Annotated in this window: 51 protein-coding genes, 1 tRNA gene and 3 pseudogenes (1 of these 55 only partly in view); 28 read left to right on the plus strand and 27 right to left on the minus strand. The window is 62.8% G+C overall.

The window, feature by feature from the left end; genetic code table 11:
• The 4 genes and pseudogenes from QHC67_RS09445 to QHC67_RS09460 all read right to left on the minus strand — a co-directional run.
• A pseudogene (locus tag QHC67_RS09445) lies at positions 1 to 392 on the minus strand (IS6-like element IS6100 family transposase); the annotation flags it as partial.
• 62 nt (positions 393 to 454) lie between these two features.
• A pseudogene (locus tag QHC67_RS09450) lies at positions 455 to 1,087 on the minus strand (UTP--glucose-1-phosphate uridylyltransferase); the annotation flags it as partial.
• 145 nt (positions 1,088 to 1,232) lie between these two features.
• Positions 1,233 to 2,930, minus strand: coding sequence for an MFS transporter (locus tag QHC67_RS09455; RefSeq protein ID WP_319293664.1), 1,698 nt, complete (start codon positions 2,928 to 2,930; stop codon positions 1,233 to 1,235).
• A 71-nt stretch (positions 2,931 to 3,001) separates the two neighbouring features.
• A complete protein-coding gene (locus QHC67_RS09460; protein WP_319293794.1) occupies positions 3,002 to 3,889 on the minus strand; it encodes a LysR family transcriptional regulator in 888 nt (295 codons plus the stop codon).
• 104 nt (positions 3,890 to 3,993) lie between these two features.
• Between QHC67_RS09460 and QHC67_RS09465 the strand changes: the two genes are divergently transcribed.
• The 5 genes from QHC67_RS09465 (at position 3,994) to QHC67_RS09485 (ending at position 9,195) form a co-directional block, all read left to right on the plus strand.
• The gene (locus tag QHC67_RS09465) at positions 3,994 to 6,093 is read left to right on the plus strand and encodes a malate synthase G (RefSeq protein WP_319293666.1); all 2,100 of its coding nucleotides are present in this window, start codon (positions 3,994 to 3,996) and stop codon (positions 6,091 to 6,093) included.
• A 108-nt stretch (positions 6,094 to 6,201) separates the two neighbouring features.
• The gene (locus QHC67_RS09470) at positions 6,202 to 6,384 is read left to right on the plus strand and encodes a CsbD family protein (protein WP_319293668.1); all 183 of its coding nucleotides are present in this window, start codon (positions 6,202 to 6,204) and stop codon (positions 6,382 to 6,384) included.
• A 156-nt stretch (positions 6,385 to 6,540) separates the two neighbouring features.
• A complete protein-coding gene (locus QHC67_RS09475; RefSeq protein WP_319293670.1) occupies positions 6,541 to 7,251 on the plus strand; it encodes a CoA transferase subunit A in 711 nt (236 codons plus the stop codon).
• Complete coding sequence (locus tag QHC67_RS09480) at positions 7,248 to 7,883, plus strand: CoA transferase subunit B (protein ID WP_319293672.1); 636 nt, start codon at positions 7,248 to 7,250, stop codon at positions 7,881 to 7,883. The genes QHC67_RS09475 and QHC67_RS09480 overlap by 4 nt, the downstream gene beginning before the upstream one ends.
• A gap of 46 nt (positions 7,884 to 7,929) precedes the next feature.
• The gene (locus QHC67_RS09485; protein WP_319293674.1) at positions 7,930 to 9,195 is read left to right on the plus strand and encodes a serine hydrolase domain-containing protein; all 1,266 of its coding nucleotides are present in this window, start codon (positions 7,930 to 7,932) and stop codon (positions 9,193 to 9,195) included.
• A gap of 6 nt (positions 9,196 to 9,201) precedes the next feature.
• Here QHC67_RS09485 and ubiG read toward each other — a convergent pair whose 3' ends face one another.
• Complete coding sequence (gene ubiG / locus QHC67_RS09490; RefSeq protein ID WP_319293676.1) at positions 9,202 to 9,963, minus strand: bifunctional 2-polyprenyl-6-hydroxyphenol methylase/3-demethylubiquinol 3-O-methyltransferase UbiG; 762 nt, start codon at positions 9,961 to 9,963, stop codon at positions 9,202 to 9,204.
• A gap of 95 nt (positions 9,964 to 10,058) precedes the next feature.
• Between ubiG and QHC67_RS09495 the strand changes: the two genes are divergently transcribed.
• Entirely contained in the window at positions 10,059 to 11,318 is a 1,260-nt protein-coding gene (locus tag QHC67_RS09495; protein ID WP_319293678.1) for an aspartate kinase, read from the plus strand.
• Between the two features lie 58 nt (positions 11,319 to 11,376).
• The gene (locus tag QHC67_RS09500) at positions 11,377 to 12,387 is read left to right on the plus strand and encodes a nitronate monooxygenase (protein ID WP_319293680.1); all 1,011 of its coding nucleotides are present in this window, start codon (positions 11,377 to 11,379) and stop codon (positions 12,385 to 12,387) included.
• Positions 12,388 to 12,503: 116 nt separating this feature from the next.
• On the opposite strand, the gene QHC67_RS09505 is transcribed toward QHC67_RS09500, so the two are convergent.
• Positions 12,504 to 13,670 (minus strand): pyridoxal phosphate-dependent aminotransferase, encoded by a 1,167-nt coding sequence (locus tag QHC67_RS09505; RefSeq protein WP_319293682.1) that lies wholly within the window; start codon positions 13,668 to 13,670, stop codon positions 12,504 to 12,506.
• A 153-nt stretch (positions 13,671 to 13,823) separates the two neighbouring features.
• Here QHC67_RS09505 and ptsP point away from each other — a divergent pair, with 153 nt between their 5' ends.
• From ptsP to tilS, 4 genes are all read left to right on the plus strand, one after another.
• Positions 13,824 to 16,094, plus strand: a complete 2,271-nt coding sequence (ptsP, locus tag QHC67_RS09510; RefSeq protein WP_319293684.1) for a phosphoenolpyruvate--protein phosphotransferase — start codon at positions 13,824 to 13,826, stop codon at positions 16,092 to 16,094.
• A 99-nt stretch (positions 16,095 to 16,193) separates the two neighbouring features.
• Positions 16,194 to 17,060 carry a helix-turn-helix domain-containing protein gene (locus QHC67_RS09515; RefSeq protein WP_319293686.1) on the plus strand — a complete coding sequence of 289 codons (867 nt, stop codon included), beginning with the start codon at positions 16,194 to 16,196 and terminating at the stop codon, positions 17,058 to 17,060.
• 66 nt (positions 17,061 to 17,126) lie between these two features.
• Positions 17,127 to 18,026, plus strand: a complete 900-nt coding sequence (locus tag QHC67_RS09520; RefSeq protein ID WP_319293688.1) for a hypothetical protein — start codon at positions 17,127 to 17,129, stop codon at positions 18,024 to 18,026.
• 6 nt (positions 18,027 to 18,032) lie between these two features.
• Positions 18,033 to 18,971: a tRNA lysidine(34) synthetase TilS gene (gene tilS, locus QHC67_RS09525; RefSeq protein ID WP_413818516.1), complete on the plus strand. Its 939-nt coding sequence runs from the start codon at positions 18,033 to 18,035 to the stop codon at positions 18,969 to 18,971.
• Between the two features lie 3 nt (positions 18,972 to 18,974).
• Here the strand turns inward: tilS and QHC67_RS09530 are convergent, their stop codons facing one another.
• Positions 18,975 to 19,283 (minus strand): hypothetical protein, encoded by a 309-nt coding sequence (locus tag QHC67_RS09530; protein WP_319293690.1) that lies wholly within the window; start codon positions 19,281 to 19,283, stop codon positions 18,975 to 18,977.
• 230 nt (positions 19,284 to 19,513) lie between these two features.
• Here QHC67_RS09530 and ftsH point away from each other — a divergent pair, with 230 nt between their 5' ends.
• Entirely contained in the window at positions 19,514 to 21,463 is a 1,950-nt protein-coding gene (ftsH, locus tag QHC67_RS09535) for an ATP-dependent zinc metalloprotease FtsH (RefSeq protein WP_319293692.1), read from the plus strand.
• 56 nt (positions 21,464 to 21,519) lie between these two features.
• Here ftsH and QHC67_RS09540 read toward each other — a convergent pair whose 3' ends face one another.
• Positions 21,520 to 22,986 (minus strand): ATP-binding protein, encoded by a 1,467-nt coding sequence (locus tag QHC67_RS09540; protein WP_319293798.1) that lies wholly within the window; start codon positions 22,984 to 22,986, stop codon positions 21,520 to 21,522.
• Between the two features lie 106 nt (positions 22,987 to 23,092).
• Here QHC67_RS09540 and ppc point away from each other — a divergent pair, with 106 nt between their 5' ends.
• The 3 genes from ppc to QHC67_RS09555 all read left to right on the plus strand — a co-directional run bounded on the left by ppc (position 23,093) and on the right by QHC67_RS09555 (position 27,110).
• Entirely contained in the window at positions 23,093 to 25,777 is a 2,685-nt protein-coding gene (ppc, locus tag QHC67_RS09545; protein ID WP_319293694.1) for a phosphoenolpyruvate carboxylase, read from the plus strand.
• A gap of 77 nt (positions 25,778 to 25,854) precedes the next feature.
• Positions 25,855 to 26,472: a peptidase gene (locus tag QHC67_RS09550; RefSeq protein WP_319293696.1), complete on the plus strand. Its 618-nt coding sequence runs from the start codon at positions 25,855 to 25,857 to the stop codon at positions 26,470 to 26,472.
• A complete protein-coding gene (locus QHC67_RS09555; protein ID WP_319293698.1) occupies positions 26,472 to 27,110 on the plus strand; it encodes a hypothetical protein in 639 nt (212 codons plus the stop codon). Before QHC67_RS09550 ends, QHC67_RS09555 begins: the two co-directional genes overlap by 1 nt.
• 12 nt (positions 27,111 to 27,122) lie before the next feature.
• Here the strand turns inward: QHC67_RS09555 and QHC67_RS09560 are convergent, their stop codons facing one another.
• Positions 27,123 to 27,572 carry a peptidylprolyl isomerase gene (locus QHC67_RS09560; protein WP_319293800.1) on the minus strand — a complete coding sequence of 150 codons (450 nt, stop codon included), beginning with the start codon at positions 27,570 to 27,572 and terminating at the stop codon, positions 27,123 to 27,125.
• Between the two features lie 158 nt (positions 27,573 to 27,730).
• Between QHC67_RS09560 and mgtE the strand changes: the two genes are divergently transcribed.
• Both mgtE and QHC67_RS09570 read left to right on the plus strand, forming a co-directional pair.
• A complete protein-coding gene (gene mgtE, locus QHC67_RS09565) occupies positions 27,731 to 29,143 on the plus strand; it encodes a magnesium transporter (RefSeq protein WP_319293700.1) in 1,413 nt (470 codons plus the stop codon).
• Between the two features lie 43 nt (positions 29,144 to 29,186).
• Positions 29,187 to 29,588 carry a DUF1489 domain-containing protein gene (locus QHC67_RS09570; RefSeq protein WP_319293802.1) on the plus strand — a complete coding sequence of 134 codons (402 nt, stop codon included), beginning with the start codon at positions 29,187 to 29,189 and terminating at the stop codon, positions 29,586 to 29,588.
• Here QHC67_RS09570 and QHC67_RS09575 read toward each other — a convergent pair.
• The 11 genes and pseudogenes from QHC67_RS09575 to QHC67_RS09625 form a co-directional block, all read right to left on the minus strand.
• A pseudogene (locus tag QHC67_RS09575) lies at positions 29,585 to 30,256 on the minus strand (UdgX family uracil-DNA binding protein); the annotation flags it as partial. The gene QHC67_RS09570 and the pseudogene QHC67_RS09575 sit on opposite strands and share 4 nt — an antisense overlap.
• A 160-nt stretch (positions 30,257 to 30,416) precedes the next feature.
• Complete coding sequence (locus tag QHC67_RS09580) at positions 30,417 to 30,884, minus strand: hemerythrin domain-containing protein (RefSeq protein WP_319293805.1); 468 nt, start codon at positions 30,882 to 30,884, stop codon at positions 30,417 to 30,419.
• 67 nt (positions 30,885 to 30,951) lie between these two features.
• Complete coding sequence (locus QHC67_RS09585) at positions 30,952 to 31,233, minus strand: hypothetical protein (protein WP_319293702.1); 282 nt, start codon at positions 31,231 to 31,233, stop codon at positions 30,952 to 30,954.
• Between the two features lie 206 nt (positions 31,234 to 31,439).
• On the minus strand, positions 31,440 to 32,843 hold the full coding sequence (locus QHC67_RS09590; RefSeq protein ID WP_319293704.1) for a methyl-accepting chemotaxis protein: 1,404 nt from the start codon (positions 32,841 to 32,843) through the stop codon (positions 31,440 to 31,442).
• Positions 32,844 to 32,927: 84 nt separating this feature from the next.
• On the minus strand, positions 32,928 to 34,451 hold the full coding sequence (locus tag QHC67_RS09595; RefSeq protein WP_319293706.1) for a fumarate hydratase: 1,524 nt from the start codon (positions 34,449 to 34,451) through the stop codon (positions 32,928 to 32,930).
• A 63-nt stretch (positions 34,452 to 34,514) separates the two neighbouring features.
• Entirely contained in the window at positions 34,515 to 34,877 is a 363-nt protein-coding gene (locus QHC67_RS09600) for a DsrE family protein (protein ID WP_319293708.1), read from the minus strand.
• Positions 34,865 to 35,629 carry a HesA/MoeB/ThiF family protein gene (locus tag QHC67_RS09605; RefSeq protein WP_319293710.1) on the minus strand — a complete coding sequence of 255 codons (765 nt, stop codon included), beginning with the start codon at positions 35,627 to 35,629 and terminating at the stop codon, positions 34,865 to 34,867. Before QHC67_RS09605 ends, QHC67_RS09600 begins: the two co-directional genes overlap by 13 nt.
• A gap of 10 nt (positions 35,630 to 35,639) precedes the next feature.
• Entirely contained in the window at positions 35,640 to 36,098 is a 459-nt protein-coding gene (dut, locus tag QHC67_RS09610; protein ID WP_319293712.1) for a dUTP diphosphatase, read from the minus strand.
• A complete protein-coding gene (gene coaBC / locus QHC67_RS09615) occupies positions 36,079 to 37,305 on the minus strand; it encodes a bifunctional phosphopantothenoylcysteine decarboxylase/phosphopantothenate--cysteine ligase CoaBC (protein WP_319293714.1) in 1,227 nt (408 codons plus the stop codon). Before coaBC ends, dut begins: the two co-directional genes overlap by 20 nt.
• Positions 37,302 to 38,843: a 2-polyprenylphenol 6-hydroxylase gene (gene ubiB, locus QHC67_RS09620; RefSeq protein ID WP_319293716.1), complete on the minus strand. Its 1,542-nt coding sequence runs from the start codon at positions 38,841 to 38,843 to the stop codon at positions 37,302 to 37,304. The genes coaBC and ubiB overlap by 4 nt, the downstream gene beginning before the upstream one ends.
• Before the next feature lie 18 nt (positions 38,844 to 38,861).
• A complete protein-coding gene (locus QHC67_RS09625; protein ID WP_319293718.1) occupies positions 38,862 to 39,593 on the minus strand; it encodes a class I SAM-dependent methyltransferase in 732 nt (243 codons plus the stop codon).
• Between the two features lie 79 nt (positions 39,594 to 39,672).
• Between QHC67_RS09625 and mutM the strand changes: the two genes are divergently transcribed.
• The 3 genes from mutM to dnaA all read left to right on the plus strand — a co-directional run bounded on the left by mutM (position 39,673) and on the right by dnaA (position 42,743).
• Positions 39,673 to 40,485, plus strand: coding sequence for a bifunctional DNA-formamidopyrimidine glycosylase/DNA-(apurinic or apyrimidinic site) lyase (mutM, locus tag QHC67_RS09630; protein WP_319293720.1), 813 nt, complete (start codon positions 39,673 to 39,675; stop codon positions 40,483 to 40,485).
• A 117-nt stretch (positions 40,486 to 40,602) separates the two neighbouring features.
• Positions 40,603 to 40,866, plus strand: a complete 264-nt coding sequence (gene rpsT / locus QHC67_RS09635) for a 30S ribosomal protein S20 (RefSeq protein ID WP_104954731.1) — start codon at positions 40,603 to 40,605, stop codon at positions 40,864 to 40,866.
• A 494-nt stretch (positions 40,867 to 41,360) separates the two neighbouring features.
• On the plus strand, positions 41,361 to 42,743 hold the full coding sequence (gene dnaA / locus QHC67_RS09640) for a chromosomal replication initiator protein DnaA (RefSeq protein ID WP_319293807.1): 1,383 nt from the start codon (positions 41,361 to 41,363) through the stop codon (positions 42,741 to 42,743).
• A gap of 100 nt (positions 42,744 to 42,843) precedes the next feature.
• Here dnaA and QHC67_RS09645 read toward each other — a convergent pair whose 3' ends face one another.
• The 4 genes from QHC67_RS09645 to secB all read right to left on the minus strand — a co-directional run bounded on the left by QHC67_RS09645 (position 42,844) and on the right by secB (position 46,818).
• A complete protein-coding gene (locus tag QHC67_RS09645) occupies positions 42,844 to 43,512 on the minus strand; it encodes a DUF4136 domain-containing protein (RefSeq protein WP_319293724.1) in 669 nt (222 codons plus the stop codon).
• 138 nt (positions 43,513 to 43,650) lie between these two features.
• Positions 43,651 to 44,697, minus strand: coding sequence for a tryptophan--tRNA ligase (gene trpS / locus QHC67_RS09650; RefSeq protein ID WP_319293726.1), 1,047 nt, complete (start codon positions 44,695 to 44,697; stop codon positions 43,651 to 43,653).
• Between the two features lie 8 nt (positions 44,698 to 44,705).
• Complete coding sequence (gene murJ / locus QHC67_RS09655) at positions 44,706 to 46,292, minus strand: murein biosynthesis integral membrane protein MurJ (protein WP_319293728.1); 1,587 nt, start codon at positions 46,290 to 46,292, stop codon at positions 44,706 to 44,708.
• Between the two features lie 28 nt (positions 46,293 to 46,320).
• On the minus strand, positions 46,321 to 46,818 hold the full coding sequence (secB, locus tag QHC67_RS09660; RefSeq protein WP_319293730.1) for a protein-export chaperone SecB: 498 nt from the start codon (positions 46,816 to 46,818) through the stop codon (positions 46,321 to 46,323).
• 256 nt (positions 46,819 to 47,074) lie between these two features.
• Between secB and QHC67_RS09665 the strand changes: the two genes are divergently transcribed.
• From QHC67_RS09665 to QHC67_RS09680, 4 genes are all read left to right on the plus strand, one after another.
• A complete protein-coding gene (locus QHC67_RS09665) occupies positions 47,075 to 47,731 on the plus strand; it encodes a Tim44/TimA family putative adaptor protein (protein ID WP_319293732.1) in 657 nt (218 codons plus the stop codon).
• A complete protein-coding gene (locus tag QHC67_RS09670; RefSeq protein ID WP_319293734.1) occupies positions 47,728 to 49,026 on the plus strand; it encodes a murein transglycosylase A in 1,299 nt (432 codons plus the stop codon). The genes QHC67_RS09665 and QHC67_RS09670 overlap by 4 nt, the downstream gene beginning before the upstream one ends.
• Positions 49,001 to 49,540, plus strand: coding sequence for a Smr/MutS family protein (locus QHC67_RS09675; RefSeq protein ID WP_319293736.1), 540 nt, complete (start codon positions 49,001 to 49,003; stop codon positions 49,538 to 49,540). The genes QHC67_RS09670 and QHC67_RS09675 overlap by 26 nt, the downstream gene beginning before the upstream one ends.
• Before the next feature lie 102 nt (positions 49,541 to 49,642).
• Positions 49,643 to 51,319: a putative bifunctional diguanylate cyclase/phosphodiesterase gene (locus QHC67_RS09680; RefSeq protein ID WP_319293738.1), complete on the plus strand. Its 1,677-nt coding sequence runs from the start codon at positions 49,643 to 49,645 to the stop codon at positions 51,317 to 51,319.
• On the opposite strand, the gene dapE is transcribed toward QHC67_RS09680, so the two are convergent.
• The gene (dapE, locus tag QHC67_RS09685; RefSeq protein ID WP_319293740.1) at positions 51,292 to 52,449 is read right to left on the minus strand and encodes a succinyl-diaminopimelate desuccinylase; all 1,158 of its coding nucleotides are present in this window, start codon (positions 52,447 to 52,449) and stop codon (positions 51,292 to 51,294) included. The two genes, QHC67_RS09680 and dapE, sit on opposite strands and share 28 nt — an antisense overlap.
• A gap of 49 nt (positions 52,450 to 52,498) precedes the next feature.
• Between dapE and QHC67_RS09690 the strand changes: the two genes are divergently transcribed.
• On the plus strand, positions 52,499 to 52,948 hold the full coding sequence (locus tag QHC67_RS09690) for a cupin domain-containing protein (RefSeq protein ID WP_319293742.1): 450 nt from the start codon (positions 52,499 to 52,501) through the stop codon (positions 52,946 to 52,948).
• Here the strand turns inward: QHC67_RS09690 and QHC67_RS09695 are convergent.
• On the minus strand, positions 52,945 to 54,387 hold the full coding sequence (locus tag QHC67_RS09695; protein ID WP_319293744.1) for an FAD-binding oxidoreductase: 1,443 nt from the start codon (positions 54,385 to 54,387) through the stop codon (positions 52,945 to 52,947). The two genes, QHC67_RS09690 and QHC67_RS09695, sit on opposite strands and share 4 nt — an antisense overlap.
• Positions 54,388 to 54,465: 78 nt before the next feature.
• Here QHC67_RS09695 and QHC67_RS09700 point away from each other — a divergent pair, with 78 nt between their 5' ends.
• The 3 genes from QHC67_RS09700 to QHC67_RS09710 all read left to right on the plus strand — a co-directional run bounded on the left by QHC67_RS09700 (position 54,466) and on the right by QHC67_RS09710 (position 56,588).
• Entirely contained in the window at positions 54,466 to 54,897 is a 432-nt protein-coding gene (locus QHC67_RS09700) for a hypothetical protein (protein WP_413818517.1), read from the plus strand.
• 105 nt (positions 54,898 to 55,002) lie between these two features.
• Entirely contained in the window at positions 55,003 to 56,442 is a 1,440-nt protein-coding gene (locus QHC67_RS09705) for a DEAD/DEAH box helicase (protein WP_319293745.1), read from the plus strand.
• 70 nt (positions 56,443 to 56,512) lie between these two features.
• Positions 56,513 to 56,588, plus strand: a tRNA-Ala gene (locus QHC67_RS09710).
• A gap of 172 nt (positions 56,589 to 56,760) precedes the next feature.
• On the opposite strand, the gene QHC67_RS09715 is transcribed toward QHC67_RS09710, so the two are convergent.
• Positions 56,761 to 56,835: the 3' end of an SDR family NAD(P)-dependent oxidoreductase gene (locus QHC67_RS09715; protein WP_319293747.1), read on the minus strand. 687 nt of this gene lie beyond the right edge of the window; the window shows 75 of its 762 coding nt (coding positions 688-762); its start codon lies off the right edge, out of view — the gene reads right to left on this strand; its stop codon occupies positions 56,761 to 56,763.

Here is a 56,835-nt window from a genome sequence, read left to right on the forward strand (position 1 = left end):
GGCTTTTCCCAGTGCTTCAGGCCTCGCAGGGCCTTGCCCAGGAACCGCTTCGCTGCCTTGGCGCTGCGGGTCGGCGACAGGTAGAAATCGATCGTGTCGCCCCGCTTGTCGACTGCCCGGTACAGGTAGGTCCACTTGCCCCGCACCTTGACGTAGGTTTCATCCAGGCGCCAGCTCGGATCAAAGCCACGCCGCCAGAACCAGCGCAGCCGCTTCTCCATCTCCGGGGCGTAGCACTGGACCCAGCGATAGATCGTCGTATGGTCGACCGAAATGCCGCGTTCCGCCAGCATTTCCTCAAGGTCGCGATAGCTGATCGGATAGCGACAATACCAGCGCACCGCCCACAGGATCACATCACCCTGGAAATGGCGCCACTTGAAATCCGTCATCGTTCCGTCCGTCCAATCTCCGCCAAGCATGCTCAAGCTTCACGATTTTTGCAACAGAGCCCTTCGGGCTGCAGGATATAGCGCCCAGCAACGATGAGATTGGAGGGTGCGGTGCCAAGGGCAGGCTTTTCGACGAGGCCCTTTACTACGGTGAGGTCGCCATTGGTTCCCGCGGGGTCCAGCACGCCGTAGCTTGGCGTCTGCTCCATCGGCACCTCAAGGCCGCAGATGAGATTGCCGCCGACGCGCTCATATGCGTCCACCATCTGCTTCAAGCAGCCCGGTTTGCCGTGCATAAATTCGTCCGGCAGGAGGATCGCGAAAGGTTCATCGCCAACGATGTCGCGGGCGCACCAGATCGCATGACCAAGGCCGAGCGGTTCCTGCTGGCGGATGAAAACCGCATTGCCCGGCGCAAGCCGCGTGCCGTCCAAAGCCGACATGTCCTTGCCGCGTTCGCGCTGGGTTGATTCAAGCTCGAAGGCCATGTCGAAATGATCTTCAATGGCGTTCTTGCCGCGCCCAGTCACGAAGATCATCTGTTCGATGCCGGCTTCGATAGCTTCGTCGACGGCATATTGGATCAAAGGCCGATCGACGACCGCGAGCAATTCCTTGGGAACCGATTTGGTCGCGGGAAGGAAGCGTGTGCCAAGCCCAGCGACAGGGAAAACAGCCTTGCGTATCCGTTTCATAAGGGTCCCGTAATTGTGGCAATCAAATCATTAAATGCGCCGGCAGGCACTTTGCTATGACCTGCCGAAGCCTATGACAAGTTCCCGGTCTCCGCTAATTGCTATTTCGCAACCGCAACATAAGTTGGTCCCAGGCCAATTTAGTTCAGCCTTCGACAGCCCGAAGCTGTTCGCCACACTGGAGTTGGCGCAAACGAGCACGCAGGATTGTCCCGTTTGCGGCCTGCCATCGTGCGGCACGAATTCCGACGGGAAAGAATGCTGTTCGGTCGAAGATTGCGATCTTATATCGTGCGCAGAGGTTGTCCAGCATGTCCAGATCAAGCGCTGCGAGCGAGAGGACCAGCGGTCGCGTGAACTGTCCATGATCGTTTCGGACAAGATCTGAAGCGTAGATGCCGCCGCGTGCATCGACCAACACGACATCAGCATCACTGGCGCGGATCAGGCGGTTGCTTGCTGCATAAGGGGCAACCCATTCCTGCGCCCGCCAAGCCAGGAACCCGGTCGAGCAAAGCGCAATTCCGCTGGCAAGAAGGACCGGCTTTAGCGATGCGGTCTCACGGCGTGCCATTGCTGTCCAGCCATAGCCCGCGAGCAGGCAGAAGCTGCCGATATAGCCGTGCATATAGCGGAAGCCCCAGCCATAAACCTGCGCCGTCATCAGCGCCGCGCCCGCGACACATCCGATGGCGAGCGGCAGGATTGGCGCGCCGCCTTTGAACAAAGTGCGCCATCCGCAACCCAGCACGGCTGCAAGCGCGAGCGGGATGAGCAGGAGATTGTTCCAGGCGATGAACCGGACGCTATAGGCGAATGGATACCAGCTTTTGAGGACGCGAGTGCCGAGGCTGGAGATTTTGTCCGCAACACCTGCGGACGGGCGGATGTCGCTGGCAGGACCGTGCAGGTCGATCAGGAAAGCCGGCCACCATTTCGCCCAAATTAGGACGATGACGGCGCACACCGAAGCATGAAAGGCAAGGGCAAGCCAGCGGCGCTGCAAAGCAAACCAGATCAGAAAGCCGACGATATAAATCAGGACGAAATGCCACTGATGGAGACCGCCTGCGAGCACCGCCACTATTGCGGCACCCACATGACCCTTCCAATCGTCACGGAGTACCAGTGCGAGCCAGAGCATGTTGAGTGCGAAGTGGCCGGTCATGGCATAAGGTGTCATGGCAGTGATGGTGAGCTGGGCTGAAGTCAGCCCCATCAACATCGCCACCCAGATCGCATCGGGACGGTCGGGGAACAGCTTCCGTGCGTTGTGCCAGAGCGCGCCCAGACCCAACGCAAGCAAGGCAGGCGGCGCGAGATTTGCATCGCCGATCCATGTAAAGGCAGCGCGGATGGCGCTGTTCACGGGCAGGTAGTTGGCAGCCCAGAAACGCGCGGCGCCAAAGGGCGAGAAGAACTCCGGGATGATCGCGCGGCGGTAGGCGATCCATTCTTGGGGTATAGGCCATGCCAGCTTGCCTTCCCGCATATAGGAAGCGGCGAATTCGGCCATCTCCTCGTCGCGGGAGAGGCTGTAATCCTGGAACACGATATAGCGCCCGGCCCATGCAATAAGCATCGCCAGTAGGACAAGGATCCCGACGCGTTTCCATTCGGGTGCGGGAAGAATGATAGGGCGGCCGCGGCTCGCCCATGAAGCCAGTAAGGCAATTGCCGTTAAGCTCCCGATCAGCGCGGGGAAATCCTGGTCGATGAAGAATATCTCGGGGATATTGCGCGCACTGGCGAAGGTCACGTGGACGAGGAACGTCGCACCCAGCAGCATCGCGAAGGCGAACGCCCATTCCAGTAGCCAGCTGCGGGTCTGTGCTGCGTTCAACGTCCGTCCTAAGTAAGGGATGTCTCTTTGCCGAGGGTTGATTGGGGAGGCAAGCGCGCTGATCCCCGCCGCTATTCCCAGGGCGGGACCGGGCCATAGAGCTTGGCCAGAAAGTCGATGAAAGCTGTCAGCGTCAAGGATGCTGTCGGCATCGGCGGGTGTACGGCATAGATCGCGATGTCCGACGAGCCAGTCACATCGGGGAGGATGCGCCGCAAGGTGCCGGCTTCTAGTTCCCGATTGACATCCCAAAGCGACCGCAAAGCGATGCCGATGCCGCCAATCGCCAGTTCGCGCGCTACTTCGCTGGAGTTGGTGTGCACATGACTTATGCCTTCCCATGTGGTGGGTCCGGTGGGGCCAGTCAGGCGCCACGGCAATTGGCCCGTAGCGGCGAGAAGGCGATGTTTGGCGAGGTCCGGGATCGACTTGGGCTCGCCCCTGGCCGCGATATAGTGGGGGGAGGCGCAGAGGACGCGCTCGCTGCGCGCCAGCCGGTGCGCCGTCAAGCCGCGGGGAATTTCCGGAGCGATGCGGATCGCTACGTCGATGCCATCGGCGAACAGATCGACGAACTCGTCGGACAAGTGGAGCGTAAAGTCTATGGCCGGATAGCTTTCGAGGAAGGCTCCGATATGGGGCGCAAGGTGCATGCGGCCGAAGGAAGTCGGGGCGGAGACGCGGAGAGGACCGCTTGGTTCGTCGGCCGCGCCCTGGACCCGGCTTTCCGCTTCCCGAAGTGCAGTCATGATGGTCTGAAGGTCGGCGTGGAGCCGCTGCCCCTGTGCCGTCAGCGCCATCTTGCGCGTGGAGCGGTGAAGCAGCCTTGTGCCCAGACGTTCCTCGAGACGCGAGAGCCGCTTCGACACCATCGCTGGTGAGGTGTTGAGACGCCGACCGGCCGCTGAGAGGCTGCCGGAGGTGACGATAGCCATGAACAGGTCATAGTCAGGGTCCATCACGATTATTGCACCAGAGGAAAAGCTGTTGCTGATCCTTAGCGTCTACTCTGCATAATCGACGGGGTCTATAGTGCGGCGACATCCACAAGGAGTTCAGACATATGGCCACCCTTCAAAAAGCGGATATCGGTGTCGCAGCGGAGCTGGTGCATTTCGTGGAGGCGCAGGCTCTGCCAGGCACCGGCATTGCGCCCGAAGCCTTCTGGTCAGGTTTTTCAGACATTTTCGCGCACTTTGCACCACGAAACGCCGCTCTGCTGGCCAAGCGGGACGATCTGCAGGCAGAGATCGACGAGTGGCATAGAGCCCGGGCGGGCAAGCCGCTCGACATGGCAGAATATCAGACGTTTTTACGCGAGATCGGCTATCTGGTCCCGGAGCCAGCGCCATTCGCGATCACCTCGACAAATGTCGATGACGAACTGGCGACGCTGGCGGGGCCGCAACTGGTCGTGCCGATCCTGAACGCCCGCTTCCTGCTTAATGCCGCAAATGCGCGGTGGGGCAGCCTGTACGATGCGCTCTATGGCACCGATGCGTTGCCGGGAAAGGCGGAGGGCAAGGGCTATGATGCCGCGCGCGGCGCGCAGGTCATCGCATGGGCAAAGGCGTTTCTGGACAAGGCGGTGCCGCTGGCCAGCGGAAGCTGGACAGACTGGCAGGGCGGCGAGCCGGTGCTGCGTGATCCGGCGCAACTGGTGGGCCGTTCTGGCGACAACATCCTGCTGAAGAACAACGGTATGCACATCGAGTTGGTCATCGACTTCGCGCATCCGATCGGCAGGGACGATCCAGCGGGGTTGGCCGATGTCGTCCTTGAGTCCGCGCTGTCGACGATCTGCGATCTTGAGGATTCGGTCGCCGCCGTCGATGCGGAGGACAAGGTCGCCGCCTATGCGAACTGGCTTGGTCTGATGAAGGGCGATCTGGAGGACACGTTCGAGAAGGGCGGGGCAGTGATGACGCGCCGCTTGAACGCTGATCGCAGCTATACTGCCCCAGATGGTTCGGTGCTGACGCTGCCGGGGCGTAGCCTCTTGTTCGTGCGCAATGTCGGTCATCTGATGACGACGCCCGCTGTGCTGCTGGCGGATGGCGGCGAGGCACCCGAAGGCATTCTCGACGGGATCATGACGAGCCTGATCGCGCTCCACGACCTCAATCGCTCAGGCAATTTCGTGAACAGCCGCGCAGGCAGCATCTATATCGTCAAGCCCAAGATGCACGGGCCGGAGGAAGCCGCGTTCACTAACGACCTGTTCGACGCGATCGAGGACCTGCTGGGCCTGGCGCGCCATACGATCAAGGTTGGGGTGATGGACGAGGAGCGGCGGACCTCCGCCAATCTCGCGGCCTGCATCCAGGCTGTGAAGGATAGGATCGTCTTCATCAACACCGGGTTCCTCGACCGGACGGGCGACGAAATGCACACATCGATGCAGGCGGGCCCGATGATCCGCAAGGGCGACATGAAAACGTCGAGCTGGATCAAGTCCTATGAGGATCGCAACGTACAGATCGGTCTCGCCTGCGGGCTGTCGGGCAAGGCGCAGATCGGCAAGGGCATGTGGGCCGCGCCGGACAGGATGGCCGACATGCTGGAGCAGAAGATCGGGCATCCGATGACGGGCGCTAATACCGCATGGGTGCCATCACCCACTGCCGCGACGCTGCACGCGACGCATTATCATGCCGTCGACGTTTTCGCGCGGCAGGCGGAGCGCAAGGCGGAGCCGGTGGCGAGCCTCGACGCGCTGCTGACAATTCCAGTCGCAGCCGGTCAGAACTGGTCGGAGCAGGACGTTCGCGACGAACTGGACAATAATGCGCAGGGCATATTGGGCTATGTCGTCCGCTGGATCGATCAGGGTGTCGGCTGCTCCAAGGTGCCCGACATCCACGATATCGGTCTGATGGAGGATCGCGCCACCCTGCGCATTTCCTCGCAGCATATGGCGAACTGGCTGCTGCACGGCGTCTGTACGCAGGAGCAGGCCGAGGAAGCGCTGGAGCGCATGGCGGCCAAGGTGGATGCGCAGAATGCGGGCGATCCACTGTACCGGCCGATGGCGGGCAATGCGGACAGCAGCCTTGCCTATCAGGCGGCGCGCGCGCTGGTGTTCGAAGGGCTGACGCAGCCTAATGGCTATACCGAGCCGCTGCTCCACGCCTATCGTGCGAAGGTGAAGGCTATAGCGTAAGCAGCACTCGCTCTGGCGCGTTTAGGCGGCATGGCGGGAACTTAGATCGTTATCCTACATTGTCTTTCGCAGCGGGTCGGCAAGATTTCACGCAGAAGGAGAATTCCCATGGGCGAACTTTCGGACAAGGCCAAGGGCATCGCCAATGAGGCGGCAGGCAATGTGAAGCAGGCCGTCGGCAATGCACGCAATGATCCAGCTCAAGTAGCTGAGGGCAAGGCGCAGGAGACCAAGGGCGAAGGCCAGAACCTCAAGGGCTCGGTCAAGGGCGCCTTGGGCGACAAGATCTGACCGCCTGACAGCCAATCGCCTTTGGACGTGAAAAAGCCGTGTCGGCAACGACGCGGCTTTTTTCATGTGCGGCTTCCCAAATTGACCGCGGCGGTTTGCCTGCTTATGGCGTCCACATCTTCGATCTTCGCGCGCTTTCAACAAGGGGCCTCACGAATGAAAAAGCTGTATCCCGACGCTGCATCTGCTCTGGAAGGCCTCTTGTTCGATGGGATGCAGATATGCGCGGGCGGCTTCGGTCTGTGCGGCATACCCGATCGGTTGATCGATGCGATCCGCGACCATGGCGTCAAGGACCTGACCATCGCCTCCAATAATGCAGGGATCGACGGCGAGGGCCTCGGCAAGCTGCTGCGCACGCGACAGGTGAAGAAGATGATCTCCAGCTATGTCGGCGAGAACAAGGAGTTCGAGCGGCAGTATCTGGCGGGTGAACTGGAAGTCGAATTCTGCCCCCAGGGAACGCTGGCCGAGCGCTGCCGGGCGGGTGGGGCCGGTATTCCGGGCTTCTACACCAAGACCGGTGTCGGCACGCAGGTTGCCGAGGGCAAGGAAGTGAAGAATTTCGACGGAGAGGACTATATCCTCGAGCGCGGCATCTTTGCCGATCTGGCGATCATCAAGGGCTGGAAAGCCGACGAGAGCGGTAACTTGATTTTCCGCAAGACCGCCCGGAACTTCAATCAACCGATGGCGACCGCTGCCAAGATCTGCGTTGCGGAAGTCGAGGAAATCGTACCGGTCGGCAGTCTCGATCCGGACTGCATCCATCTCCCCGGCGTCTATGTGAAACGCATGATCGTCGGCGCGCCCTACGACAAGAGGATAGAATTTCGAACCGTTCGCCAGAAGGAGGCCGTCGCATGAGCTGGACCCGTGACGAGATGGCCGCGCGTGCCGCAAAGGAATTGCAGGACGGCTTCTATGTGAACCTTGGCATCGGCATTCCGACATTGGTCGCGAACCACATCCCGGCGGGTGTGGAAGTGACGTTGCAGTCGGAAAACGGGATGCTCGGCATCGGGCCGTTTCCGTTTGAAGGGGAGGAAGATCCCGACCTGATCAATGCGGGCAAGCAGACGATCAGCGAATTGCCGCAGTCGGCCTATTTCTCCAGCGCCGACAGCTTCGCGATGATCCGCGGCGGGCATATCGACCTGACGGTGCTCGGCGCGATGGAAGTCGCGGAGAATGGCGACATCGCCAATTGGATGATCCCCGGCAAGATGATCAAGGGCATGGGCGGCGCGATGGACCTCGTGGCGGGCGTCAAGAAGATCATCGTCGTGATGGAGCACAACGCCAAGGATGGCGGCCCCAAGTTCATCCCTGCATGCACTCTGCCGCTGACCGGCAAGAATGTGGTTGATATGATCGTAACCGATATTGCGGTGTTTCAGCGGCCGGATCATAATAGCCCTTTCAAATTGATCGAAACCGCGCCGGGCATTTCGGCGGAAGACGTCAAGGCAAGGACCACGGCCAATTACATCGTATAAGATCAAGCGTAAGCGCCCGAAGCAGGGCCTATTCTACGGCTGGCGTTTGAAGATTATAACCGGCGTGCTGGTTGGCGGCGGCGTGTTGGGATTGTCGGTGCTGCCTTGGAACGGCCCGCTGGCGCCGCATGTCGAATGGCCGATTGCTGCGCGAGCCGCGCCGGTGAAGCTGCCGGTGACGCCTGCCGACTGGCACGGGAAGATCGACTATCTCGCGCTCGACGCGCGCATACGGGCGATGATGGCTGACAAGAGCATGGAGGGCCTTGCGGCCGCCGTGGTCGAGGATGGGCGGCTCTCTTTCGTGCAGGGCTATGGGCTCGCATCTAGTGAGACCGGCGAAAGCGTGAATGAACATACGGCCTTTCGCTGGGCATCCCTGTCCAAGAGCGTGGCCGGTACTTTGACCGCGCGGCTGGCGGCCGATCACGTGCTCTCGCTATCTGATCCGCTGGGCAAATATCATACGAGCCTTCGCCTGCCCGGCGACGCCCAACGCACATTGACGCTGGAGCAATTGCTGTCGCAGCGCACCGGGCTATCCAAAAATGCTTATGACGACCGGCTGGAGATTGGGCAGGATCCCAAGGTGATCCGGCAGAGTTTTGCGACCTTGTCCAATGTCTGTCCGCCGCGAACCTGTCACAGTTACCAGAATGTCGCATATGATACGATCAGCGAGGTCATCGGCACCGCCACAGGTAAGCGTTATGGCGAAGTTGCCAATGAGCGGCTTTTCCGACCCTTGGGTATGACCGGTGCGAGCGTAGGGATGGATGGCCTGCTCACGTCGAAAAGCTGGGCGCGGCCCCATCGCAATGGCCGTACGCTGCCGATGCTGGATTATTACTATCGCGTTCCGGCCGCGGCAGGCGTCAATTCGTCGATCGTCGATCTCGCGCGTTGGATGCAGGCGCAGATGGGGCTGGAGCGCGATGTGCTGCCGGCCAAGGTGCTGCTGGATGTGCAGCAGTCCCGCGTGAATACGCAGCGCCCTTACGGAAACTCACCCTTCGGCCGGGAGTTGAAGAATCCGGGCTATGGCCTTGGCATGCGCAGCTTCACCTACAAGGGACATCGGCTGATCGGGCATAGCGGTGCGGTGTCGGGCTATCGTTCCACGATGATGTTCGACCCGGCGACGGGGACCGGCATCGTCATGCTGTGGAACAGTGAATCCAGCATACCTTGGCGTCTCCAGCCGGAATTTTTCGACAGGGCTTACGATCTGCCTTTCACGGACTGGCTGGGGCTGAAAGCAGGGCTGACGCCGCCGCCGAAGGACAACAGCATCGCCAATCCGGCGGGTTGAATGGGGCTAGGCGGCCGGTGCCGTTTTGACGGCGGTCAGCAGGTAGTTGAGGGTGCGATTCTCCGACAGCACGAACCCGCGGGTCGGGTCGAACATCAGGCCGCTCCAGCGCGTCACTCGTAAACCGGCGTAGTTCAACAGAGGCTCTATCTCTTCCGGCGTCAGGAATTTCGCCCAATCGTGCGTCCCCTTGGGAATTTGCCCAAGGCCTTCGCCAAGCGTGATCATCGCAAGCCGCGACAGGGGCGTACGATTGGGCGTGGATAGAATCAGGAGGCCGTCGGGTGCAAGCGCATCGGCCAGGCCGTGCAGGAAGCGGGCAGGGTCCGTCACATGCTCGATCACTTCCATGCTGGTGACGAGATCGAATCCCGTTTCACCGAGCGCCTCCACGCCGACAGCGCGGTAGTCGATGGCGAGGCCCTGTGCCGTCGCGTGAGCCTGTGCAGCAGCGATGTTCTCTGGCGCAGCGTCGATGCCGGTGACGTGCGCACCGAGACGAGCCAGCGGCTCGCAGAGAAGGCCCGCCCCACAGCCCACGTCCAGCGCCCGCTTGCCAGCCAGCGGACGCAGCGACTTGGCGTCGCTGTGCCAATGGGCATCCACGGCGCCGCGGATGAAGGACAGGCGCGCAGGGTTCAGCTTGTGCAGCATGGCGCTGCTGCCCTTAGGGTTCCACCAGTCGGCAGCCATGGCTCCAAAGCGCGCGGCTTCGGCGGGATCGATGGTGCTGGTCGGTGTCAGCGAGGGTGCCGGGTTGCTTGCCATATCTGTTCCAGCTTACTAAGGGAGGCGCGCTTTTGCACCCCTCCAACACACTCGTTTCGACATAAACTTACCCATAGGCAAGGCTGACAGCAAATATGGCGCGCATCGTGATGAAATTCGGCGGCACCTCAATGGCGGGGATGGAGCGAATTCGCAACGTGGCGGCGCGCGTGAAGCATGTCGTCGCCCAAGGCAATGAAGTCGCGGTCGTCGTTTCAGCGATGGCGGGGGAGACGGACAGGCTCGTCGGCTTTTGTCGCGAAGCCAGCCCGCTTTACGACCCGGCCGAATATGATGTCGTGGTCGCCGCGGGCGAGCAGATCACGAGCGGCCTTCTGGCGATGACGCTGAAGGCGATGGGCGTGGACGCGCGTAGCTGGCTTGGCTGGCAATTGCCGATCCGTACCGTCGAGGCGCATGCCAAGGCTCGGGTCGAGAGCATGGAAACCGGCGCGCTGTTGGCGGCCATGGGTGCAGGGCAGGTTGCGGTCATTCCGGGCTTTCAGGGGCAGATGGAAGATGGGCGCGTCTCCACTTTGGGCCGCGGCGGGTCCGATACGTCAGCCGTGGCAGTCGCGGCGGCGATCAAGGCGGACCGCTGCGACATCTACACCGATGTGGACGGCGTCTATACGACCGATCCGCGCATCGTGGCCCGCGCGCGCAAGCTGCACATGGTAACATATGAGGAAATGCTCGAACTGGCATCGGTCGGCGCGAAGGTGCTGCAGACGCGTTCGGTGGGCCTCGCCATGAAGGAAGGCGTGCGCGTTCAGGTGCTGTCGTCCTTCGACGATCCAACACAGGACGATCTGCCCGGCACGCTCATCGTCAGCGAAGAAGAAATAGAGGACAACGAGATGGAACGTCAGCTCATCACCGGCATCGCGCACGACAAGAACGAAGCCAAGATCATCGTGACCCGCGTGCCCGACAAGCCCGGCGCGGTCGCCAATATCTTTGGGCCGCTTGCCGATGCGAGCATCAATGTCGACATGATTATCCAGAATGACAGCAAGGACATGGAGGAGACGGACGTCACCTTCACCGTGCCGCGCGCCGATCTGGCCCGCAGTGTCGATATCCTGGAAGCGCGCAAGGACAGCATCGGGTTCCGCCGGATCATCACGGACAGCGAAGTCGCGAAGATCAGCGTTGTCGGCGTCGGCATGCGCAGCCATGCGGGCGTCGCCGCGCTGATGTTCAAGACGCTGGCGGATCGCGGGATCAATATCGAGGCGATCTCCACCAGCGAGATCAAGGTCAGCGTGCTGATTGACGAGGACGAGACGGAGCTGGCGGTGCGCGTGCTGCACACCGCTTATGGTCTGGACGCGGACGCGCCGGCGGCCTGAGGCCAAGCGGTATCGACCAACGTCGCCGCTGTTGCAGCGGCGTAACGCAGGAATTTGAATGAACCATCCTAGACTTGACGCCTTGATGGCGCGCGGCACTGCATTTCTTGGCTGCGAAACCGCGATCATGTGCGGGGCGATGAGTTGGGTGAGCGAACGCAATCTTGTGTCCGCCATCTCCAATGCCGGTGGATTCGGGGTGATTGCCTGCGGAGCGATGACGCCTGACCTGCTGGACCGGGAGATCGCCGCCACCAAGGCGCTGACGTCCAGGCCCTTCGGCGTGAACCTGATCACCATGCACCCGCAGTTGTTCGACCTGATCGACGTGTGCGCGAAGCATGACGTGACACATGTGGTGCTTGCTGGCGGCCTGCCGCCCAAGGGCAGCATCGAGGCGATCAAGGCCAAGGGTGCCAAGCTGATCTGCTTCGCTCCGGCTTTGGCGCTGGCGAAGAAGCTGGCCCGGTCGGGCGTGGATGCGCTGGTGGTTGAGGGAATGGAAGCGGGCGGTCATATCGGTCCCGTTTCGACCAGTGTGCTGGCGCAGGAAATATTGCCGGAGATGGCGGCGCAATTGCCGGTGTTCGTAGCAGGCGGCATCGGCAGGGGCGAGGCGATTGCGGCCTATCTGGAAATGGGCGCGGCGGGCGTGCAACTGGGCACGCGGTTCGTTTGCGCGCATGAAAGCATCGCCCATCACGCGTTCAAGAAGGCATTCCTGCGGGCATCGGCGCGCGATGCGGTGGCGAGCGTGCAGATTGACCCTCGCCTCCCGGTAATTCCGGTGCGGGCGCTCAAGAATCCGGGGACGGAGAACTTCACTGCAAAGCAGCGCGAAGTCGCCAATCTGCTGGACGGCGGCTCCGTCGACATGATGGAAGCGCAACTGCAGATCGAGCATTACTGGGCGGGCGCGTTGCGCCGCGCAGTAATTGATGGCGATGTGGAGGGTGGAAGCCTGATGGCTGGCCAGTCGGTCGGCATGGTGACGAAGGAGGAGCCCGTCGCCGAGATTATCGCGGCGTTGATGTCGGAGGCTGGCGCAGCGCTGGACGGCCGGGGCTAGGTTGACTCCTCTCGCCTGTCGGGAGGGAAGAGAGTTGTTGGCCGAGCTGCTTAGCCGCAATGGCGAGGGGCGTGCGCCTTAACGATGGCCCACGACCCCTCATTCGACTTCGCGGGTTAAGCCGTCAGAATCTTGTCGAGCGCTACTTTGAACTTCGACATTTCTTCGGCCGATCCTACAGTCACACGCGACACGGTCGGCCAGATTTCCCATGACCGTCCGATCTGGATGTTCTGCGCAAGCAGTGCCGCCTGCATTTCCTTGGCCTGCTTGGTCTTCCAGTCGACCATGAACATATTAGCCTGACTGCCCGTGTGGAAGGCAATGTTGCGCTTCTTCAGATGAGCGAGCGTCTCCTCCCGGACCGATACCATTTCGGCACGCCGCGCCTTGATGGCGTCGGACGCAGTATAGGCCGCCGTGCCGCAGGCAAGCGCCGTCACAGGCAGCGTGCCTGTGACCTGCCGGCCATCATAGCGCATCATCTGAGCGTGAAGCGAGGGATCGGCGAAGGTCAGGCCGAGGCGCATGCCCGCCATGCCGAACATCTTGGAGAAGGTGCGCATGACGATCACGTCCTTGCGGCCCTTGGCAAGGGCCGTCGCGCCGGGGGCATCGGAGAAGTGCAGATAGGCTTCGTCGATCAGCAGCACGGAGTCGGCAGGCTTGTTAGCCGCAAGCCATTCCAGATCCGCTATCGGCGTGATGGTGCCGGTGGGGTTGTTCGGCGTGACGATGTAATAGAGGCCCGCCTTGGGGTTCGCGGCCAGCATCGCCTTAACGTCGGCGCCCTTGCCGGGCGTCATCGGAACCTTCGAAACCGGAGCCTTCAGCCATGCCGCAGCGCGCCAGGCGGATTCGAAGGTCGGATCGGGCGTCACAAGGCCCTTTTCGGGCGAGCAGAAGGCTATGACGGAGCGGACCAGCGGATCGCCCGAGCCGGGCCAGGGGAGAACATGTTCTTCAGGCAGACCTTCGACCTGCGCCACGGTCTTGATGAACTGTCCGCGAAGGTCGCCCGGATCGTAGCGATTGCCCTGAGCGACGATCTTGGCAGCGGCCTCTGCTGCCACCGGGAAAGGGCCGGTCCAGCATTCGTTGGCGCCGATCTGCACTGCGCCTGCGACGCCACGTGCCGCCTGGCTTTGTGCAAAGGCCGGGCGGAAAGCCGTGACACTTGCCGCCGCGCCCAGAAGCGCCGCCACCTGACCCATCTGCCGCCGCGAATAGCCACGGTCGAGTAAGTCCTTTTTCGCTGTCGCATCTATTGCAATGGTGCTCATCTGCTGCCGTCCCCTGAAGATGGATTGACCTCTAATGCCGGTCACAACGAAGCAGACCTTAAGGCCCGCTATCGCGCCGACCATGATCCTCGTTTTTTTTGAAGCTGAATATCGCTGTTGGAAGCAGGACGGCGTTTCTGTTAGCCATCGTGCATGGTCACTTCTCCCGCCACTGCCGCCCGCAAGATCCTGAGCCGCTTGCACGAACTGATGGCGTCGCGCTCTGCCGCGCAACAAAAGCTGAACAAGGTCGTGGAGATCATCGGTGAGGAACTGTCGACGGAAGTCTGCTCCATCTACCTTCTGCGCGAGGGGTTGCTCGAACTCTATGCAACCCGTGGTCTGAAGCAGGAAGCGGTGCACGTCGCCAAGCTGGCGATGGGGCAGGGCCTGGTCGGCATCATTGCCCGAAATGTGGAGACGTTGAACCTGGATGAGGCAGCCGCGCATCCGGATTATACCTATTTGCCGGAAACCGGGGAAGAGCTGTTCCACAGCTTCGCAGGCGTTCCGATCGTCCGACGCGAGAGGGCAGTGGGCGTATTGTGCGTGCAGCATGTCGACCCGAGGCGCTATGAGGAAGTGGAGATCGAAGCTCTGCAGACGGTGGCCATGGTCCTTTCCGAACTCATTGCTAATGCCGAGCTGGTTGACGACAGCCGTACCGACGACCGCGTCGCGGGCACGGGCTCCAATATGCTGTCGGGCCTTCAACTGGTGATGGGAATGGCGCGCGGGCACGCCGTTTTCCACCAGCCGCGCATCACCATCGAGCACACCGTCGCGGAAGATACAGAGGCGGAGCGCCAGCGCGTCTACTCGGCCTTTGCGAAGATGCGTGAGCAAATCGAGCGGATGACCGGCGCGTCGGAATTCGGCGTCGACGGCGAGCATCAGGAGGTTCTCGAAACCTACAAGATGTTCGCTTATGACGAGGGCTGGACCCGGCGCATCAACGAAGCCATCGACAGCGGTCTAACCGCCGAGGCAGCGATCGAACGCGTGCAGCAGCGCACCCGGATGCGGATGCGGCAGATCCAGGACCCGTTGCTGCAGGATCGGATGCACGATCTGGAGGACCTCGCCAATCGGCTGTTGCGCATCGTTTCGGGGCAACTCGGTACGGCCGCGCAAATGGGGTTGCGGCAGGACGCAATCCTCATTGCCCGCAACCTGGGCCCTGCCGAATTGCTGGAATATGATCGGCGGCGGCTGAAGGGCGTGATCCTGGAGGAGGGGTCGCTGACCGCCCATGTCATCATCGTGGCGCGGGCGATGGGCGTGCCGGTGCTGGGCCGAGTGCGGGACATCCGCCATCAGGTGAATGAGGGCGATCTCATCCTGCTGGACGTCATCGAGAACCGGGTGTTCGTGCGGCCCACTCCGGATATGGACGAAGCCTTTGAAAACAAGCTTGGGCTTACGCAGAAGCGCCGTGCGGCTTTCGCGGCGGCACGGGATTTGCCGTCCGTGACCAAGGATGGCGAGCGCATAGAATTGCTCGTGAACGCGGGCCTGCGTGACGATGCGAACGCGCTCGATATCACCGGAGCCGACGGCATCGGTCTGTTTCGCACCGAATTCCAGTTTCTCGTGTCTGCAACGATGCCACAGCGGGAAAGACAGCAGCGGCTCTACAAGGATGTGCTGGACGCGGCAGGCGACCGGCCCGTGATCTTCCGCACTGTGGACATCGGCGGAGACAAGGCGCTGCCCTATATGCGGCAGGAAGAGGAGGCCGAGGAGAACCCCGCCATGGGGTGGCGCGGCTTGCGACTCGCGCTGGAGCGCGACGGCTTGATGAAAGCGCAGGCGCGGGCCTTGCTGGAGGCCGCGGCGGGCCGGACGTTATATGTGATGTTCCCGCTGATTTCAGAGCCCTGGGAGTTCGATCATGCCAAGGCGTTGATCGAAAAGCAGCGGGACTGGCTGGTGAACCAGCGCAAGGCAGTGCCAGTCGCCGTGCGTTATGGTGCGATGCTGGAGGTCCCTGCGCTGGCGGAGGTGCTCGACCTGCTCCTGCCGCGCATCGACTTTCTTTCGGTGGGCACCAACGACCTCACGCAGTTCTTGTTTGCCGCGGATCGCGCCCATCCAAAGCTGGCAGAACGATATGACTGGCTCAGCATCGCGATCCTGCGGTTCCTGTCGCGTATCGTGAAGGCATGCGAGGAGCACAAGGTTCCGCTTGGCGTGTGCGGTGAAATGGGTGGGCGAACGCTGGAGGCGATGGCGCTGCTCGGCTTGGGTATGCGCAGGCTTTCCATAACTCCCGCATCGATCGGTCCGGTGAAAGCCATGATCCGTTCGGTGGAACTGGCGCCGCTCCGTGCCGAAATGGCGAAGCTCCTGACCGATGGTACGCCCAATGCACGCGCCGCGCTGGCGACCTGGGCGCAGGAGCGGCGCATCGATCTCAGCTAAAACGGGTTGAAAAGCGAGGTGTTTCCCGCGCAGCGCCGTTGACAGAGGGCGCGTGCCGGTGAGACAACAGCATGGCACGGCCGCTTGCGCGGCTCCCGCATGAGGGGCGGTACATATTTGATGGAAGAGATGGAACAAGGCTCGCTCGACATGGACCGGCCCGGCGAGGTCTTGCGCCGCGCGCGGGAGGCGCAGGGCCTGTCGCTTCAGGACGTGGCGACCCGGACACGCGTTCCGGTCCGCCAGCTCTCGCTGGTCGAGAACCATGACTATGCCGCTTTGCCGGGCGTGCCCTATGCCGTCGGGTTTTCGCGAGCCTATGCGCGCGCCGTTGGTGCGGACGAGATTGCGATAGCGGCTGGGGTCCGACGGGAGCTTTCCAGCTCTGACATGGCGAATGCCCCGCGATACGAGATGTTCGAACCGGCTGACCCGGCGCGCGTTCCACCGCGCTATCTGGCATGGACCGCAGCCGTCATCGCATTGCTGCTGGCTTTGGGGTATGGATTGTGGCGCTCGCAGATGTTTACGCCGCCGAGCGACGAACAGATCGCCGCCCAGATTAGCTCACAGAACGCGAAACCCGCCGCAGGATCAGGCGCCGCTGCGCCAAGGCCTGCACCGGCGCCAACGCAGGGGCCGGTGGTCCTGACCGCGACGGATCAGGTATGGCTACGGATCTATGACGGAACGGGCGAGCGGCTCTTCGAAAAGCAGATGGCGAAGGGCGAAACCTTCACGGTGCCGGAGAACGCGAACAATCCGATGATCCTTACAGGTCGTCCCAACGCCGTCGCCGTGACGGTTGGTGGCCGTCCCGTACCGCCGCTCGGGCGGCCCGAGCGGACTATCTCGGACGTCCCGATCAGCGCTGCAGCGCTGCTGGCACGTCCCGCCGCTCCTGCCACAGGAGAACCGGCAGCGGGCAATGGCGCGGCCGTGCCTGCGACAGCCGCTCAGCAATAACGGACGCTTTACCGATGCCGCAAAGCCCTTATGCTTGACGGCCTGTTCATTCCCTGGGGATCATCCATGCGTCGTCTGCCTGTTATCGCCTCCGCATTGGCGGCTGTTCTAACCTTCGCGCCGCAAGCGGTTGCCCAATCGGCGGCGCCAGTCCAGCAGCGAGTCGAGAAGCTCGAAAAAGAAATGCGCGCGGTCCAGCGCAAGGTGTTCCCCGGCGGCACTCCGATCGAGCCCGATATCACGCGCGCGCCTGTCCCGACCGAAGCGCCGGGCACGCCGGCCTCGACGCCAGTCGCCGATCTGATCGCGCGAGTCGATGCGCTGGAGGGCCAGCTTGCCACTCTGACTGGCCAGACGGAGCAGAACAGCTTCAAGATCAAGCAGCTGGAAGACGCCTTCGCCAAGTACAAGGCGGATGCCGATGCAAGGCTTTCGCCTGTCGATACCGCGCCTACGGCGGGTTCTGGGGCAAGCGATCCGGCTGCGGCCTTGAACGCCCCTCCCGCCGCGGCTCCTACCACTTCTGCAACACGCAGGGCGGAGGTCGCTGCGATCCAGTTGCCGGACACCGGCGATGCGGCGCTCGATGCCTACACTTATGGCTATCGGCTGTGGGAGGCGAAGTTCTTTCCCGAAGCGCAGGCTCAGCTGAAGTCTGCGCTGGACAAATATGGCACTGCGCCCACCGCCAGCCGCACTGCCAATTTGCTGGGCCGCGCCTATCTCGATGACGGGAAGCCCGCGCTGGCGTCCGTCGCCTTCTACGACAATTATCAGAAGCGTCCCAAGGGCGACCGCGCCGCCGACAGCCTGACTTGGCTGGGCGAAGCGCTGATCCAGTTGAAGAAGCCTGCCGACGCCTGCAAGGTCTACAGCGAACTTGAACAGGTCTATGGCGGATCGCTGAACGCGACTCAGCGGAGCATGATGACGAAGGGCCGCGACCGCGCAAAATGCGCAGCGTGACGGGATGTGGCTGAGGCGCAGGTCCGTCGTTTTCGGGGAGCTATCGACCGACTGACCGGCGCTGCAGCCGCGGACCGCTTTGGTATTGCGGTGTCGGGCGGGCCGGACAGCATGGCGCTGCTGTGGCTGGCATCGGCGGCTTTTCCGGGACGGGTAGAAGCCGCCACCGTGGATCATGGATTGCGCGCTGCGTCGACGGAAGAGGCGGCGATGGTCGGCAATTATTGCGCCGGGCAGGGGATCGTGCATAGCGTTCTGCATCCGGCCGAACCTATCACTGGCAACATCCAGTCTGCTGCACGAGCCGCGCGCTATGCTCTGCTGAACACATGGCGTGAAGAGCGGGACCTCGACTGGCTGCTGACGGCGCATCATGCCGACGACCAGTTGGAGACGGTTCTGATGCGGCTCAATCGCGGGTCCGGTGTTGCCGGATTGGCGGGAGTGCGCGCGCGGAGCGGCAATGTCCTGCGTCCGCTGCTGGGCTGGCGGAAGGCGGAGTTGCAGGCTCTGGTGGACGCGCAGGGCGTTCCTTTCGTTCAGGACCCGAGCAACACGGACTCGCGCTTCGATCGTGCTGCCTTGCGCAAGCGTCTGGTGGACGTCGATTGGCTGGACCCCGTTGCCGCCACCCGGAGCGCTGCCGCGCTGGCAGATGCAGAAGACGCTTTGCAGTGGCTGGTTGATGGGCTGGCGACGCGACATGTGGTGCGAGAAGTGGACGGCTGGCGATTGAACCAACCGGCCTTTCCGCGCGAAGTGCAGCGGCGGTTGGTGCTCCACATGCTGAACTTGGCGGCACCGGAATCGCCAACGCCGCGGGGCGACGCGCTGGACGCTGCGCTCGTCCAACTCAACGCGGGTGGGAAGACGATGCTGGGCGACTGGCTGCTGGAAGGCGGAAGCCACTGGACGCTCAGGCCTGCACCGCCTCGAAGGAGCTAAAGATCAGCGCCACGCAGTGAGCGCCGTCGCCAGGATAGCGGAGGCGGCAATGGCGGTCAGTGTCTCGACGATGGAATGGTGATTCCATTCCCAGAACTTCATGCCTTCATATCCCGGCATGTTCCGGCGCAGGCCATTGCCGAACGCTTCGATCCATTGATATTCACGCTGCGTGATTTCGCGCATCACGCAGACGGCAGACCCTGCAAAGCAACCGATCCAGATCGACGCCCGGGTCGGTGCGCCGAGCAAATAGCCGATGAGCCAGCAGACCGCCTGTATGCCGAGGGCAATGGGAACGTGAATGAACATGCGCCTGAAACGCTCTCCTGTGTCGCCGGTTTCCCGTGTGCGGACGCCACGATGGCGGCGTTCATGCCCAGGGACAAGGCGCTCCGGCGCAAAGACGTTTCGCTAGTCACACATTCACCATAGTGAAATACCTTATGTTCTAATTCTTTGCGTGCCGATGAGCATAGCGGGCGACTCATATTGCCATTTGTCCCCCGCGCCCTATCTTGGCCTCAAGAAAGCGAGATGGCATGAACGACGACAAGGAACCGCAGGGCAACCCCTGGATCAAGAGCGCGATGATATGGGCAGGCGTCATCGTCGCCCTGTTGCTGTTCGTGTCGATGTTCGACAGCCGTACTGCAGCGACGTCCGGCACGGGCATCGCCTATTCCGAATTCCGGCAGAAAGTGCAGGACGGGCAGGTCAAGGAAGTGGCCGTTGCACCCGACCGGATCACCGGCACCCTGACCAACGACCAGCGTTTCTCCACCGTTCCCGTCGCGGACCCCGGCCTCACCGGCTTGCTCGACGACTACGGCGTCAAATATAGTGGCCAGCAGGAGGAGCAACCAAGCTTCTGGATGATCCTGATCTACCAGTCGCTGCCGTTCCTGCTGATCCTGGGCATTGCCTTCTTCGTTCTGCGGCAGATGCAGAAGGGTGGCGGCGCAGGCGGTGCGATGGGCTTCGGCAAGTCGAAGGCCAAGCTGCTGACCGAGAAGCATGGCCGCGTGACGTTTCAGGATGTCGCGGGCATCGATGAAGCGCGCGAGGAACTGGAAGAAATCGTCGAGTTCCTGAAGGACCCGACCAAATTTGCGCGGTTGGGCGGCAAGATCCCCAAGGGCGCGCTGCTGGTCGGCTCGCCGGGTACGGGCAAGACGCTGCTGGCGCGGGCGATTGCAGGTGAAGCGGGTGTTCCTTTCTTCACGATCTCGGGCTCCGACTTCGTGGAAATGTTCGTGGGCGTCGGTGCGAGCCGCGTGCGTGACATGTTCGAGCAGGCGAAGAAGAATGCGCCCTGCATCGTCTTCATCGACGAAATCGATGCGGTCGGTCGTCATCGCGGCGCGGGCCTCGGCAATGGCAATGACGAGCGCGAGCAGACTCTGAACCAGCTTCTGGTCGAAATGGACGGCTTCGAAGCCAATGAAGGCATCATCATCGTTGCGGCGACAAACCGTCCTGACGTGCTTGATCCCGCTCTCCTGCGTCCGGGCCGCTTCGACCGGCAGGTCGTCGTGCCCCGTCCCGATATCGAGGGCCGCGAGAAGATCCTGGCTGTGCATATGAAGAAGGTGCCGCTGGCGCCCGACGTCAACGCGCGCACGATCGCACGCGGTACGCCCGGCTTCTCCGGCGCGGACTTGGCTAACCTTGTCAACGAAGCGGCGCTGATGGCGGCGCGGCGTGGCAAACGTCTGGTGGCGATGGACGAGTTCGAAGCGGCCAAGGACAAGGTTATGATGGGTGCGGAACGCCGCTCCATGGTCATGACCGACGACGAGAAGAAGATGACGGCCTATCATGAAGCGGGCCATGCGATCGTCGCGGTCCATGAACCGGCGTCCGACCCGATCCACAAGGCCACGATCATTCCGCGCGGCCGTGCGCTGGGTATGGTGATGCGCCTGCCGGAACGGGACAGCTACAGCTATCATCGCGACAAGATGCACGCGAACTTGGCAGTGTCCATGGGCGGGCGCGTCGCCGAGGAAATCATCTTCGGCTATGACAAGGTGTCCTCGGGCGCGTCGGGCGACATCCAGTACGCGACCAAGCTGGCTCGCGACATGGTGACGCAGTGGGGCATGTCCGACGTGCTCGGGCCGCTACAATATGAGGAACAGCAGGGCGAGACGTTCCTGGGCTACTCGCAGAGCCAGCGCACGCACATGGCTGACGAAACCGCGAAACTGATCGACAAGGAAATCCGTTCGATCGTCGATGCGGGCTATGAAAAGGCCAAGGATGTGCTGACGACGCAGGTAGATCAGCTTCATCTGCTGGCCAATGCGCTGCTGGAATATGAAACGCTCTCGGGCGATGAGATCAAGACGCTGCTCGACAAGGGCGAGATCACGCGCGACGACGGCACGACGATCCGGCCCTCGGCCATTCCGGTTGCTGGCACGGCGATCCCGAAGACGCGCCGCCGCAAGGGGCCGTTCGGCGATCCGGCACCGCAGGGGGCTTGAACTTCGTAATGGTCTGAAAGGGCGGTGTCTCCGGACATCGCCCTTTTTCGTGGCCGCTATCCCTCCGCTGCTGCGGTGCTTAGCCCGAGTTCAGGTACGCCGATCGAGCGGCGGCCGCCGAAGTCGGTGCGGGCGACGATGACGCCCTGCTTCTCCATATATTCGATCAGCCGCCGCACGCGGCCCTGCGAACTGGTGCCATAGGCGCGGGCTAGCGCCTCGTCGTCCGGGCAAGGTTCGCCGGTAAGCGCCGCATGCGCAATCAACAGGAACGGCGCGAGCATGTCTTCCGGCAAACGGCCGGCGGCGGAGAGCGGCAATTCCCAGCGCGGGTCCATAGGATCGAACATGCCGGCCTGCGCCATCGCAAAGCGGCGGCGGAAGGCGGGGAGGTCCAACGGCACCTTGGTCAAGCGGTGCATGCGGCAGCGGACGGTGAAGTCCTGATACAGCACAGCCATCGACTGGAAGGCGCTGCCCGGATCACCTACCATTTCCTGTAACACCGTGATCACGGCGGTATCGGAAGCTGCCTGGTCGGGCTGGGGCTCTGCGGCCCGCTCGGCGGCGGGAACGGAGAGATCGGGGCCCGAGATGCTGCGGATCAGATCCTCTGCCGCGATGGGTTGAGGCTTGGGTTCGGGGCGAGGCGGCGGCGCATCTGCCTCCATTTCGGCGAACAGCATCGCCTGCACATTACCGCCCGTAACCGTCTGCGGCAGGGGCATCAGCCCATGGGTGCCGGTCCGCGTGCTGGTCTGCACCGCGCCGATCTTTACCGATATGGGCCGGCGGCTGATAGCCGGGCCGAGGGCGAGGAAACGTCCGCGCTCCAAGTCGCGAATCTGTTCGGCCTGCCGTCGCTCCATGCCCAGCAAGTCGGCGGCACGGGCCATGTCGATGTCGAGGAAGGTCCGGCCCATCAGGAAGTTGCTGGCCTCCGCCGCGACATTCTTGGCGAGCTTGGCGAGGCGCTGCGTCGCTATCACGCCCGCGAGGCCACGCTTGCGCCCCCGGCACATCAGGTTCGTCATCGCGGCCAGCGACACACGCCGCGCGTCCTCCGAAACGTCGCCCGCCGCGGCAGGCGCGAACATCTGTGCCTCGTCCACCACGACGAGTGCGGGATACCAATGATCGCGGGGGGCATCGAACAGAGCATTCAGGAAGATCGCCGCGCATTTCATCTGCGCATCCACTTCCAGCGATTCGAGGTTCAGCACGACCGAAGCGCGGTGTTCGCGGATGCGCGCCCCAAGCGCCGCGATTTCCCGCTCATTATATGCGCCCGCATCGATGGCGACATGGTCGAAGCTGTCGGCGAGCGTCACGAAATCGCCTTCCGGATCGATCACGACCTGCTGCACCAGCCGGGCGCTCTCCTCCAGCAATCGCCGCAAAAGATGGGATTTGCCCGATCCTGAGTTTCCCTGCACGAGCAGACGCGTGGCCAGCAGTTCCTCGACGTCCATCCGGACGCTCTGGCCTGCACTATCCGTCCCGATTTCGATTCCCGCCGTCACTTCGCTGCCATGGCCCAGAGCGCGGCGCACAGGCAAGGGGGCATGAGATAAGCCGCTGAGGTGAATGCTGCTTGACCGTGTCTCTGTTGCGTTGCAGCATCGTGCGATGGCCAGTATTCTCCCTATCACGCAGAATCCCGACATCCGCTTTTTGGGCCGCCTTCTGGGCGATGTCATCAAGGCTTATGGAGGCGAGAAGCTTTATCGTCAGACGGAATATATCCGCTCCGCCTCTGTCGATAGGGCGCGGGGCGTGGCCGGGGCCGATCTGGTGGACACGGGACTCGATGCGCTCAGTCTCGATGATACGCTGGCCTTCGTGCGCGGGTTCATGCTGTTTTCGATGCTCGCCAACCTGGCAGAGGATCGGCAGGGAATCTCGGTGGAGCCTGGCGCGGATCTGGCGTCCGCCGTTGCCGCGCTGGAGGCGCATGGCATATCGAAGGATGCGGTTCTTGCTCTGCTGGATACGGCGCTGATCGTGCCCGTCATGACCGCGCATCCTACCGAAGTGCGCCGCAAGAGCATGATCGACCATAAGAATCGTATCGCCGACCTGATGCAGCTGATGGACAGCGGTAAGACCGAAACCGACAATGGCGAGCAGATCGAGGAAGCCATTGCGCGGCAGATCGCCCTGCTATGGCAGACACGGCCGCTGCGGCGCGAGCGGCTATATGTGCAGGACGAGATCGAGAATGTGCTCGCCTACTTTCGTGACGTGTTCCTGCCGGTGCTGCCCGCGCTCTATGCGCGGTGGGAGCGGGTGCTGGGCGCCCGCCCGCAGAGCTTCCTGCGCGTCGGAAACTGGATCGGCGGCGACCGGGACGGCAATCCCTATGTGCAGGCGGAGCAACTCAAGTTCGCACTCTCTCGGGCGTGTGAAGCGGCGCTTACTTTCTATCTCGATGCGGTTCATGCTTTGGGCGCGGAGCTGTCTATCTCCACCGAGCTTGCGCAGGTGCCGCAAGCTGTCCTCGATCTTGCCGAGAAAAGCGGGGATACATCGCCCAGCCGCAAGGATGAGCCCTATCGCCGGGCGCTGACCGGCATCTACTCGCGACTCTGTGCGTCTTATGTGGCGCTTACCGGCAAGCAGCCCGCCCGGCCTTCGAGTTTGGTGGCGGAAGCGTATGAGGAGCCGACGGCCTTGCGCCGCGACCTCGCGTTGATCGCGCAGGGGCTGGCCAGCGAGTCGAGCGGCGTGCTTGCCACCGGCGGCGCGCTGGGGCGGCTCATTCGGGCAGTCGAGACCTTCGGTTTCCACCTCGCCACGCTGGACATGCGGCAGAACAGCGATGTGCATGAGCGCGTCGTCGCCGAATTGCTGAAGCAGGCGGGCGTCGAAGCCGACTATGCGGCGCTCGACGAGTTTGCGCGGATCGCGCTGCTGCGGCGGGAACTAGCGAGCAATCGGCCGCTCGGTTCGCGCTTTGCCGGCTACAGCGAGGAGACGGCGTCGGAACTCGCCATCGTCCATGCGGCGGCGGACGCGTTGAAGACCTACGGCCCGCAGTGCATCACCCATTATATCATCAGCAAGGCCGAGAGCGTGTCGGACATGCTGGAGGTCAACATCATCCTCAAGGAAGCAGGCTTATGGCAGGCTGGCGTCGATGGCGCGCCGCCCCAGGCCACGATCATGTCCGTGCCCCTGTTCGAAACCATTGCCGATCTTGAAGCTGCGCCATCCATCATGACGGCCTATTTCGGCCTGCCGGAGATTGGCGGCATCGTGACGCGGCGCGGCCATCAGGAAGTGATGATCGGCTATTCCGACAGCAACAAGGATGGCGGCTATCTGACGTCCACCTGGGGGCTGCATCAGGCGTCGAAGGCGCTGGAGCCGGTGTTCGCGCAGGTGGGCACGGCGATGCAGCTGTTTCACGGACGCGGCGGCGCTGTAGGGCGGGGCGGCGGTTCCTCCTTCGCGGCGATTAGAGCGCAGCCGCCGGGCACGGTCCAGGGCCGCATCCGTGTCACGGAGCAAGGCGAGATCATCGCGGCCAAGTTCGGCACGCGCGATGTCGCCGCCGTCAATCTGGAGGCGATGACGAGTGCGACGCTGCTTGCCAGCCTTGAGCCGGAAGCGCTTTCGGAGAAGGATGCGGCGCGCTTTGCGACCGCGATGGACCAGTTGTCGAGCGGCGCATTCACGGCCTATCGTGCGCTGGTATATGGCACGGAGGGGTTCAAGGAGTTCTTCCGTGAACTGACGCCGATCCAGGAAATTTCGGGTCTCAAGATCGGATCGCGCCCTGCCAGCCGCACCAAGAGCACGCGCATCGAGGATTTGCGGGCTATCCCCTGGGTGTTCAGCTGGGCGCAGGCGCGCGTGATGCTGCCGGGCTGGTACGGCGTGGGGCATGCACTGTCCGACTTCGAGGACAAGGCGCTGCTGGCTGACATGGTGCAGGCGTGGCCGTTCTTCCGTTCGGCCATGGCGAACCTGGAGATGGTGCTGGCCAAGTCCGACCTAGGAATTGCCCGCCGCTACTTGCCGCTCGTGCAGGATCAGGCCGCGGCAGACAGCATTTTCGGACGCATAGCCGAGGGATGGAGCAAGACCCACGACGAATTGCTTGCGCTGACCGGCCAGTCGCGGCTGCTGGAGAAGAACCCGGCGCTGGAAACGTCGATCCGGCTGCGGCTTCCCTATATCGAGCCACTCAATCTGCTTCAGATCGAGCTGCTGAAGCGGCACCGGGCAGGCGAGGACGACGCGCGGATCAAGGAAGGCATAGAGCTGTCGATCAACGCCATCGCCACGGCTCTGCGGAACAGCGGCTAAAGCGCTCGCTGTTCGTTCACAACCAATTCAACCGCGGGACGTTATTCTATCATATGATCTGAATAAGGAGAAAGCCCATGGCTTCCCGTTCATTACGTTTGACGTTCGTCGGACTGCTTGCCGCGCTCAGCGTCGGCGGTTGTGCTTATGACGATGGCTATGGTTACGGCGGGATGTCCGTCGGCACCGGACATTATGCGGGGAATTACGGTCCAGGCGGCTATTACGATCCGAGCTATTATGGCGGCTGGTATAATGACTTCTACTATCCCGGCACAGGCTATTATGTGATCGACCGGGGTGGACGCCGCCATCGCTGGAACGACAACCAGCGCTCCTATTGGGAAGCGCGTCGGCAGCAATATCGCGGGCGTCAGCAGGCGGGCAGGCCCGATGCTCGGCCGGGACGCGGCACCTACCGCCGGCCGGATCGCGCAGTAGAGGGGCAGCCGGGCCGTAATTTCGAGGGCAGGCGGCAGTGGCGCCGCGATGGGCGGCCTGACATGGGCGCTAATCCCGCAGACCGCGCGCAGGCTCCGCGCGCCGTGCCTGCGGATCGTCCTGCCTTACGCGAAAGATGGCGTGGCGGTGACGCTGGCGCTGCAGCACGTGCGGCTCGTCCTGAAGGCGGCGCGCGAGCGGGTGGCTGGCGCGGATCGCCCCGTAGCAATGGTCGCCAGCAGCGGCCGCAATAATGCCGGTGGCCCGGAATGGATATGCCGCCTTGTTGCTGCTGGCGGGATTGTCGGCCTGCGCGCCCGGTGAACGTAGTACGCTCGAAAATGTCGCCAATGGGGCGAACACTACAGATATCGAAGAGACCGTGGAGGCGCAGGCCCTGTCGGTGATGGAGCCTCTCAATCCGCCGGCGCCGGGCACGCCGGGCGGATTGCCGGACGACAGGGCACCCCTTATCGAAGGCCCGATAGATCCCGGCACGCCGCAGGGCGCTGCGCAGGTCGTGCAGGGCTATTATGGATTGCTGGAGGCCAAGCGCTTCGATGAGGCGCAGGACTTGTGGCGCGACGGCACCGATCATGGCGACGAACCCGCCAAGGCATTCGCGCAGCATTTTGCGGGCTTCAGCGAAATTCATGCCAATATAGGTGCGCCGTTGGACTCCGAAGGCGCGGCAGGGTCGGTCTACGTCACCGTGCCGGTTCAGGTCTATGCGCGCGTGAAGGCGACCGGGAAGCCTTATTATGCGCTGCGGTCCGTTGTCCTGCGCCGGACCAATGATGTGCCCGGATCGACAGCGGAGCAGCGCCGCTGGCATGTGTACAAGATAGGGGCCTGGCCCTCATTGAGCCAGACCCCTCCAAAGCCGCAGTAAAGATCGGGAAGATCAGGCCACGGTGGCCTTGACGATCTTGCCGGGCGTGCGCGGCGGCTCGCCCTTGGGCAGCGCGTCGACATTGTCCATGCCTTCGGTCACTTCGCCCCAGACGGTGTACTGGCCGTCAAGGAATGTGGCGTCATCGAAGCAGATGAAGAACTGGCTGTTCGCACTGTTCGGATTGGACGAACGCGCCATCGAGCAGACGCCGCGTACATGGGGCTGCTTGCTGAATTCCGCCTTGATGTCGGGCAGCTTCGATCCGCCCATGCCGGTGCCGGTCGGGTCGCCGCCCTGTGCCATGAAGCCGGGGATAACGCGATGGAACACCACGCCGTCATAGAAGCCTTCCTTGGCCAGCGTCGTGATGCGCTCGACATGGCCGGGTGCCAGATCGGGACGCAGCTTGATGACGACATCGCCGGTGTCGAGGGAAAGGGTAAGGGTTTCGTCGGCCATCATGCATCCTTTTCATGCCGTTTGAATTCCGGTCCATATAGGGACTTGGCAGGCCGATGGAAGTGCGGCTTCTGCAGGCACCACCATCCTTGCAATTATATTGTGCATCAGCGAAAGACTGCGCATGAGCGATGGCAACGACAGCGACGGAGGCGGCGATGAGCGACAATGGCGCAATCGAATCCTTCGATGCGGAGATCGTCGAAGCCACTGAATCGCAGCATGACGAGGATGACCGCCTGAAACCAGGCTTCGTCCGGGCGGTACTCGATGCCGTGGAAGATGGCGATGGCGAGGCGGCGCGGGAACTCGTCTCTCCCCTGCACCCGGCGGACATCGCCGACCTTCTGGAACTGACGCCATCGGAACGCCGTGCCGATGTGGCCGCAGCGCTGGGCGATCTGGTCGGCGCAGAGGTTCTTTCCGAACTCAATGATTATGTCCGCGACGACCTGATCGACGTGCTGCGGCCCGAGCAGGTCGCGGAATTCGCGCGTGAACTCGATACCGACGATGCCGTCGCGATTATCGAGGACATGGAGGAGGCCGACCAGCAGGCGGTCCTGGAGGCGATGAACCCCGAGGATCGCGCCGCCATCGAAAGCGCGCTCTCCTACCCGGAAGAATCCGCCGGACGCCTGATGCAGCGCGATCTGGTCGCGGTGCCCGAGCATATGACGGTCGGTCAGGTCATCGATTATCTGCGCGACCATGGCGACCTGACCAGCGATTTCTGGGAAGTGTTCGTCGTCGATCCGGGGCATAAGCCCATCGGCACCTGCCAGCTAAGCTGGATCCTCACCTGTCCGCGCGATATTCCCATGACCGACCTGATGAAGCGCGAGCAGACGCTTATCCCTGTGGATATGGATCAGGAGGAAGTAGCGTTGCGCTTCCAGAAATATGCGCTGATCTCTGCGGCGGTCGTGGATGAAAGCGGGCGGCTGGTCGGTATGATCACCGTCGACGACATCCTCCACATCGTACAGGAGGAAGCGGGCGAGGACATCCTGCGGCTCTCCGGTGCAGGCGATGGCGACATCAATCAGCCGATATTGATGACCGTGCGCACCCGTCTGTCATGGCTGATCGTCAATCTGGGCACGGCCATTCTCGCTGCCTCGGTCGTCGGTTTCTTTCAGGATACGATCGCCAAATATGTGGTGCTGGCGGTGCTGATGCCGATCGTCTCCGGTATGGGCGGCAATGCGGGAACGCAAACGATGGCGGTGGCTGTACGTGCGCTCGCCACCAATCAGCTCACGAGTTCGAACACCCGGCGGAACATCATCCGCGAATTCCGTATTGCGCTGGCGAATGGCGCGGTGCTTGGCACGCTGATCGGTGTGGCGACCAGCCTGATCTACAGCAATCCGGATCTTGGCATCGTCATCGCCTCGGCCATGCTGATCAACAATATGGTGGCGGGACTCGCCGGCATATTGGTGCCTTTGACGCTGGACCGACTGGACATCGACCCGGCCGTTTCATCGGCCGTGTTCGTCACCACTCTGACGGACATTATGGGGTTCTTCTCCTTCCTGGGGCTGGCGGCCGCCTGGGGGCTCTAAAGCGGCTCTTGCAGTCTCGCTATCCGTGGCCCATCTCGTATCCATGCCGCTCCATATGACGAAGATCGCTTTCATGAGCGAGAGCCCCGAAACTTTGCGAGCATGGCTGGAATCGCATCAGGATAGTGGGGAAGCACGGCTGACGACGCGCTATCTGCCAAAGCGCGTTGCTGAAATGACAGGCGGCTCGCTTTACTGGATTCACAGCCACGTCCTTGTAGGCCGCAGCCCGATCATCGGTTTTCAGCCGACGCCGGAAGGCCGCCACTGGATAAGGCTGGAGCCGCGCCTGATCGCGGTGGAAGGGCGGCCCAAGCGCGCCCATCAGGGCTGGCGCTATCTGGAGGACAAGGACGTACCCCTCGATCTTGGCGAAGGTGCTGAGGGCGCGGACATCCTACCGCCCGCCATGTTGAGCGAACTGGCTCGGCTGGGGCTGGTTTAAGCCGCTTCCAGCCTGGATTGGACGTTGCGAAGGTCCTCCACGAACCGGGCGCGTTCCTCCGCCGCCTTCACCGCGTCCGGGATGCGCAGCAAATAGCTAGGGTGCACAGTGACCCAGCCTTCGCCGCCGCTTTCCAGCGGGATCGGCGCGCCGCGCGTTTTGCCGATCGCCACCGTCTTGCCAAGCATCGCTCGTGCGGCGGTCGCGCCCATCGCCAGCGTGATCTGCGGCTGGACGATATCGGTCTCCTGAGCCAGCCACCAGCGGCAGGCCTGAATTTCGGGCGTTTGCGGCGTCTGGTGCAGGCGTCGCTTGCCGCGCAGCTCATGCTTGAAGTGCTTGACAGCATTGGTGAGATAGACGCGGGCGCGATCGATGCCCGCCTGCTCCAGCGCCGCGTCCAGCACCTTGCCGGCCGGGCCGACGAACGGACGTCCGGCAAGGTCCTCCTGATCGCCCGGTTGTTCGCCGATGATCATCAGCCGTGCGTCCACCGGACCTTCGCCAAAGACAGTCTGCGTTCCCACCAGATGTAAATGGCAGCGAGTACAGCCCATTGCTTCTTGACGTAGCGCGTCCCATGCGCCCTGCGCATTGCGGCCACCAGCGGGAGCGGGATCGGGCGTCTTAGGACTGGCGGGAATCATCGCGGACTCACGCGTCTGCGCCGGGAGGGACGATCTGCCGAACAGATCGCCCCGCTCTTTGCCGATGCTCTACACCATGTCCGATGCCGAAGGCTCGCCATCGCCAATGCACGGGTCGCGTCGCGCCAGCCTTCGAATTGATCCTCGGCGGATAGGCTGACGCTGTACATGGCGCGTGCCTTCAGTCCTCGGCAGCCTGGGCACGTTCCAGTTCGGCGGGCTTCCGCTCGGCGAAGCGCTCCGCCAGTGCTGCTTCCTCGCTGGAGGACAATTCCTCGGCGGCGTCAGGGAACATCTCCTCTTCCTCCTCCTCGATATGATGGAGGTAGCGCTTCTTCATCGTCGCGAAGATTTCTTCCCACTGGCCGGAGCCGACCTCCAGTTCGCTTATCTCTTCGAGATAATCCTCTATTTCCTTGTGTTCGGATACACTGTGCTGCGCATCTTCACGCAAATCCGGGCGGGACAGCATCGTGGCGTAAAGCGTTTCTTCCTCTGCCGCAGCATGCGCCGTCACTTCGATCTTGAACTGGTCGAACAGCTTTGCCCGCCGGTCATTCTGCCCTTTGGCATCTTCCAGCTTGTCGAGCAGCAGGCGATGCTGGTCGTGGTCCTGTTTCAATGCGTCGAAGATATCGGCCTGCGCCATCATGGGTACTCCTGCTGTGTCGCAAGAGAAACCGTCGGCATCGCCAAAAGGTTCAGCCGAAAAGATTCTAGCTGACGAGCGCGATCGCGATCCAGAGAAACGGCGCAGTGAGCGAGGCGCTCCACAGCGGCCAGAGGTCCGCACGATACTGCGCTCGAACGCTCGCGATACGCTGCGGAGTTTGCGGCAAATGCGCCCATCGACTTTCCAGTGTGCGGGCGGCCACGGAAAAACACCCGAGCGAGAGGAAGATGCCCAGATGCATGAGCAGCGATCCATGGAGGCTGGCGACGACGGCAATCTGGAGAACGGCAAAAACGGTTAGCGCCGCCGCAACATGGCTGCTCATCCGCTTCGCGTAATTCGCGGCTTGTTTTTGATCGATTGCATGCGTCGGAAACAAAGATGCCACAGCGTCGCCCCGGCTGAGTGATCTTCTTCCTACGTTTCATGAGAGCAGCCGCGAATCAACAGAAAACATCGGAGGGTTTCTCAGGCCTAAGCGGCGCTAAGCCCGCCCCGAGTACACAGTTCCGCTTGGATCTCAGATGAAGCTTATCTCTGGTCCTCATAGGCGATTTGCAAAATGCCCCAATGGCGGCCGGAGATATGAATCGACGCGATGATCTGCTTCAACAGCATTATGCCTCCGCCGACGATCGGTCGCCGATAGGCCTTGATGCAGAAGGGGGCAGTTATTTGCACCTGTTCGCGCGTGTCGAGATGTTCGAATATCTGGCCTGCGCGAGCATGTTCTGCATTCCACACCGGATCATTTGGCCGCTGCGGCAGGGATCGCTCGGGCATGGCCACGCCGCCCCAGGAATTGCGATCCGTGCAGGTCATGCCGAAGAAGCCGGGGAGCCTGCGCGCGCGCTCTTGGAATGGACGAGCGGCCGCGGTGATCCATTGCTGAACAGGGTGTTTGAAAAGTAGCGGTTCTGCGCTTCCAAGCGGAAGATAGCGTTCGCTGAATACATCTTTTTCGCTGATGCGCCCGTGGGCAATATCGCTTTCGACAGCGGCAGCTATTCCCTCTGCTGCAGCCAGTCCGAAGCGGATGTAGGGCGAGTCTGGAATGTCGACGCCGCTCTCCGCCAGATATTGCAGCAGAGTATTGGTGTCGTCGCTGACACGGCTCAAGCGGCCGGACAGTCGTTGCAGCCCGTCCGCATTGTCAATCGACGTGGCGCCAAGCGCGTCCAGGCCGAGATGAATTTGGCTGACCGAGCCGACCATTGACCCGATGCGATTGGCTACGGACACGCTGTTTTCAGAAAGGCCCCCCATAAGCGCACCGAGCCGGTCTACCAATGCTTCGATGTCGCGTGTGCCTTTGTGCGCCGATTTGGCCTTTTCCACGCCATGGCCAATGCGGCTCAGCATGCCGCCGGCTTCACCAGTCAAGGCGCGAATCGAAACTTCGATGGTGTTGGTTGCGGCAGCAGTTTCCTGGGCGAGTTTCTTCACTTCGCTGGCGACGACGGCAAAACCTCGCCCTGCGTCACCCGCGCGCGCGGCTTCGATTGCCGCGTTGAGAGCCAGCAAATTGGTCTGGCTCGCAATGCCGCTGATGACGCTGGTTACATGCGCGACAGTGGCCAGTGCTTCGTTGAAGCCGCCCAGGCTGTCGTGGATGCGGCTTACCTGTTCGATCATGTCGACCACGTTTGCCGTCGCTTCGCCAAGCTGCTTGTTCGAATCTTCGATCACGCCGCGGGCTGCCCGCGCCTGTTGCTGAGCATCGTTCGCGGCGCTGGACACATTGGCGCTATCCTGCGCCAGTTGCACGGCTTCGGAACTGATCGCTTCGATCGTGCGAGCCTGATCCGTCACTCGATCGGCAAGTTCGGAAATATCCGCCTGAAGATCGAGGGTGCGAATGCCAAGATCACCCGATAGCTTGGCCGCCCGTTTGATCGTCTGACTAATGTCTGTCGCAGGTACAGGGTGTTGCATCGTGACGTGCGTACGTCATTGTTGTTAAGGAAGGATTAGCCCTCCCGCTGCGCGAAGATTAACAGACAGGGAAAATTCGGCGCTTCATGCCTTTTCCAGCAGCTTCTCCCTCGCGATCTTCTCGCGCCATACCAACGGAGCGAGGTGGTGGACGGACTGCCCTTGGCTATCCACGGCAACTGTGACCGGCATGTCCTGCACCTCGAATTCGTAGATCGCCTCCATGCCGAGATCCTGGAAGCCCACGACCTTCGATCCCTTGATCGCCTTCGCCACCAGATAGGCCGCACCACCTACCGCCATCAGATAGGCGCTCTTGTGATCGCGGATCGCCTCGATAGCCATGGGGCCGCGCTCCGCTTTGCCGACCATGGCGAGCAGGCCCTCTTCCAGCATCATGCGCGTGAACTTGTCCATGCGCGTGGCGGTGGTGGGACCGGCCGGGCCCACGACTTCCTCGCCAACCGGGTCTACAGGGCCGACATAATAGATCACGCGGCCCTTGAACTCGACAGGCAGGGGCTCACCCGCGTCGAGCATGTCCTTGATCCGCTTATGCGCAGCGTCGCGGCCAGTCAGCATCTTGCCGTTCAGCAGCAAGCGGTCGCCATGCTTCCAGCTTTGCACGACTTCCGGCGTCAGTGTGTCCAGATCGACGCGGATCGCGGCCTTGTCCGGCGTCCAGTTCACATCGGGCCATTCGCTGAGCTTGGGCTGTTCCAGATAGGCCGGCCCGCTGCCATCCAGCGTAAAGTGGGCATGGCGTGTCGCGGCGCAGTTGGGGATCATGGCAACCGGCTTGCCCGCGGCGTGGCAAGGCGCGTCCATTATCTTGACGTCAAGGATAGTCGATAGGCCGCCAAGCCCCTGCGCGCCGATGCCAAGCGCATTCACCTTGTCGAAGATCTCGATACGCAGCGCCTCGATATCGTTCTGCGGCCCGCGCGCCTTCAACGGACCCATGTCGATCGGGTCCATCAGCGCCTTCTTGGCGAGCAGCACGCAATGTTCGGCCGTGCCGCCGATGCCGATGCCGAGCATGCCCGGTGGGCACCAGCCTGCACCCATTTGCGGGATCATCTCCAGCACCCAGTCGGCAATATTGTCGCTGGGGTTCATCATCTTGAACTTGGACTTGTTCTCGCTGCCGCCGCCCTTGGCCGCCACATCGATCGTGACTTTGGAGCCGGGCACCATCTCCACATGCAGCACGCAAGGGGTGTTGTCCTTGGTGTTGCGGCGGGTGAATGCGGGGTCGGCAAGAACCGAGGCGCGCAGCTTGTTCTCAGGGTGGAGATAGGCGCGGCGGACGCCTTCATCGATGATTTCCTGCATCGACTTGGCCGTGTCGTCCAGACGGCAGTCCATGCCCCACTTCACGAACACATTGACGATGCCGGTATCCTGACAGATGGGGCGATGCCCTTCGGCGCACATGCGGCTGTTCGTCAGGATCTGGGCAATGGCGTCCTTGGCCGCGGGGGACTGCTCCGCCTCATAGGCTTCGCCGAGCGCGCGGATATAATCCATGGGGTGATAGTAGCTGATGAACTGGAGGGCGTCGGCGACGCTTTCGATCAGGTCGGCTTGAGTGATGGTGACGGTCATGGCCCGGAAGTCCCCGCTCTGCTGGATATTTGCGGTTCGCTATAGAGGCTTTGCATCGGGTGTCTAGACGAACAGCAGCCTGTCGTCGGCAGTGACGCTCTGGAGAAAGCTGACGGTTCCGCCGATGTCGATGCGCGGGTCCAGCGTAGCCGCTTCGATGGCGGAAAGCGTGAGGCCGCTCTGGCAAGCAATGAAGGTCACGCCGAGATCGAGTGCCTCGCCCATCAGTGCGGCCAGTAATGGCATTCCGGCGGCTTTGTGGGCCTCATCGCGTGGAGCTGACGCATTGACCAGCAAGGCTGCGGCGTCCATCTGGAAGAATATCCCAGCCTCTCCACCCAGCGCTACATACGCGGACGCCAGTGCGAGGGCACCGCGAAACCGTTCCGCGTCCGGCGTCAGCAGAACGATCTTCAGGCGGGGCAAGACGCCAGCGCACAACTGGGGCAGGCGGGGTCCTTCGGCACCGTCAGGGTGCGGAAGCGGAGCGACAGGAGATCGGCTATGAGCAGCTTGCCCGCGCTATCTTCGCCGAAGGGCACCACTGCGCGGATCGCCTCCAGCGCGGCGAGGCTACCCATAGTTCCGGTTAGCGCGCCGATGACGCCCTGATCGGCGCAATTGGTATCGGCGCGGGCCGGGTCTCCACCGACGAGGCAGCGATAGCAGGGCTTATCGGCTTCCCAACCGCGATAGACGCCCAGCTGCCCCTCGAACTGGCCGACCGCCGCGGAGACGAGGGGAATGCGCAGCCCCTGTGCGGCGTCGGATACCGCGAGGCGAGTGTCGAAGCTGTCGCTGCCGTCGATGATGACGTCGACATTGCGCAACATCAGGGCGGCGTTGTCCGGTGTAAGCCGCTGAAGTATAGGGATGACATGGACGTCTGGCGTCAGGCGGCTGACTGCCGCGAGAGCAGCCTCCGCCTTGGGCGCGCCGATGTCGGCGGTCCCGTACAGCACCTGCCGCTGCAGATTGGAGAGCGCCACGGCATCGTCATCGATGACTCGCAGCGTGCCGACACCCGCCGCAGCTAGGTACTGGATCGCCGGACTGCCGATGCCGCCCGCCCCGACCAGCGCCACATGGGCGGAGAGCAGCCGGGCCTGACCCGCGCCGCCGATTTCCTTCAGGACGATGTGCCGGGCATAGCGGTTGAGTTGCGCGTCGGTCAGCATAGCGCGTGGCTCACTGGCTGAGGCCGCCTGTGGAGCCGAAACCTCCCGAGCCGCGCACCGTATCGCCAAGTTCTTCGACTTCGGCGAAACGGGCCTGCTGCACAGGCGCGGCGACGAGTTGCGCGATGCGGTCGCCCCTGCGGATCGGGAAAGGCGTGTCGCCATGGTTGATCATGATGATCTTCAGTTCGCCCCGATAGTCGCTGTCGATCGTGCCAGGCGTATTGGGCACGGTGACGCCATGTTTCAGTGCGAGGCCGGAACGTGGGCGGACCTGCACCTCATAACCGTGCGGGATGGCCATGGCGAAGCCGGTGGCGACCGCATGGCGCGCGCCGGGGGCAAGGTCGAGTTCCTCTGCGGCCACTACATCCATGCCTGCCGCGCCTGTTGTAGCATAGCTCGGATGAGGCAGGCCCGCGCCATGGGGCAGGCGCTTGAGGGCGATTTCAATCGGCGGCAAGGACATTGACGGCTTTCTCGATCAGACGGTGAGCGACGGCATCCTTGGGCAGGCGATCCCATGTCTCGATGCCCTGGGCGGTTACGACCTGCACGGCATTGGCTTCGCCCCCCATCACGTCGCCCGATACATCGTTGGCGACGATCCAGTCCGCGCCTTTACGCGCCAGCTTCGCCTGCGCATGTTCGGCGATCCTCTCCGTCTCGGCGGCGAAGCCGACAAGCAGGCGAGGGCGCTCCGGATGCTTGCCGAGCGCCGCCAAAATGTCGGGATTTTCGACCAAAGCGAGCGGCGCGGGCGTTGCACCCGACTTCTTGATCTTCTGGACAGCTTCGGCATCGGTCCGCCAGTCGGCAACGGCCGCCACCATGAAGGCAATGTCGGCGGGCAGCGCCGCTTCCACCGCGGCGGACATCTCGCGCGCGGTTTCCACATCGATTCGAGTGACGCCTCGCGGGGTGGGCAGTGCGACAGGCCCGCTCACCAGCGTCACCCGCGCACCCGCATCGGCGGCGGCGCGGGCGATGGCGAAGCCCTGCTTGCCCGAGGAGCGATTGGCTATGTAGCGCACAGGATCGATCGGTTCATGCGTCGGTCCCGCAGTGACGAGGACGTGCCTGCCTGCCAGCGATCCGCCTGGGGGGAAAGAGAGCCCTTCGACAGGCTCAGGGCGAACGGCGAGCAAGTGCCGGATCTCGGCCGCCACCACTTCAGGCTCCGGTAAACGGCCCTTGCCCCATTCGCCACAGGCCATGCCGCCGCTGTCGGGTTCCATGACATGGATGCCGTCCGCCCGAAGTTGCGTGAGGTTCCGCTGAGTCGCGACATGATGCCACATGCGCACGTTCATCGCGGGCACCGCCAGCACCGGCTTGTCGGTCGCGAGCAGGATCGTGGTGGCAAGGTCGTCGGCGATCCCCGCCGCCATCTTGGCCATGATGTTGGTCGTGGCGGGGCAGACTACGATCAGGTCCGCTTCGCGGCTTAACTGGATATGGCCGATCTCGCTCTCTTCCTTGAGGTCGAACATGTTACCGTAGACATGATCTTCGGTAAGCACTCCGAGCGAGAGCGGTGTGACGAATTCCTTCGCGCTCTCCGTCATCACGGCCCGCACCGCGATGGTCTCCCTCCGGAGCAGCCGCACCAGCTCCAGCGCCTTGTACGCCGCGATGCCGCCACTGACGATCAGGAGGATGCGCTTGCCGCTCATGCGACCGTCATTAGCAGCACGGCGCCCGCTGCTCCAGCCACGGTCGCCAGCAGCGCCACGGTCGCATATTTCCAGCCAGCGCCGACGCCGATCAGCCTCACGGTCGGCAAGGGCGGCGGCGGCGGGGCTGCGCCGCGGGCGGGATAGCGCTCCTCGATACGGCGAACGAGATCGGGCAGGCGCTGCAAGGTCCGCCAGTTCTCGATGAGTGCATCGGCTGCCTTGGCTTCCGGGCCAAGCTCCGAGCGCAGCCATTCCTTCACATAGGGGCCGCTCGTTTCCCACATGTTGATGTCGGGATCGAGTGCGGTGGCCACGCCTTCCACCATCACCATCGTCTTTTGCAGAAGCAGCAGATGCGGCTGCGTCTGCATGTCGAAATCGCGGGTGATGGCGAACAGCCCATCCAGCATGCCGCCGACCGAAAGCTCGCGCGCTGGCTTGCCGCGCATAGGTTCGCCCACGGCGCGCAACGCGGTTGCGAACTCGGCGACGTCATGATGCGCGGGCACATATTGCGCCTCGAAATGGATTTCCGCGACCCGGCGGTAATTGCCGGTGATCAGCCCGTAGAGGATCTCCGCAAGCCACGTCCGCGCCCGCCGGTCGATGCGCCCCATGATGCCGAAGTCGATGGCGACGATATCGCCATTGGCCTTCACGAACAGATTGCCCTGGTGCATGTCGGCGTGGAAAAAGCCCTCGGCAATTGCCTGCCGCAGGAAGGCGTTGACCAGCCGGGCGGCAATTGCCTTCGTGTCATGCCCGGCAGCGACGATGGCGGCCCGGTCGGCAATCTTGATGCCGTCGATCCATTCCATCGTCAGCACGCGGCCCGATGTTCGGTCCCAGTCGATCTGGGGAATGGTGTAGCCCGGCTCCGCCTGCATCGCTTCGGCGAGTTCGGAGGAGGAAGCGGCTTCGCGGCGCAAGTCGAGTTCGCGTGCGGTCCAGCGCTTGAAGTTGGCGATGATCAGGCGGGGGCGCAGGCGCGCGACTTCGCCGCCCAGTTGCTCCAGATGCGCAGCCGCCCATTCGTAGGTCTGGATGTCGCGGCTGAACTGATCGATGACGCCGGGGCGCAGCACCTTCACGGCGACATCGCGGCCTTCGATGGTGGTGGCGCGATGCACCTGCGCGATGGAGGCCGCACCGACCGGCACTTCATCGAACTGGCTGTAAAGCGCATCCAGCGGCCGTCCGAAGCTCTGCTCGATCTGGAGCCGGATCTGCGCGAAGGGAACGGGGGGGAGAGCGTCCTGCAACCGCAGCAAGTCGCTGGCGGCCGCCTCACCGACGAGGTCGGGGCGTGTGGCCAATGTCTGACCAAGCTTTATCGCCGCGGGGCCGATCGCCTGAAACGCATCGGCATAGCGGGGTTGCCTGGGCACGCGCGCGCCCAGCCGGGCGAGCCGCGCCAACCGCCGCACCGCGATCGGCGTCAGCGGATCGCGCTCGATGCCGCGCAATGCGCCATAGCGCGCCAGCGTCCGCCCCCATTTCAGGAGCCGCCAGAGATGCGTCGCGTGGGAAGTCACAGGCAAATCACTGCGGAACTATGCCTTCCAGCCACTATGGATCGCGACCAGCCCGCCCAGGATCGGCTCGACCTTCGTCTGGGTGAAGCCCGCCGCGCGGATCAGCCCTTCGAACTTGGCCATGTCGGGAAAGCGCCGGATCGACTCGATCAGGTACCGATAGCTCTCCTCGTCATTGGCGAGCAGCTTCCCGAGTTTCGGCACGATATGATGCGAGTAGGCGTCATAGACATCCGCGAAGCCCGGCCACAGCGTCGTCGAAAACTCCAGGCAGAAGAAGCGCCCCCCGAACTTCAGCACGCGATGCGCTTCAGCCAGTGCCTTGTCGATATGGGTGACGTTCCGGATCCCAAAGGCGATGGTGTAGGCGTCGAACTGTCGGTCCGGGAAATCCAGCACCTCCGCATTCTGTTCGGACCAGGCGAGGCCGGTGAGCCCCTTCTTCGCTGCCCGCTCCATGCCGACAGCCAGCATCTCCGGGTTGATATCCGCCACGGTGACGCGCGCGCCGCGATCGTGCAGGCGAAAGGCGATGTCGCCGGTGCCGCCCGCCATGTCGAGGATCGCTTCGTCGGGCTGCGGCTTTACGCGCTTGACGAACTGGTCCTTCCACAGGCGATGCGCGCCTGCGGACATGGCATCGTTCATCAGGTCGTATTTGCCTGCGACGTTGGAAAAGACGCCCTTGACCATGCCGGTCTTCTGCGTGGCATCGACGTCGCGATAGCCAAAGGAAACTGTGTCGTTCATGGCGCTGCTCTAGCTAGAGTTTGGCATCGGTTCCAGCAGAAGGTGGAAACCGCGCCTTGGCGCTCTACATTGGAGGCCCATGCCCGAATTACCAGAAGTCGAAACGACCGTCGCGGGTCTTGCCCAGGTGCTGGACGGCGAGCGGCTGACATTGGTGGAGCCACGCCGCGCCGATCTGCGCTGGCCGATCCCTGTGGACCTGCGGCAGCGGCTGACCGGCGCGACCGTGACGGCACTGTGGCGGCGCGCGAAATATGGGCTGATCGGTACGGATCGCGGCGACACGCTGATCTTCCACCTCGGCATGTCGGGGCGATGGCGCGTCGACCCCGAGAGTATCGGCACGCATGATCACCTGCTGCTGGAGACGGCGAGCGGGCGGCGGCTGGCGCTGAACGATCCGCGCCGCTTCGGATCGCTCGATCTGGTGCGAACGGAGGCGTGGGAAGCGCATGAGCCTTTCACCCGCATGGGACCGGAGCCGCTGGGTCCCGATTTCACTGCGGCTTATCTGCGGCAGGCCCTGGCGGGGCGAACCAGCCCTATCAAAGCCGCGCTGCTCGACCAGCGAATCGTGGCGGGTCTTGGCAACATCTATGTGTGCGAAGCGCTCAACATCGCGAAGATCGCGCCCGGTACATTGAGCGGCCGGATCAGCGCTCTCCGGCTGGGGCGTCTGGTCGAGGCGATTCGTGCCGTGCTCACGTCCGCGATTGCGGCGGGCGGCTCCACATTGCGCGATTATGCCCGGCCGGACGGCGAACTTGGCTATTTTTCGAAGCAGTGGCGCGTCTATGGCCGAGAAGGGCAGCCATGCGGCTGTGGCGGCGTGGTCACACGGCGTGTGGATGGCGGGCGTTCCACCTTTTATTGCCCCGCTTGTCAGCGATAATGCCGCTGTCGATGGTTGACGCATAGGGCGTTCCACGGTAAGGCGCGCTCCTTCACGGGCCGGCGGGCCGATTCCGCATGGCCCTTTCTTTTTTGAATATTCGGTTCGAGGACAGGCATGGCAAATACGCCACAGGCAAAGAAGCGCATTCGCCGCAACGCGGCTCGGGCATTGGTCAACGGTAATCGCGTCGGCCGCATCCGCACGCTGGTGAAGAAAGTGGAAGCCGCGCTGGCCGCTGGCGACAAGGATGCCGCCGCGACTGCGCTGCAGACCGTCCAGCCGGAACTGGCCCGTGGCGTTGCCCGCGGCGTGCTGCACAAGAACACGGCTTCGCGCAAGTTCAGCCGCCTGACGAAGCGCGTTTCAGCGCTCGGCTGACATTCTGCTTCACGGCAATCAAAAGCCCGCCTGGCGCAACCAGGCGGGCTTTTTGTTTTGGGCCGGGCAACGGAATGGACCGGATGCGCAACAAGAGACTTTATGTCACCAGACTGTCATTTGGCTGTAACCGAGGACTAAGCACGATTCGTGCTGCAAGCGTCACCACCTCCCCTACAAAAATCTAGATATTTCAACACGTTATTTTTTATATGAGGGATTGCCGCGGCTTTCCTGAGTCAACGCCTTTATTTCAGTTTTTTGAACCGGGCTGCTCTTGATCGACTCATCCTGGGCTGTCTAAGTCTGACTTCTGAGTTCCGGACCGAATCGGTTCCGTAATTATTGCAGCGTGACAAAATGAGTAACGGATCGGTCGGGGGCGACTTTCCGGACGGATATTTGCGCGCTGTTCTGCATGGTTTTGGCTTTGAAGGGGTGGGATGACGACACAGGCGGAATGGATGTCGGACCTCGATAACGGTCACGGACAAATGGGCGGCCCGGCTCAGGATAGCGGCTCGACGGACTCTGCGCATCTGGAGCCCTATTGGGCGGAGCTGCGCGCGGGTCTGCGCAGCGACATCGGCGCCCGGATGTTCGACCAGTGGCTAAAGCCCGCCCGCCTTGGCGCCTATTGTCCAATGACCGAGACACTCGACATTCTGGTCGCGTCGGAATTTTCCGCCAACTTCGTGTCCGCGCAATTCGGCGATCGGCTTCGTCTTGCGTGGCGCAGCGCGCATGCGGGTGTCCGCGATATCCGCATCGTCCGTGCGCCCGAAGCCTCCGCCTTGCGGGTTCTTGCTGTTCCGGCACCTGCCCCGGAAGCTGTTGCTGCGCCCGCCAGAGCAGCATCCTGTTTTCAGCCGCGTCACGATTTCGAAAGCTTCGTGACGGGTGAGAGCAATCAGCTCGCGTGCTCCGCCGCGCAGGCCATGGCCGCAGAGGAACAGCCGCGCTTTACGCCACTGTTCATCCATGGTGGCACTGGCCAGGGCAAGACGCACCTTCTGCATGCCATCGCCGGAGCCTATCTGGCGCATACGCCGGGCAGCACCGTCGTCTACATGTCAGCCGAGCGGTTCATGATGGAATTCGTGAATGCCATGCGCGCCAACGAAACCATGGCGTTCAAGGCGCGGCTGCGCGCGGCGCGACTGCTGCTCATCGACGATATCCAGTTTATCGCGGGTAAGGGCGCTACGCAGGAGGAGTTCCTCCACACGATCAACGAACTGGTCGAAAATGGCGCGCGCATCGTGATCAGCGCCGACCGGGCGCCGCAGCAGCTCGATGGAATCGACCCGCGCATCCTCTCACGGCTGGCCGGGGGACTGGTTGCCGACATACAGCCTGCGAACATCGACTTGCGGCTGGCGATTCTGGAGGCAAAGCGGCTGGTGGCGGGTGATCCGCCGGTGCCCGATGCGATCATCGACTTCCTCGCCCGCTCCGTCCGCAGCAACATTCGCGAGTTGGAAGGCGCGTTCAACAAGTTGCTGGCCTATGGACAGTTGACCGGCCGCACCATCGACATGGAATTTGCGCAGGCGATGCTCGCTGACACGGTCCGCGCTAACGCTCGCCGGATCACTGTAGATGAAATACAGAAGGCCTGCGCTGCTCACTATCGCATCGACCCTGCGGAAATGCGCTCCAAGCGCCGTGCTCGGGCCATTGCGCGTCCCCGGCAGGTTGCTATGTATCTTGCCAAGAAGATGACGCCGCGCTCCTTGCCGGAAATCGGCCGGATCTTCGGCGGGCGCGATCATTCCACGGTGATCCACGCCGTCCGGACGATCGAAGCGTTGCGCGAGTCCAATCCGGACATAGACGCCGACGTCCGTGCCTTGCTGCGGCAGCTTGAGAGCTGAAAGCAGCCCGCTGAGCGAACAAAGAAAGCCCGACGATCCTTGCAGACCGCCGGGCCAATTTCAGGTGCGCTTGGGAGCCAACACCTAGCACTATAACGTATTACTTCGGTTCTGGTGCCACGGTGATCTTAACATTTTCACCGTTGCGGCCCGGGAAATCCGTGAACATCGCTTCAACGAGGTTCGGCACGAGATACGTCAACTTGTTGCTGAGCGACTGTGCCGACGCGGTGCCCTCGAACAGACGCTTGCCCGATCCAGCCTGATCGATCTTCAGCTCCAGTTGGCTGGTGTAGACCGTGTAGCTGCTGATGTCGTTATAGCCGGGTCCAAACAGGAACGGGTCGTAGAAGCCATAGCCAAATCGACGCGGGCCATAGAAGCCGGCATAGCCGCCACGGCCCCAGCCGCCCCAACCGGGACCCCAGCCACCGCCCCAACCGCCGCCAAAGCCAGTGCTCCGCACTTTCTCGCGGCCGGTATCTACGTCATATCGCATCCGCACGATCAGGTTGGCGTTGGCAGGATCCGATGCGGGGACAAAGCCCAGCTGCGCCATGCGGCTGGAAACCAGACTTGCATATTGCGCGAACTCCAGACCTCCGGCTAACCGAGCGTCATCGGCAACTACCGCGAAGCTTTGCCCCTGCGGCGCGGGCAACTGCTGAAAGCGTGCGACATTGGCGTTGAAATTGGTGGCACATCCCGATAGCGCGACAAGCGCCAGTGCAGGCGCTGCAAGAAGGCCGACTCTGCGTAATTTGGACATTAGGTGCATCCTGCTTCCGGCCGCTTTTCGGGCCTCTCCTTCTAGATGCGCTTTCCGATAGCAAAGCGCAACTGAACGGCGATTGAACGTCCTGACAAAACGGCTCGCCGCGAAAAGAGTTGCGCTGTGAAAAGCGGTTCAGCGCATCAGGCCCATGGCATCGTAGGCGGCGCGTAACGTGGGCTCCGCGGCTGCACTGGCTCGCGCCGCTCCTTTCAACAGGATCGCGTCGAGGGCTGCGTCGTCGGCCTTGAGCTGTTCGAATCGCTGCCGTATCGGGCGCAACGACTCGACCAGCACTTCCGCCAACGCCGGCTTGAAGGCACCGAAGCCCTGGCCTGCAAAACGGGCGCAAATCGAGTCGGCCTTTTCGCCCGTCAAGGCAGCGAAGATGCCCACGAGATTTGCAGCTTCCGGGCGTCCGGCCAGTTGCTCGAAGGTATCGGGCAGCGGCTCCGGGTCTGTCTTTGCCTTGCGGACTTTGCCGGAGATCGCGTCGTCATCATCCGTAAGGTTGATGCGGCTCATGTCGGATGGGTCGGACTTCGACATCTTCGCGCTGCCGTCACGCAAGGACATGATGCGCGCAGTTTCCTTCGGGATGATCGGCTCGGGGAGGGTGAACAGGTCCACGCCGAAGTCGGTGTTGAACTTGGTCGCCACGTCGCGAGTCAGCTCCAGATGCTGCTTCTGATCCTCGCCGACCGGCACATGCGTTGCCTGATAGAGCAGCACGTCCGCGGCCTGCAGGACGGGGTAGACGAACAGGCCCACCGACGCGCCCTCGCGGTTCTTGCCTGCCTTGTCCTTGAACTGCGTCATGCGGTTGAGCCAGCCGATTCGCGCGGTGCCGTTCAGCAGCCAGGCAAGCTCGGCATGAGCGGGTACGCGCGCCTGATTGAACAGCACGCTGCGATCCGGGGCGATGCCCGCCGCGATCAGTGCCGCGGCCATCTCACGCACGTTCTTGAGACGCTGGGCGCGCTCCTCATGCACGGTGATCGAATGCATGTCGGCCAAGAAGAAGAAGCATTGGCTGTCCGCGTTCTTGTCGGGCTTTGCCATGTCTGCTTTCGCTGCCATGGCGGGCATCTCATCCTGCATCTTCACCCAGTTGCGGATCGCGCCGAGATAATTGCCAAGGTGCAGATTGCCGGTGGGCTGGATGCCGGAGAGAACGCGCATGTCTTGTCTCAATTCGTCTTGGGCGCGCGCCGCACGAGCGCCCGCAATTCGGAAAGCGCATAGGTGCGAAGGACCAGCGCCGCGACGCCATAGACCAGCCCGCCGATCCCGCACAACAGGATGAGTGCAGTCACTCGCTCAGCGACGCCTCTTGCCATATATGGGTCGAGCAGCGGGTTCAGGAACCATAATGCTACGCCCATGGCTGTGCTCGCGCCGAGGATGCGTAGCGCCTTGTCCTTGAAGCGGGCGTCCATCCGCAACTGATCGCGCCGGTGGAGCAGCCAGTAAAGCACCAGCACATTGACCCAGGCGGCAATGGCCGTGGAGACGGCGACGCCGACATGCCCCAGCGGCCAGATCAGGATGAGATTACCGACCAGATTGAACAGCATGGAGAACACGGCGACGCGAACTGGCGTTTTCGTATCCTGCCGGGCGTAGAAGCCGGGCGTCAGCACCTTGATCAGCACATAGGCCGGGACCCCCAGCGCAAAGGCGGAGAGCGCTCCGGCCGTGCCGATGGTGTCGGCGGCAGTGAACGCGCCATGCTGGAGGAGGCCGCGGATCAGCGGTGTCGCGGATATGAACAGGGCCACGGCGGCCGGCAAGGCAAGGAACAGCGCCAGCTCCAGGGCACGATTCTGGGTGTGCGAGGCGGCGGCTTCATTGCCCGAGCCGATCTGGCGCGAGAGCGAGGGCAGGATCGCCGTACCTACGCCGATGCCGATCAGTCCGAGCGGTAACTGGTTCAACCTGTCGGCATAATAAAGATAGCTGACGGCGCCCTGCGGCAGGAATCTCGCCGCTAGCGACGTGGAGATCAGCAGGTTGAACTGGATCGCGCCTGCGCCGAGCGCGGCCGGGCCGATCAGCGCGAGCATCCGCTTCACCTGCGGCGAGAGGTGTGGCACCCCCAGCTTCAGCACCACGCCCGCCTGTCTGCACGACCACATCAGCCAGAGCAGTTGCGCAAGGCCGGAGACGGTGACGGCGACGGCCTGCGTGTACGCAGTCTCTACCGGCGTATCGCCCCGGAAAAAGAGCACCGCTCCAATCATGCAGATGTTGAGTAACACGGGTGCGGCGGCATTCACCCAGAAGCGGTCCAGCGAATTGAGGATGCCACCCAGCAGCGACACGATGCTGATCAGCGCCAGATACGGAAAAGTGATGCGCGTCAGGTTGACGGCGAGGTCGAACTTTTCCGGCCCGCCATCGGGAAAACCGCCCGTCATCGCCCATACGACTGGCGCAGCGGCGATCATCATCAGGAGTGTGAAAGCGACGACTACCGGGAAGAGCACGGACAGGATCTGCCCGGCGAAAGCGACTGCCGCTGCCTTGCCGCTGCCCGGAGACGCGGCGTCGCCTTCCGCCATAGTGCGATTGAACATCGGCACGAACACGGCGGCGAACGCGCCCTCGGCAAAGAGCGCGCGAAACAGATTGGGCAGCCGCCATGCGATCAGAAAGGCGTCGGACGCGAGGCCCGCGCCAAGATAGCGTGCGACCAGCATGTCCCGCACCATGCCGAGGACGCGGCTGACCAGGGTCAGCCCGCCGATGGTTCCGGTCGCTCTTAAAAGGCCCATGGCCGCGCTTTACGGCCGGACGCTGCTGTCAGGCATTCCCCGCCGGGGCCTCGGTCAGCTGCGCCGACGCCTGCGCCTGCTGAACGTACAGAGCCTGGAAGTCGATCGGATCGAGCAGCAGCGGCGGGAAGCCGCCATCACGCACCGCGTCGGACAAAATGCGGCGCGCGAACGGGAAGAGCAGGCGCGGCGCTTCGGCCAGCATGAACGGCTGGATCTGATCCTCCGGCACGTTGCGCATCCCGAACAGGCCTGCGTAGACCAACTCGACCGCGAACGCAGTGCCATCGCTGGTGGTGGCTTTCACGTCGATCTTCAGGGCAACTTCATGCACATCTTCGGCCACCTGATCGGCACCGATGTTGAACTGTACGTCGATGTTGGGCTGGGTCTGCCATTGGTAAACGGCCGGAGCGTTCGGATTTTCGAACGACAGGTCCTTAACATATTGGGTGATGAGCCCGATCTGCGGCGTCGTATCCGCGCCGTTGGACATTGCGTCGTAAGTGTCGGCCTGATCCGCCATGGTCTCGTCCTCATTGTACCGTTTTCGTCGCAGCCGAAGAGCCAATGCGCCCGGCGCGACAATGAATGCGGGCGCTTAGCAGGGGGCAGGACGCAGGGCAATGGGCGGAGCTTGTTCGGCGCATCGGATATATTCGCTCGGCTAGCCGTTACCGCTGAAGCAGGCTGCCGATCTGCATTTGAAACTGCGCCGGAACATGCCTATGTTACTTGGGCCTGTATTTGGCGCTTCATATTAGACAGGTTGAAACAGCACAGTGTACGCCATCGTCATTCTCGCTCTCGTCGCCGGATTTCTGGCTCTGCGGCTATACTCGGTTCTCGGTAAGCGGACCGGGCACGAGCAGCAACCTGCACCGTTGCAGGCGGACGACCGCGCCAAGGTTTCGGTGCTGCAGCCCAAGCCGACCGGCGAACAGGGGCAGGAGCCCGCGCGTCTTGCCGAGGGCCTGCTTGCGCCCGGCGCGGAAACGGGCGTGCGTGCGCTGATCGCCGCCGACCGCCGTTTCGATGTGCCGCAGTTCGTGGACGGCGCCAAGAGCGCCTATCGCATGGTGCTGGAGGCATTCTGGCGCGGCGATCGCGAGGAACTGGCTTGGCTTTGCGACGCCGACGTGCTTGCCTCTTTCGAGGAAGCCATCGCCGCACGCGAAGCCGCGGGCGAGACGCTCGAAAATCGCCTCGTCCGTATCGACAAGGCGATCATCACGGATGCGACGCTGAGTGGCCGTGTCGCTCACATCACCATGCGGTTCGATGCCGATATCGCGGCGATCACGCGCGACAAGGACGGCAATGTGATTGCCGGGTCCATGACGGACGCCGTGGCGACGCATGATGTCTGGACCTTCAGCCGCGATCTGCGCGCCACCGATCCCAACTGGAAGCTGACCGAAACCGACGAGGAGGCATGAGCCTCCTTCGATTGGGAGCGGCGCTGCTGCTGGCGGCGTCCCTTTCGGCGTGTGCGGGCGGGATGATCCCGCCGGGTTCAGCGGGATCAGCACGGCCGATTCCGGGCAAGCCTTCTCGTCCCGCTCCCGAGGCCGCTGCGCGACCGAAACCTGCGACGCCGCGACCGACATTGCCAGCGGCCGCCGCGCCAGTGGTGCCGGGGGAAAACGCATTGGGTGCGGGCTTGGTCGCCGGACCGCCGCTCGCCGATCTTCTGCCATCAGGCGAGCGCTCCCGGCTTGCACTTCAGGCGTTTCGCATTTCCTGCCCGGCGCTCCTTCGCCGCAATGATCAGAGCGGGCTCACGCGCGGCGCGGACTGGCAGCAGGCGTGCAGTGCTGCGTCCAGCTGGTCGGACACGACTGCCACGGAATTTTTCTCCCGCTATTTCGAAACCGCGCAGGTCGGCGACGGCAAGGCATTCGCCACGGGCTATTTCGAGCCTGAGATCGCCGGTTCACGCACGAAGCGGTCGGGATATGAAGTGCCGGTCTATGCGCGGCCGGTGGACCTGATCGATGTCGATCTTGGCCAATTCAGCGACGCTCTGAAAGGCAAGACGATCCGTGGCAAGGTGAACGGCGCGAAATTCGTGCCCTTCGACGAGCGCAGCCAGATCGTGGCGGGATCGCTGCGGGGCCGCGCAGCGGAAATCGCCTGGGCTGCCGATCCAGTGGAATTCTTCTTCCTTCAGGTGCAGGGTAGCGGAAGGCTGCGTCTGCCGGATGGCGGCGTCATGCGAATCGGCTATGATGGCCAGAATGGCCGCGACTACACCGGCATCGGCAAGCTGATGAAGGATCGCGGTCTGATCCAGGCCGGATCGATGCAGGACATCATGGCCTATCTGCGCGCCCATCCGGCCGAGGGCGCGGCAATCATGGACGAGAACAAGAGCTTCGTGTTCTTCCGCGAACTTACTGGGGCAGGTCCGCTGGGCGCTTTGGGCCTGCCGGTCACAGCCGAGGCCAGCGTCGCGGCAGACCCGCGATACATCCCGCTTGGCGCGCCGATCCTGCTGTCGATGGACCGCGCGGAGCCGAATGGCATCTGGATCGCGCAGGACACGGGCGGCGCGATCAAGGGCGCGAATCGCGTGGATACCTTCTGGGGCGCTGGCGAGCGGGCGCGCGCCATTGCCGGGGGCATGGCGGCGAGGGGCAGCGCGCTGCTGCTGCTCCCGATCGGCACGATCGCCCGGGTTCAGGCGCAGGGGGGCATGAGCGGCAATGGCCGGACGACGCCTTACCCTTGAAGAGCGGGCGCTATGGGCACGGCTGGCGCAGAGCGTCCGTCCCTATCGCGCCATAAAAGCTGAGCCACAACCAGCGGCAGACACAAAGCTTCCATCTATTCCGGCAGTTAAATCGTTAACGCAGGCACCCATGCCGCAAGCGCAGCAGCAGCCTCCCAGACGCCCTGCAGCGGTACTTGACGGACGCTGGGAAAAGCAGATCAAGAGCGGCGCACTGTCTCCGGAAATGGCGATAGACTTGCATGGCCATAGCCTCACCGCGGCACATGCGCGGTTAAATCAAGCACTTGCACAGGCGCGGTCTCACGATGTGCGCGTGCTGCTGGTCGTCACCGGAAAACCCCGGCCGATCAAGGACAATAGCGGCTCCGGCAAACGCGGCGCGATCCGCGCAGAGATAAGCCATTGGCTGGATTCCAGTCCACACGCCGACGCTATCGCCAGTGTCCGCACCGCGCATCCGCGCCACGGGGGAGACGGCGCGCTCTACATCATATTGCGGCGCAATAAATAAGCGCGTTAATCGTCTCCGATGAACCTTCCTTAACCAGCGAGATTCATAATTGCGACATTCCGCAGTCGGTGCGGCCCTTTCAGATTTGATGTCGGGGGATTGTTGCAAAGTGTCACGTTCAAGATCCGCGCGGCCATCATAGGCGCCGGCGCCGGGACAGTGGCCCTCATCCTCGCCGGATTGGCGGGGCCACGCATGTTCGGGCGTGAGCAGACGATCGCCTATGTCCTGCTCTTCGCCATATTGTGCGGTATCTTGAGCTGGGCCTCTGCCAGACGCAGCATTGCAGCGATCGCGCCTTCGCTGGATCGCGTGACAGCCCGGCTGCGTGCTGCTGCCCATGGCGACCTTCAGACGCCGGTCGTCGCACAACTACGGCGCGATCTTCCCGACGTGGCGCTCGCGATGGACAGCCTGTTCAGCCAGGTGCGATCCAATCTCGAGAACATCCACGTGCTGGCGATGTTCGATCCGGTGACTGGACTGCCCAATCGCATGAGCTTTTGCCGCCAGGTGGAGCAGCTACTGGCGGAGAAGGGAGGCGACGATCCCGCCGCTCTGTTCTTCCTCGATCTTGACGGGTTCAAGGCCATCAACGACACGCTCGGGCATGCAGCGGGCGATCAGTTGCTGGCGCGTGTTGCCGGACGACTGCGCGACATAATGATGGCGCAGGTCGGGGCGGGCATGGGCGAAGCGGTGGTAGGCCGTCTGGCCGGGGATGAATTCACTTTGTTCTTCCCGGCCATGCCGAACCGCGCCGCGGCAGAGCGGATCGCTCGTGCTATTCAGTTCGCGTTCGGCGAGCGTTTCCAACTTGACGATCAGTCCCTGGATATTGGCGTCTCGATCGGGGTCGCATATTACCCGGAACATGGAAACACCCTGACAGCGCTGCTGCGCGCCGCGGACATCGCCATGTATCGGGCAAAGAATGATGGGCGTGGCCGTTTCGAGATTTTCTCGAATGCGTTGGCGCTGGAGGAAGCCGGCAAGGCAGACATGGAGCGTGACCTGCGCACGGCTCTCCAGCGCGGCGAATTCCTGTTGCAGTTCCAGCCCCAGGTGGATGTCGGGCAAGACCGGGCTATCGTTGCGGAGGCACTGGTGCGCTGGGCCCATCCGGAGCGCGATGTCGTGCTGCCCGGTACTTTCGTGCCCGCTGCGGAGGAGAACGGCGTCATCGTCGATCTTGGGGACTGGATCATGAACCAGGTCTGCGAGACGGCGACGCGATGGGCGCGGCAAGGACTGGATCAGCGGCTGGCGATCAATATCTCCACCCGCGAATTGTCGCAGCTCGATTTCTTCGACCGCCTGCGCGCTTCCATGGAGCGGCATGGGACGCCCGCAACGGCCATAGAACTTGAGATCACCGAATCGCTGGCAATGGAGATGGACGCGCGGCTGATCGAGCAACTGCGCAGTCTGCAAGGCATCGGCGTGCGCATCACCATCGATGATTTTGGCACGGGCTATTCCAATCTGACGCGACTACGCGACCTGCCAATCGACCGGGTGAAGATCGACCGCAGCCTCGTGCGCGACATCGTCACCTCCGCCGAAGCGCGTACCATCTGCAGCGCCATCATCGCGCTACTTCAGGGGCTGGGGCTGGATGTCGTGATCGAGGGCGTGGAAAGCCAGGGGCAACTCGACATATTGCGTGTGACCGGCTGCACCGTGTTCCAGGGGTTCCACCTTGCCTATCCCGCGAACGAGCTTAGCTATCTCGCTCGCTTCGGTGGCGGCTATGAGCCGGTGGCGCTGGAAGTCTGAGCCACGCGCATCAGGATTTCGGCGTAGATTTCCGTCAGCGTCGCCAGATCGGCGACTGCAACGGCCTCGTCCAGCTTGTGCATGGTGGCATTGCAAAGGCCGAATTCCACAACTGGACATAGCCGCGAAAGGAAACGGGCGTCGGACGTGCCGCCGGTTGTCGATAGCTCAGGCTCGATTCCGGTCGCCGCGTGAATGGCGTCGCGGATCAGCCCGGAGAATGCGCCCGGCGGCGTCAGGAAAGGTTCGCCGCTGATCTTGGCCTCCAGCATGCCGCCTTCGGCTTCCACAATGGCAGACATCCGCTCGACCAGGCTTGCCCCGCTGTGCCGGTCATTGAAGCGGATGGATATTCGCGCGCTCGCCTTGGCCGGGATGACGTTGGTCGCGGGGTTGCCCACGCCGATGTCGGTGATTTCGATATTGCTCGGCTGAAACCAGTCCGTGCCCTTGTCCAGCTCCACCGCTTCGATGGCGGAAAGAATGCGGACGAGGCGCGGGATCGGATTGTCGGCAAGATGTGGATAGGCCACATGCCCCTGCGCACCTTCGACCGTGATCCACATATTGACCGATCCGCGCCGACCGATCTTCATCATGTCGCCCAATCGGTTGACCGATGTCGGCTCGCCCACAAGGCACAGGTCGGGCTTCACGCCCTTCGCCGCCATCCGCTCCATTAGCGCCAGCGTACCGTGGACCGCCGGACCTTCCTCATCGCCGGTGATGATGAGGCTGATTGTGCCGGGCACATCCAATCGACGCGCCACTGCCGCCACGAAACAGGCAATCGACCCCTTCATGTCCACCGCGCCCCGTCCGTATAGCAGATCGCCGCGCACTTCCGGCTGGAACGGACCACTGGCCCAGCCATCGCCGGGTGGCACCACGTCCAGATGCCCGGCGAAGGCGAAATGAGAGCCGGGACCGTTTTCCCGCACTGCCAGCAGGTTCTCCACCGGGCCATCTGGCGCTTCGCCGCTGAGGAAGCGATCGATGGAGAAGCCGAGCGGCGCCAGCATCGCTTCAAGGCAATCGAACACTGCGCCGGTCGCTGGCGTTACCGAGGGGCAGGCGACCAGTCGTTCGGCAAGGGCCAGAGGTTCGTAAGCGGCACTGTTCAGGGTCATGCCGGTGCGTTAGCGAAGGTCGCGCCAGTTGACCAGCCGGAGCGTCCTTATGCCAAAGCTCGATCTAGACACGATTCCGCAGACAAATCGCACCGGATATCCGCCTGAATATGCAGGAGCGGTCGAAGGGCGTTTCGTCCGCCGCATCGCGCCGGCAACGGGCCTCAGCGACTTCGGAGCGAGCCATGTGACGCTGGAGCCGGGGGCATGGTCATCGCAGCGCCACTGGCACGTCAATGAGGACGAGATCGTCATCATGCTCTCGGGCGAGGCAGTGCTGATCGATGACAATGGACGTGCGGACATGCGCGCTGGCGACATGGCGGTGTTTCCAAAAGGCGACGGCAACGGGCATCATCTCGTCAATGAAAGTGACGCTCCCTGCGTCTTCGTCGCGGTGGGCCGACCCGCAGCGGGGGAATGCCATTACCCCGACATTGACATGCACATCTTCGACGACGGCAACACCTTTCGCCGCAAGGATGGATCAGAGTTCTAGGGTTCATCCCCCGGCATCGGCACCAGCTTGCCGGGGTTCATAATTCCCTTGGGATCGAACGCTGCCTTGATGGCGCGCAGTGCAGCGAGGCGGGCGGGGCTGGCAAGGCGCGCCAGTTCCGCGCGTTTCATCTGGCCGATGCCATGTTCGGCGGAGATCGACCCGCCGGAAGCCACCACCGCATCATGGACGAACGCGTTGATGGTCGCGCCTTCTGCGGCGATCCAGGCAGGCCCGTCGGTGGTCCCCTTCGGCGCGCGGACATGGAAGTGGACGTTACCGTCGCCCAGATGCCCGAATGACGAGGCCGTGGTGCCGGGGAACGCCTTTTCCGCCGCCGCCGCCGCTTCGATCATGAAGGCAGGCATCCGCGCCACCGGCACGCTGACGTCATATTGGAGGGCCGGACCCTGTGCGCGTTCGGCTTCGGAGAGCGATTCGCGGATACGCCAGAAGGCTTCGGCTTGTGCATCGCTGGCGGCGATGGTGGCGTCCTTGGCGATGCCTGCCTCCAGCGCTTCCGCCAGTGCGCCTTCCAGCCGTTCTCCGGCGCTCGGGCCTTCCACCTCTGCCAGATCGACTTCGATCAGCACATGCCAGGGTGTGCGGGTCTCGATGGGGCGTCGGGCGCCGGGGATGTGGGAGAGGACATGGCCCAGGCCATCGTCGGCAATCACCTCGAAGCCTTCCACAATATGCCCGAGTTTCGCCTCCAGCATACGCAGCAATGCCAGTGCATCCTGCGGGCTTTCCACACCAATCCAGCCCACGGCCCGATCGGCAACGGCGGGCACGAGCCGCAGGGAAGTCGCCGTGACGATCCCGATGGTTCCCTCCGCGCCGATCAGCAACTGCTTGAGATCATAGCCACGATTATCCTTCTTGAGCGCGGCGAGGCCATCGTAGATGCTGCCGTTCGGCAGGACCGCCTCGATCCCTTCCACAAGGGCGCGCATCGTGCCGTGCCGCAGCACCTGCGTACCTCCGGCGTTGGTGGAGACGAGGCCGCCCACGGTCGCGGAGCCCTTTGCTCCAAGGCTCAGCGGAAAGCGGCGGCCGATGTCATGCGCCGCCTCGTGCAGCACCGACAGGATCACGCCTGCTTCGCAGACTGCCAGATTGTCCTCGGCCGAAATGCTGCGAATCGCGTTCATCCGCCGTAGCGATAGGATGAGCGCGCTGCCATCGAGCGGCGGAGTCGCACCCCCTACCATCGACGTGTTCCCGCCCTGCGGCACCAACGCCACACCATGCTCGGCAGCAAGCGCGATGCAAGCGGCGACCTCCTGCGTATTGGCGGGCGACAGGATTGCAGCCGCATTGCCGTGATAGCGTCCGCGCCAGTCAGTCAGCCATGGTGCAATATCCTCCGGGGCGTCAGTATACCCCTTGGGACCGAGAAGGGCGGAAAAGCGTTGCAGGATGTGGGGCAGGATCATGGCGGTCTTATGCTCTGGAATTCATCGACTGTTCAACCACTGGTGGCTAGGGCATCAGAGTATCCAGGGGGTCTATCTTTGTTTCCATCCGCCATTGCCTTGCTGCTTGTCCCGATGGCTGGTGCCGCGCCTGTCGAACTGGCGCAAGTGACGATCGAGCAGCGCGTGATCATTCGCGTGCCGGTTGTGCGTCAACCGCGTTCCGGTCGCCCTGTGCCTCCACCCCGGCCACAGGAATGGGACGAGAAGAAGGGCCCGCGCTGCGTCGCGATCCGCTCTATCGCATCTGCGGCTTTGGGAGATCGCAACAGCGTCGACCTGATATTGTCGAATAACCAGCGTTACCGGGCGCGGTTGGCAAGAAGGTGCCGGTCCGCCGATTTCTATTCCGGTTTTTATATCGAGCCGAGCGACGACGGCTCGCTGTGCGCAGGCCGCGACGCCATTCAGGCGCGCAGCGGGCCGTCCTGCGAAGTCGACAGTTTCAAGCGGCTTGTCCCCGAACGATAGCCTGCGCACCCGGATTTTCTTGACAATCGGCCCGTATTTCCGCAAGGGCCAGCCAGCTTTTACCGGGCTCGCCCAGTCGCGTGCCCCCTCGTTCCGGACATATGAATGAATTTTGCCGATCTCGGCCTATCCGATGAATTGTTAAGGGCGGTCACAGAGGCCGGCTACGACACCCCGACGCCTATTCAGGCGCAGGCAATCCCTTCCGTGCTGATGATGAAGGACATCATCGGCATTGCCCAGACCGGCACCGGCAAGACCGCAAGCTTCGTGCTGCCGATGATCGACATTCTCGCCCATGGCCGCAGCAGGGCGCGGATGCCGCGCTCGCTGATCCTGGAGCCGACCCGCGAACTGGCGGCGCAAGTAGCCGAGAACTTCGAGAAATACGGGAAATATCACAAGCTTTCGATGGCGTTGCTGATCGGCGGCGTCTCGATGGGCGATCAACTCGCGGCGCTGGAAAAGGGCGTGGACGTGTTGATCGCGACTCCGGGGCGCCTGATGGACCTGTTCGGACGCGGCAAGATCATGCTGAACGGCTGCTCGCTGCTCGTGATCGACGAAGCCGACCGGATGCTCGACATGGGGTTTATCCCCGATATCGAGGAAATCTGCACGAAGCTGCCTGCGCAGCGCCAGACGCTGCTGTTTTCCGCGACGATGCCGCCCGTCATCAAGAAGCTGGCGGACAAGTTTCTCTCGAGCCCGAAATCGATCGAAGTTGCCCGCCCGGCGTCCGCCAGCATCAACATCACGCAATGGCTGGTGCCCGTCGAATCACGAAAGAAGCGCGATGTCATCAGCCATATGCTGAAGGCAGAGGACGTGACCAATGCGATCATCTTCTGCAATCGCAAGACCACCGTGCGCGACCTCAACAAGACGTTGCAGCGTAGCGGCGTTCGTTCCGGCGAAATCCACGGTGACATGGACCAGGGATCGCGCATCGCCGAACTCGACCGCTTCAAGCGCGGCGATGTGAACGTTCTCGTCGCGTCCGACGTTGCCGCGCGTGGCCTGGACATCAAGGGCGTCAGCCACGTGTTTAACTATGACGCGCCTTGGCATCCGGACGATTATGTTCACCGCATCGGACGTACGGGCCGGGCGGGGGCGACCGGCGTTGCCTATACCTTCGTTACGCCGGAAGACGCCGAGGCGCTGGACAATATCCAGAAGCTGATCGGCACGAAGATACCGCACTTCGGCGGGGGCAAAACTGTGGCAGATGCGGTGCCCATCGAAAGCGATGATGCGCCTGCACCCGCCAAGCGCCGGGGGCGCAAGCCTGCCGCCAAGGCAGCAAAACCTGCGGCTGAGCCCCAAGTTCAACCTGCTGCAGAAGCCGAGCCTGAGGCAGCGGATGCCGCGCCACCATCCGATCGTCAGTCCGCCCCGCGCAGGCCATCCCGTCCCTCACAAGATCGCGCCGCCGCCCCGCCGCGCCGTCGTGAGAACTCGCAGGACGATGGCCCCGACGAGGGCTGGAATGGCCCAATGCCGGACTTCCTTTCTTTCGGTTTCAACAGCAGTCCCGCCTGATCAATTCGCTGCTGCGGACGTCTAAATGGCATTGCATGGGCGAGGTGCCTCGCTTATAGGCGGGCGCCTTGGGGCCGTAGCTCAGTTGGGAGAGCGCGTCGTTCGCAATGACGAGGTCAGCGGTTCGATCCCGCTCGGCTCCACCAGTATCCGGAGCGTTTTGCCGGCGCCCGCGGCGGTTCTGTGGCCTGATTCCAGTTCTCTCGAGATTAAAACGCCCCCACGATCCTGAGGGTCAGCAAGAGCGAGCCTTCACATCCGTCGAGGAGGAAGGTGCCGGAACCAAGGCTATCTCCGCCGCACCGGCCCTGGTCTGTCTTATCGAGGCGCCATGCGAATTGCGCCGTCAAGGCGAATGACCTCGCCATTCAGCATGGGATTGTCGATGATGCT

It is taken from the genome of Sphingobium sp. (assembly GCF_033795625.1).
Taxonomy (GTDB): domain Bacteria; phylum Pseudomonadota; class Alphaproteobacteria; order Sphingomonadales; family Sphingomonadaceae; genus Sphingobium.

Bases quoted from the DNA above. Each gene is read 5' to 3' on its own strand.
- QHC67_RS09460 (WP_319293794.1), bottom strand. From the start codon at position 3,889: ATGGACCCTGACTATGACCTGTTCATGGCTATCGTCACCTCCGGCAGC.
- QHC67_RS09465 (WP_319293666.1), top strand. From the start codon at position 3,994: ATGGCCACCCTTCAAAAAGCGGATATCGGTGTCGCAGCGGAGCTGGTG.
- QHC67_RS09470 (WP_319293668.1), top strand. From the start codon at position 6,202: ATGGGCGAACTTTCGGACAAGGCCAAGGGCATCGCCAATGAGGCGGCA.
- QHC67_RS09475 (WP_319293670.1), top strand. From the start codon at position 6,541: ATGAAAAAGCTGTATCCCGACGCTGCATCTGCTCTGGAAGGCCTCTTG.
- QHC67_RS09480 (WP_319293672.1), top strand. From the start codon at position 7,248: ATGAGCTGGACCCGTGACGAGATGGCCGCGCGTGCCGCAAAGGAATTG.
- ubiG (WP_319293676.1), bottom strand. From the start codon at position 9,963: ATGGCAAGCAACCCGGCACCCTCGCTGACACCGACCAGCACCATCGAT.
- QHC67_RS09495 (WP_319293678.1), top strand. From the start codon at position 10,059: ATGGCGCGCATCGTGATGAAATTCGGCGGCACCTCAATGGCGGGGATG.
- QHC67_RS09500 (WP_319293680.1), top strand. From the start codon at position 11,377: ATGAACCATCCTAGACTTGACGCCTTGATGGCGCGCGGCACTGCATTT.
- QHC67_RS09505 (WP_319293682.1), bottom strand. From the start codon at position 13,670: ATGAGCACCATTGCAATAGATGCGACAGCGAAAAAGGACTTACTCGAC.
- ptsP (WP_319293684.1), top strand. From the start codon at position 13,824: ATGGTCACTTCTCCCGCCACTGCCGCCCGCAAGATCCTGAGCCGCTTG.
- QHC67_RS09515 (WP_319293686.1), top strand. From the start codon at position 16,194: ATGAGGGGCGGTACATATTTGATGGAAGAGATGGAACAAGGCTCGCTC.
- QHC67_RS09520 (WP_319293688.1), top strand. From the start codon at position 17,127: ATGCGTCGTCTGCCTGTTATCGCCTCCGCATTGGCGGCTGTTCTAACC.
- QHC67_RS09530 (WP_319293690.1), bottom strand. From the start codon at position 19,283: ATGTTCATTCACGTTCCCATTGCCCTCGGCATACAGGCGGTCTGCTGG.
- ftsH (WP_319293692.1), top strand. From the start codon at position 19,514: ATGAACGACGACAAGGAACCGCAGGGCAACCCCTGGATCAAGAGCGCG.
- ppc (WP_319293694.1), top strand. From the start codon at position 23,093: ATGGCCAGTATTCTCCCTATCACGCAGAATCCCGACATCCGCTTTTTG.
- QHC67_RS09550 (WP_319293696.1), top strand. From the start codon at position 25,855: ATGGCTTCCCGTTCATTACGTTTGACGTTCGTCGGACTGCTTGCCGCG.
- QHC67_RS09555 (WP_319293698.1), top strand. From the start codon at position 26,472: ATGCCGGTGGCCCGGAATGGATATGCCGCCTTGTTGCTGCTGGCGGGA.
- QHC67_RS09560 (WP_319293800.1), bottom strand. From the start codon at position 27,572: ATGGCCGACGAAACCCTTACCCTTTCCCTCGACACCGGCGATGTCGTC.
- mgtE (WP_319293700.1), top strand. From the start codon at position 27,731: ATGAGCGACAATGGCGCAATCGAATCCTTCGATGCGGAGATCGTCGAA.
- QHC67_RS09570 (WP_319293802.1), top strand. From the start codon at position 29,187: ATGCCGCTCCATATGACGAAGATCGCTTTCATGAGCGAGAGCCCCGAA.
- QHC67_RS09580 (WP_319293805.1), bottom strand. From the start codon at position 30,884: ATGGCGCAGGCCGATATCTTCGACGCATTGAAACAGGACCACGACCAG.
- QHC67_RS09585 (WP_319293702.1), bottom strand. From the start codon at position 31,233: ATGAGCAGCCATGTTGCGGCGGCGCTAACCGTTTTTGCCGTTCTCCAG.
- QHC67_RS09590 (WP_319293704.1), bottom strand. From the start codon at position 32,843: ATGCAACACCCTGTACCTGCGACAGACATTAGTCAGACGATCAAACGG.
- QHC67_RS09595 (WP_319293706.1), bottom strand. From the start codon at position 34,451: ATGACCGTCACCATCACTCAAGCCGACCTGATCGAAAGCGTCGCCGAC.
- QHC67_RS09605 (WP_319293710.1), bottom strand. From the start codon at position 35,629: ATGCTGACCGACGCGCAACTCAACCGCTATGCCCGGCACATCGTCCTG.
- dut (WP_319293712.1), bottom strand. From the start codon at position 36,098: ATGTCCTTGCCGCCGATTGAAATCGCCCTCAAGCGCCTGCCCCATGGC.
- coaBC (WP_319293714.1), bottom strand. From the start codon at position 37,305: ATGAGCGGCAAGCGCATCCTCCTGATCGTCAGTGGCGGCATCGCGGCG.
- QHC67_RS09625 (WP_319293718.1), bottom strand. From the start codon at position 39,593: ATGAACGACACAGTTTCCTTTGGCTATCGCGACGTCGATGCCACGCAG.
- mutM (WP_319293720.1), top strand. From the start codon at position 39,673: ATGCCCGAATTACCAGAAGTCGAAACGACCGTCGCGGGTCTTGCCCAG.
- rpsT (WP_104954731.1), top strand. From the start codon at position 40,603: ATGGCAAATACGCCACAGGCAAAGAAGCGCATTCGCCGCAACGCGGCT.
- dnaA (WP_319293807.1), top strand. From the start codon at position 41,361: ATGGGCGGCCCGGCTCAGGATAGCGGCTCGACGGACTCTGCGCATCTG.
- QHC67_RS09645 (WP_319293724.1), bottom strand. From the start codon at position 43,512: ATGTCCAAATTACGCAGAGTCGGCCTTCTTGCAGCGCCTGCACTGGCG.
- trpS (WP_319293726.1), bottom strand. From the start codon at position 44,697: ATGCGCGTTCTCTCCGGCATCCAGCCCACCGGCAATCTGCACCTTGGC.
- murJ (WP_319293728.1), bottom strand. From the start codon at position 46,292: ATGGGCCTTTTAAGAGCGACCGGAACCATCGGCGGGCTGACCCTGGTC.
- secB (WP_319293730.1), bottom strand. From the start codon at position 46,818: ATGGCGGATCAGGCCGACACTTACGACGCAATGTCCAACGGCGCGGAT.
- QHC67_RS09670 (WP_319293734.1), top strand. From the start codon at position 47,728: ATGAGCCTCCTTCGATTGGGAGCGGCGCTGCTGCTGGCGGCGTCCCTT.
- QHC67_RS09675 (WP_319293736.1), top strand. From the start codon at position 49,001: ATGGCCGGACGACGCCTTACCCTTGAAGAGCGGGCGCTATGGGCACGG.
- dapE (WP_319293740.1), bottom strand. From the start codon at position 52,449: ATGACCCTGAACAGTGCCGCTTACGAACCTCTGGCCCTTGCCGAACGA.
- QHC67_RS09690 (WP_319293742.1), top strand. From the start codon at position 52,499: ATGCCAAAGCTCGATCTAGACACGATTCCGCAGACAAATCGCACCGGA.
- QHC67_RS09695 (WP_319293744.1), bottom strand. From the start codon at position 54,387: ATGATCCTGCCCCACATCCTGCAACGCTTTTCCGCCCTTCTCGGTCCC.
- QHC67_RS09705 (WP_319293745.1), top strand. From the start codon at position 55,003: ATGAATTTTGCCGATCTCGGCCTATCCGATGAATTGTTAAGGGCGGTC.